This is a genomic window from Marinobacterium weihaiense (genome assembly GCF_019061305.1).
Taxonomy (GTDB): Bacteria; Pseudomonadota; Gammaproteobacteria; order Pseudomonadales; family Balneatricaceae; genus Marinobacterium; species Marinobacterium weihaiense.
Genome location: NZ_JAHQZT010000008.1, coordinates 1 through 55,632, shown reverse-complemented (window position 1 = coordinate 55,632; position 55,632 = coordinate 1). Strand labels below are relative to the sequence as shown.

At 62.7% G+C, this 55,632-nt stretch carries 55 protein-coding genes (1 of these 55 only partly in view); 27 read left to right on the top strand and 28 right to left on the bottom strand.

What is annotated here, in order from left to right; all coding sequences use genetic code 11:
• A protein-coding gene (locus tag KTN04_RS07890) for a CYTH domain-containing protein (RefSeq protein WP_217334679.1) crosses the window boundary here: on the bottom strand, positions 1-350 show its 5' portion. Its footprint begins 274 nt before the window's first position; the window shows 350 of its 624 coding nt (coding positions 1-350); its start codon is at positions 348-350; its stop codon lies off the left edge, out of view.
• A 154-nt stretch (positions 351-504) separates the two neighbouring features.
• Between KTN04_RS07890 and KTN04_RS07885 the strand changes: the two genes are divergently transcribed.
• The 3 genes from KTN04_RS07885 (at position 505) to argA (ending at position 3,913) form a co-directional block, all read left to right on the top strand.
• Positions 505-1,182 carry a TIGR00153 family protein gene (locus KTN04_RS07885; protein ID WP_217334678.1) on the top strand — a complete coding sequence of 226 codons (678 nt, stop codon included), beginning with the start codon at positions 505-507 and terminating at the stop codon, positions 1,180-1,182.
• A gap of 23 nt (positions 1,183-1,205) precedes the next feature.
• Positions 1,206-2,471, top strand: coding sequence for an inorganic phosphate transporter (locus KTN04_RS07880; protein WP_217334677.1), 1,266 nt, complete (start codon positions 1,206-1,208; stop codon positions 2,469-2,471).
• Positions 2,472-2,575: 104 nt separating this feature from the next.
• On the top strand, positions 2,576-3,913 hold the full coding sequence (argA, locus tag KTN04_RS07875) for an amino-acid N-acetyltransferase (protein WP_217334797.1): 1,338 nt from the start codon (positions 2,576-2,578) through the stop codon (positions 3,911-3,913).
• Here argA and KTN04_RS07870 read toward each other — a convergent pair.
• The 6 genes from KTN04_RS07870 to ald all read right to left on the bottom strand — a co-directional run bounded on the left by KTN04_RS07870 (position 3,897) and on the right by ald (position 8,013).
• Positions 3,897-5,279 carry an ATP-binding protein gene (locus KTN04_RS07870; protein WP_217334676.1) on the bottom strand — a complete coding sequence of 461 codons (1,383 nt, stop codon included), beginning with the start codon at positions 5,277-5,279 and terminating at the stop codon, positions 3,897-3,899. The two genes, argA and KTN04_RS07870, sit on opposite strands and share 17 nt — an antisense overlap.
• Positions 5,276-5,962 carry a response regulator transcription factor gene (locus tag KTN04_RS07865; RefSeq protein WP_217334675.1) on the bottom strand — a complete coding sequence of 229 codons (687 nt, stop codon included), beginning with the start codon at positions 5,960-5,962 and terminating at the stop codon, positions 5,276-5,278. Before KTN04_RS07865 ends, KTN04_RS07870 begins: the two co-directional genes overlap by 4 nt.
• On the bottom strand, positions 5,959-6,273 hold the full coding sequence (locus tag KTN04_RS07860; protein WP_217334674.1) for a PepSY domain-containing protein: 315 nt from the start codon (positions 6,271-6,273) through the stop codon (positions 5,959-5,961). Before KTN04_RS07860 ends, KTN04_RS07865 begins: the two co-directional genes overlap by 4 nt.
• A gap of 118 nt (positions 6,274-6,391) precedes the next feature.
• Positions 6,392-6,583, bottom strand: coding sequence for a YgaP family membrane protein (locus tag KTN04_RS07855; protein WP_217334673.1), 192 nt, complete (start codon positions 6,581-6,583; stop codon positions 6,392-6,394).
• Positions 6,584-6,607: 24 nt separating this feature from the next.
• Positions 6,608-6,841, bottom strand: a complete 234-nt coding sequence (locus KTN04_RS07850; protein WP_217334672.1) for a hypothetical protein — start codon at positions 6,839-6,841, stop codon at positions 6,608-6,610.
• A 50-nt stretch (positions 6,842-6,891) separates the two neighbouring features.
• Positions 6,892-8,013, bottom strand: coding sequence for an alanine dehydrogenase (gene ald, locus KTN04_RS07845; RefSeq protein ID WP_217334671.1), 1,122 nt, complete (start codon positions 8,011-8,013; stop codon positions 6,892-6,894).
• A gap of 131 nt (positions 8,014-8,144) precedes the next feature.
• Here ald and ilvD point away from each other — a divergent pair, with 131 nt between their 5' ends.
• From ilvD to KTN04_RS07825, 4 genes are all read left to right on the top strand, one after another.
• Positions 8,145-9,977, top strand: a complete 1,833-nt coding sequence (gene ilvD, locus KTN04_RS07840) for a dihydroxy-acid dehydratase (RefSeq protein WP_217334670.1) — start codon at positions 8,145-8,147, stop codon at positions 9,975-9,977.
• 190 nt (positions 9,978-10,167) lie between these two features.
• Positions 10,168-12,270, top strand: coding sequence for a 5-histidylcysteine sulfoxide synthase (gene ovoA, locus KTN04_RS07835; protein ID WP_254262446.1), 2,103 nt, complete (start codon positions 10,168-10,170; stop codon positions 12,268-12,270).
• A gap of 398 nt (positions 12,271-12,668) precedes the next feature.
• Complete coding sequence (locus KTN04_RS07830) at positions 12,669-13,898, top strand: nucleoside recognition domain-containing protein (RefSeq protein WP_217334668.1); 1,230 nt, start codon at positions 12,669-12,671, stop codon at positions 13,896-13,898.
• A gap of 117 nt (positions 13,899-14,015) precedes the next feature.
• Complete coding sequence (locus KTN04_RS07825; protein ID WP_217334667.1) at positions 14,016-15,350, top strand: DASS family sodium-coupled anion symporter; 1,335 nt, start codon at positions 14,016-14,018, stop codon at positions 15,348-15,350.
• A 30-nt stretch (positions 15,351-15,380) separates the two neighbouring features.
• Here the strand turns inward: KTN04_RS07825 and KTN04_RS07820 are convergent, their stop codons facing one another.
• Positions 15,381-15,782, bottom strand: coding sequence for an acyl-CoA thioesterase (locus KTN04_RS07820; protein WP_217334666.1), 402 nt, complete (start codon positions 15,780-15,782; stop codon positions 15,381-15,383).
• A gap of 198 nt (positions 15,783-15,980) precedes the next feature.
• On the opposite strand from KTN04_RS07820, the gene KTN04_RS07815 reads away from it, so the two are divergent.
• From KTN04_RS07815 to phoR, 9 genes are all read left to right on the top strand, one after another.
• Entirely contained in the window at positions 15,981-16,949 is a 969-nt protein-coding gene (locus tag KTN04_RS07815) for a PstS family phosphate ABC transporter substrate-binding protein (RefSeq protein WP_217334665.1), read from the top strand.
• Positions 16,950-17,085: 136 nt separating this feature from the next.
• Positions 17,086-19,350, top strand: coding sequence for an ABC transporter permease subunit (locus KTN04_RS07810; RefSeq protein WP_217334664.1), 2,265 nt, complete (start codon positions 17,086-17,088; stop codon positions 19,348-19,350).
• A gap of 24 nt (positions 19,351-19,374) precedes the next feature.
• A complete protein-coding gene (pstA, locus tag KTN04_RS07805; protein WP_217334663.1) occupies positions 19,375-21,063 on the top strand; it encodes a phosphate ABC transporter permease PstA in 1,689 nt (562 codons plus the stop codon).
• Between the two features lie 39 nt (positions 21,064-21,102).
• Positions 21,103-21,936, top strand: a complete 834-nt coding sequence (pstB, locus tag KTN04_RS07800; RefSeq protein WP_217334662.1) for a phosphate ABC transporter ATP-binding protein PstB — start codon at positions 21,103-21,105, stop codon at positions 21,934-21,936.
• 29 nt (positions 21,937-21,965) lie between these two features.
• Positions 21,966-22,724, top strand: coding sequence for a phosphate signaling complex protein PhoU (gene phoU, locus KTN04_RS07795; RefSeq protein WP_217334661.1), 759 nt, complete (start codon positions 21,966-21,968; stop codon positions 22,722-22,724).
• 480 nt (positions 22,725-23,204) lie between these two features.
• Positions 23,205-23,747 carry a chorismate--pyruvate lyase family protein gene (locus tag KTN04_RS07790; protein WP_217334660.1) on the top strand — a complete coding sequence of 181 codons (543 nt, stop codon included), beginning with the start codon at positions 23,205-23,207 and terminating at the stop codon, positions 23,745-23,747.
• A 22-nt stretch (positions 23,748-23,769) separates the two neighbouring features.
• Positions 23,770-24,651, top strand: coding sequence for a 4-hydroxybenzoate octaprenyltransferase (gene ubiA / locus KTN04_RS07785; RefSeq protein ID WP_256449075.1), 882 nt, complete (start codon positions 23,770-23,772; stop codon positions 24,649-24,651).
• A 123-nt stretch (positions 24,652-24,774) separates the two neighbouring features.
• On the top strand, positions 24,775-25,470 hold the full coding sequence (phoB, locus tag KTN04_RS07780) for a phosphate regulon transcriptional regulator PhoB (RefSeq protein ID WP_217334658.1): 696 nt from the start codon (positions 24,775-24,777) through the stop codon (positions 25,468-25,470).
• 47 nt (positions 25,471-25,517) lie between these two features.
• Positions 25,518-26,825 (top strand): phosphate regulon sensor histidine kinase PhoR, encoded by a 1,308-nt coding sequence (phoR, locus tag KTN04_RS07775; protein ID WP_217334657.1) that lies wholly within the window; start codon positions 25,518-25,520, stop codon positions 26,823-26,825.
• On the opposite strand, the gene cysZ is transcribed toward phoR, so the two are convergent.
• Entirely contained in the window at positions 26,803-27,564 is a 762-nt protein-coding gene (gene cysZ / locus KTN04_RS07770; RefSeq protein WP_217334656.1) for a sulfate transporter CysZ, read from the bottom strand. The genes phoR and cysZ overlap by 23 nt on opposite strands.
• A 108-nt stretch (positions 27,565-27,672) precedes the next feature.
• On the opposite strand from cysZ, the gene KTN04_RS07765 reads away from it, so the two are divergent.
• Positions 27,673-28,611: an NADP-dependent oxidoreductase gene (locus KTN04_RS07765; RefSeq protein ID WP_217334655.1), complete on the top strand. Its 939-nt coding sequence runs from the start codon at positions 27,673-27,675 to the stop codon at positions 28,609-28,611.
• Here KTN04_RS07765 and KTN04_RS07760 read toward each other — a convergent pair.
• Genes KTN04_RS07760 through KTN04_RS07750 form a run of 3 tightly spaced genes read right to left on the bottom strand, consistent with a single transcriptional unit; the run spans position 28,608 to position 29,990 of the window.
• The gene (locus KTN04_RS07760) at positions 28,608-29,102 is read right to left on the bottom strand and encodes a hypothetical protein (RefSeq protein WP_217334654.1); all 495 of its coding nucleotides are present in this window, start codon (positions 29,100-29,102) and stop codon (positions 28,608-28,610) included. The genes KTN04_RS07765 and KTN04_RS07760 overlap by 4 nt on opposite strands.
• A gap of 19 nt (positions 29,103-29,121) precedes the next feature.
• On the bottom strand, positions 29,122-29,382 hold the full coding sequence (locus tag KTN04_RS07755) for a hypothetical protein (protein ID WP_217334653.1): 261 nt from the start codon (positions 29,380-29,382) through the stop codon (positions 29,122-29,124).
• A 2-nt stretch (positions 29,383-29,384) separates the two neighbouring features.
• Positions 29,385-29,990, bottom strand: coding sequence for a YjaG family protein (locus tag KTN04_RS07750; protein WP_217334652.1), 606 nt, complete (start codon positions 29,988-29,990; stop codon positions 29,385-29,387).
• A 139-nt stretch (positions 29,991-30,129) separates the two neighbouring features.
• Here KTN04_RS07750 and KTN04_RS07745 point away from each other — a divergent pair, with 139 nt between their 5' ends.
• The 4 genes from KTN04_RS07745 (at position 30,130) to KTN04_RS07730 (ending at position 36,365) form a co-directional block, all read left to right on the top strand.
• Positions 30,130-30,681, top strand: a complete 552-nt coding sequence (locus KTN04_RS07745; RefSeq protein ID WP_217334651.1) for a TRAP transporter small permease subunit — start codon at positions 30,130-30,132, stop codon at positions 30,679-30,681.
• Entirely contained in the window at positions 30,678-32,057 is a 1,380-nt protein-coding gene (locus KTN04_RS07740; protein WP_217334650.1) for a TRAP transporter large permease, read from the top strand. The genes KTN04_RS07745 and KTN04_RS07740 overlap by 4 nt, the downstream gene beginning before the upstream one ends.
• Positions 32,058-32,169: 112 nt before the next feature.
• On the top strand, positions 32,170-34,371 hold the full coding sequence (locus tag KTN04_RS07735; protein WP_217334649.1) for an EAL domain-containing protein: 2,202 nt from the start codon (positions 32,170-32,172) through the stop codon (positions 34,369-34,371).
• 41 nt (positions 34,372-34,412) lie between these two features.
• Positions 34,413-36,365, top strand: coding sequence for a sensor histidine kinase (locus tag KTN04_RS07730; protein WP_217334648.1), 1,953 nt, complete (start codon positions 34,413-34,415; stop codon positions 36,363-36,365).
• Here the strand turns inward: KTN04_RS07730 and rep are convergent.
• Positions 36,340-38,355 carry a DNA helicase Rep gene (rep, locus tag KTN04_RS07725; protein WP_217334647.1) on the bottom strand — a complete coding sequence of 672 codons (2,016 nt, stop codon included), beginning with the start codon at positions 38,353-38,355 and terminating at the stop codon, positions 36,340-36,342. The genes KTN04_RS07730 and rep overlap by 26 nt on opposite strands.
• A 262-nt stretch (positions 38,356-38,617) precedes the next feature.
• Here rep and KTN04_RS07720 point away from each other — a divergent pair, with 262 nt between their 5' ends.
• Positions 38,618-39,844: a putative bifunctional diguanylate cyclase/phosphodiesterase gene (locus KTN04_RS07720; RefSeq protein WP_217334646.1), complete on the top strand. Its 1,227-nt coding sequence runs from the start codon at positions 38,618-38,620 to the stop codon at positions 39,842-39,844.
• On the opposite strand, the gene KTN04_RS07715 is transcribed toward KTN04_RS07720, so the two are convergent.
• Complete coding sequence (locus KTN04_RS07715) at positions 39,813-41,330, bottom strand: YifB family Mg chelatase-like AAA ATPase (protein WP_217334645.1); 1,518 nt, start codon at positions 41,328-41,330, stop codon at positions 39,813-39,815. The genes KTN04_RS07720 and KTN04_RS07715 overlap by 32 nt on opposite strands.
• A gap of 32 nt (positions 41,331-41,362) precedes the next feature.
• Complete coding sequence (locus tag KTN04_RS07710) at positions 41,363-41,659, bottom strand: accessory factor UbiK family protein (protein ID WP_217334644.1); 297 nt, start codon at positions 41,657-41,659, stop codon at positions 41,363-41,365.
• A gap of 297 nt (positions 41,660-41,956) precedes the next feature.
• On the opposite strand from KTN04_RS07710, the gene glnK (KTN04_RS07705) reads away from it, so the two are divergent.
• The 3 genes from glnK (KTN04_RS07705) to glnK (KTN04_RS07695) all read left to right on the top strand — a co-directional run bounded on the left by glnK (KTN04_RS07705) (position 41,957) and on the right by glnK (KTN04_RS07695) (position 44,092).
• The gene (gene glnK, locus KTN04_RS07705) at positions 41,957-42,295 is read left to right on the top strand and encodes a P-II family nitrogen regulator (RefSeq protein WP_217334643.1); all 339 of its coding nucleotides are present in this window, start codon (positions 41,957-41,959) and stop codon (positions 42,293-42,295) included.
• Positions 42,296-42,338: 43 nt separating this feature from the next.
• Positions 42,339-43,613, top strand: coding sequence for an ammonium transporter (locus KTN04_RS07700; RefSeq protein ID WP_217334642.1), 1,275 nt, complete (start codon positions 42,339-42,341; stop codon positions 43,611-43,613).
• A gap of 140 nt (positions 43,614-43,753) precedes the next feature.
• On the top strand, positions 43,754-44,092 hold the full coding sequence (glnK, locus tag KTN04_RS07695) for a P-II family nitrogen regulator (RefSeq protein ID WP_106591655.1): 339 nt from the start codon (positions 43,754-43,756) through the stop codon (positions 44,090-44,092).
• A gap of 49 nt (positions 44,093-44,141) precedes the next feature.
• On the opposite strand, the gene KTN04_RS07690 is transcribed toward glnK (KTN04_RS07695), so the two are convergent.
• Positions 44,142-44,297 carry an entericidin A/B family lipoprotein gene (locus KTN04_RS07690; protein WP_217334641.1) on the bottom strand — a complete coding sequence of 52 codons (156 nt, stop codon included), beginning with the start codon at positions 44,295-44,297 and terminating at the stop codon, positions 44,142-44,144.
• 115 nt (positions 44,298-44,412) lie between these two features.
• On the opposite strand from KTN04_RS07690, the gene astA reads away from it, so the two are divergent.
• Positions 44,413-45,450: an arginine N-succinyltransferase gene (gene astA / locus KTN04_RS07685; RefSeq protein WP_217334640.1), complete on the top strand. Its 1,038-nt coding sequence runs from the start codon at positions 44,413-44,415 to the stop codon at positions 45,448-45,450.
• On the opposite strand, the gene KTN04_RS07680 is transcribed toward astA, so the two are convergent.
• The gene (locus KTN04_RS07680; RefSeq protein ID WP_217334639.1) at positions 45,422-46,696 is read right to left on the bottom strand and encodes a HAMP domain-containing sensor histidine kinase; all 1,275 of its coding nucleotides are present in this window, start codon (positions 46,694-46,696) and stop codon (positions 45,422-45,424) included. The genes astA and KTN04_RS07680 overlap by 29 nt on opposite strands.
• Positions 46,693-47,406, bottom strand: a complete 714-nt coding sequence (locus tag KTN04_RS07675; RefSeq protein ID WP_217334638.1) for a response regulator — start codon at positions 47,404-47,406, stop codon at positions 46,693-46,695. Before KTN04_RS07675 ends, KTN04_RS07680 begins: the two co-directional genes overlap by 4 nt.
• A gap of 133 nt (positions 47,407-47,539) precedes the next feature.
• Between KTN04_RS07675 and KTN04_RS07670 the strand changes: the two genes are divergently transcribed.
• Positions 47,540-48,013 carry a Spy/CpxP family protein refolding chaperone gene (locus KTN04_RS07670; RefSeq protein ID WP_217334637.1) on the top strand — a complete coding sequence of 158 codons (474 nt, stop codon included), beginning with the start codon at positions 47,540-47,542 and terminating at the stop codon, positions 48,011-48,013.
• A gap of 7 nt (positions 48,014-48,020) precedes the next feature.
• Here KTN04_RS07670 and KTN04_RS07665 read toward each other — a convergent pair whose 3' ends face one another.
• The 10 genes from KTN04_RS07665 to ftsY all read right to left on the bottom strand — a co-directional run.
• Positions 48,021-48,935 (bottom strand): DMT family transporter, encoded by a 915-nt coding sequence (locus KTN04_RS07665; protein ID WP_217334636.1) that lies wholly within the window; start codon positions 48,933-48,935, stop codon positions 48,021-48,023.
• Between the two features lie 8 nt (positions 48,936-48,943).
• Positions 48,944-49,387, bottom strand: coding sequence for a GlcG/HbpS family heme-binding protein (locus tag KTN04_RS07660; RefSeq protein ID WP_217334635.1), 444 nt, complete (start codon positions 49,385-49,387; stop codon positions 48,944-48,946).
• A gap of 3 nt (positions 49,388-49,390) precedes the next feature.
• Positions 49,391-50,083, bottom strand: coding sequence for a tRNA (guanosine(46)-N7)-methyltransferase TrmB (trmB, locus tag KTN04_RS07655; protein WP_217334634.1), 693 nt, complete (start codon positions 50,081-50,083; stop codon positions 49,391-49,393).
• Positions 50,084-50,132: 49 nt separating this feature from the next.
• Complete coding sequence (locus tag KTN04_RS07650) at positions 50,133-50,933, bottom strand: thiazole synthase (RefSeq protein WP_217334633.1); 801 nt, start codon at positions 50,931-50,933, stop codon at positions 50,133-50,135.
• 47 nt (positions 50,934-50,980) lie between these two features.
• Positions 50,981-51,181, bottom strand: a complete 201-nt coding sequence (gene thiS, locus KTN04_RS07645) for a sulfur carrier protein ThiS (RefSeq protein ID WP_217334632.1) — start codon at positions 51,179-51,181, stop codon at positions 50,981-50,983.
• Position 51,182: 1 nt separating this feature from the next.
• Positions 51,183-51,560, bottom strand: coding sequence for a DUF423 domain-containing protein (locus KTN04_RS07640; RefSeq protein WP_217334631.1), 378 nt, complete (start codon positions 51,558-51,560; stop codon positions 51,183-51,185).
• Between the two features lie 95 nt (positions 51,561-51,655).
• Positions 51,656-52,513, bottom strand: a complete 858-nt coding sequence (gene rpoH / locus KTN04_RS07635) for an RNA polymerase sigma factor RpoH (protein WP_217334630.1) — start codon at positions 52,511-52,513, stop codon at positions 51,656-51,658.
• Between the two features lie 198 nt (positions 52,514-52,711).
• The gene (gene ftsX / locus KTN04_RS07630) at positions 52,712-53,773 is read right to left on the bottom strand and encodes a permease-like cell division protein FtsX (RefSeq protein WP_217334629.1); all 1,062 of its coding nucleotides are present in this window, start codon (positions 53,771-53,773) and stop codon (positions 52,712-52,714) included.
• Positions 53,766-54,431, bottom strand: a complete 666-nt coding sequence (ftsE, locus tag KTN04_RS07625) for a cell division ATP-binding protein FtsE (protein WP_217334628.1) — start codon at positions 54,429-54,431, stop codon at positions 53,766-53,768. The genes ftsX and ftsE overlap by 8 nt, the downstream gene beginning before the upstream one ends.
• Before the next feature lie 7 nt (positions 54,432-54,438).
• On the bottom strand, positions 54,439-55,632 hold a 1,194-nt coding region (ftsY, locus tag KTN04_RS07620; RefSeq protein ID WP_254262445.1), incomplete at its 5' end, for a signal recognition particle-docking protein FtsY.

Here is a 55,632-nt window from a genome sequence, read left to right as displayed (position 1 = left end):
GGTTGCAGCGCCAGAGTCTCGGCGGGCGGCAGTTCGGTCGGCCAGATGCTCGCACTCAGGTACTCGGGCGCCAGTGCATCCCGCGACAGGTCCCACTCCCATTCGCCACGCTGATGCAGACCATTGACGCTCTGTCCACGGGTTTTCAGGGTCTGGATGATGCGCTCGCCCTGGTAACGCAGACGCAGAGCGACACGGGCACGCGCCAACGCCAGATCCGGGCTGTCATAATAGGTATTGCGCAGCCATTGTCGCCCCTCGGCGACCGCCCCCTGCAACAGCGGATGCGTTCGCAGACGTTCGATATCGGCCTCGTTCAGGGCGAGTTTGAGTTCGGTTTCCATTGCCATGACATCAGCACCTGTAGTTTTTTTACCAGTGTACCCAAGGATTTGCGTGGATGGGCGTCAGATTTCAGCATTTTTTGTGACGCCATCACTACAGATCGATGACATCAGCACGTATACTTGCGCCGAGTTTTTCCACCTGCAACAGGAACGCAACATGGTAAACAGCCCTATTCTGCAAATGTTTGCACGTTCCCCGTTCAAACCGATGCAGGAGCACATCGTCAAGGCGCAGGCAAGCGCCGCGGAACTGATCCCCTTCTTTGAAGCGGTGATCAGGAACGATTGGAACACCGCATCCGAGTGCCAGCAACGCATTGCCGAGCTGGAAAACGAGGCGGATGATCTCAAGCGTGACATTCGCCAACGCCTGCCCGCCAGTCTGTTTCTGCCGGTGCCACGCACCGACCTGCTTGACCTGCTGCGCATGCAGGACAAGATCGCCAACCGCGCCAAAGATATTGCCGGTCTGATGCTGGGTCGCCAGATGCAGATTCCGCAGCCTATCCAGGGCGAACTGCTGGAGCTGCTGCGCACCACGCTGCTGGCCATCGAGCAGGCAGTCCTGGCCTTGCGTGAACTTGACGAACTGCTCACCGCCGGTTTCCGTGGCCATGAGGTCGACATTGTCGAACGCCTGATCACCGAACTGGACGCCCTGGAACACAAGGCCGATGAACATGAACGTGCTTTGCGCTCGTCCCTGTTCGCCGTTGAACGCGATCTTTACCCGATCGACGTCATGTTCCTGTATCAGACCATTCAGTGGGTTGGCGATTTGGCCAACCGTGCCCAGCAGGTTGGTAACCGCCTGCAAATGCTTCTTGCACGATAAACTCAAACGACCAAGGCTACACAATGGATATCATTGCTCAGTACGGCAACATCATGGTCATCATGGCCTGTGTCTTCGGCTTCTTCATGGCCTGGGGTGTAGGCGCCAACGATGTCGCCAATGCGATGGGAACCTCAGTCGGCTCCCGCGCCCTGACCCTGAAGCAGGCGATTGTCATCGCTATCCTGTTTGAATTCGCCGGTGCCTACCTGGCAGGCGGCGCTGTTACCGAAACCATTCGCAAGGGCATCATCGAGCCCTCACTGCTGACCGGCAACCCCGAGCTGCTGGTATATGGCATGATGGCCTCACTGCTGGCCGCAGGAATCTGGCTACTGATCGCCACCCACTTCGGCTGGCCAGTCTCCACCACCCACTCCATCGTCGGGGCCATTGTCGGTTTTGCCGCCGTCGGCATTTCCATGGAAGCGGTGCACTGGACCAAGGTGGGTTCCATCGTCGCCAGCTGGGTAGTGTCCCCGGTCACTGCCGGGATCATCGCCTTTTTCCTGTTCCGCAGCGTGCAAAAGCTGATTTTGGATACCGAAAATCCCTTTGCTAACGCCAAGCGTTACGTGCCCTACTACATTTTCCTGGTGGGTTTCATCATTGCCATGGTGACCTTTACCAAGGGCCTCAAGCACATTGGCCTGCATCTGAGCTGGCTGCAGAGCGCCGGGATATCGGTCATCATCGGCCTAATCACCATGGCCGCCGGCATGTTCATGCAGCGCAACATCAAGATCGATGCCGCCGCTGATCGTGAATACCACTTCACCAGTGTGGAGAAGGTCTTCGGCGTACTGATGATGTTTACAGCCTGCGCCATGGCCTTTGCACACGGTTCCAATGACGTGGCCAACGCGGTCGGTCCGCTGGCGGCCATTGTCGGTATCGTCAATGCCGGTGGTGAAGTAGCCCAGAAGGCGGCCATGCCGGCCTGGATTCTGCTGCTGGGTGGTGGCGGCATTGTGGCCGGTCTGGTGATGTATGGCCACAAGGTGATCGCCACTGTAGGCCAGAATATTACCGAGCTGACGCCAAGCCGCGGCTTTGCCGCAACACTGGCGGCGGCGTCCACAGTAGTGGTCGCGTCCGGTACCGGCCTGCCGATCTCGACCACCCACACGCTGGTGGGTGCCGTACTGGGTGTAGGCATTGCCCGCGGCCTGGCGGCCCTGAACCTGAAGGTAGTCGGCACCATCTTCGTGTCCTGGATCGTAACGCTGCCGGCCGGCGCCATCCTGTCGATCATGTTCTTCTTCATGCTCAAGGGTATCTTCTCCTGACGCCCTGCGGGCAGCCCGCGTCCTGCGGTGCTGCCCGTCAGCATGGACCCGTCGCGGCAAAGGCTGCACAATAGCGGCTGTCCCTTGAGCCCGAACGGGAGCCGATCTTGAGCACCACCGACCACGTCAACTGGTTCCGCCACTCTTCACCCTACATCAATGCCCACCGCGGCAAGACCTTCGTGCTGATGCTCAGTGGTGAAGCGATTGCGGATGCCAATTTTGCCAATACCGTCCATGACATCGCCTTGCTCAACAGTCTGGGAGTACGCCTGGTACTGGTTCATGGCGCCCGCCCCCAGGCCGAGCAACGCCTGAAGGCACGCGGCATTGAAACCCGCCTGCACCACGACCTGCGCGTGACCGGCGGCGAGGTGCTGGAGTCGGTCATTGAAGCCGTCGGCACCCTGCGCACCGACATCGAAGCTCGATTGTCGATGGGGCTGGCCAACACCCCCATGCACGGCGCTCGCATTCGCGTCTGCAGCGGCAACTTCGTCACCGCCCGCCCGGTGGGTGTGCTGGATGGCGTCGACATGGGCCATACCGGTGAGCTGCGCCGGGTGGATCATGAGGGCATTCGCCATCTGCTCAACCTGAACCAGATCGTACTACTATCCAACCTGGGCTATTCACCCACCGGTGAGGTATTCAACCTGGCCGTGGAAGAAGTTGCCACCCATGCTGCCATTGCACTCAAGGCTGACAAGCTGATCCTGTTCGGCTCCGAAGCCGGCATCCATGACAGCCGTGGCGAGTTGCGCAGCGAGCTGTTGGCCGACACGGCGTCGCGCCTGGTGCAGCAGTACCTGGCCCGGGTTGAAGACCCGGAACAGCCCTATACCGAAACCGCCTGCCTGCTGGAAGCCGCCGCCACCGCCTGTGAAAAGGGCGTGCCGCGCTGCCACCTGATCAGCTACCAACGTGACGGCGCGCTGATCAACGAACTGTTTACCCGTGATGGCGAAGGCACGATGGTGGTCAGCCATTCCTATGAGCAGATTCGCCCGGCCAATATCGAGGATGTGGGTGGCATTCTGGAGCTGATCGCGCCGCTGGAAGAAAAGGGCATTCTGGTCCGCCGCTCCCGCGAGCGCCTGGAAGGCGAGATTGAGCGTTTCACCGTCGTGGTGCGTGACGGCGCTATCATCGGTTGTGCCGCTCTCTATCCGTTCACAGACGAGGGCATTGGCGAGCTGGCCTGTGTTGCCATCAACAGCGACTATCGTGGCGGCCAGCGCGGTGACCGCCTGCTGGCCGCCATCGAGCAACAGGCACGCGAACTGGGCCTGGGCCAGCTGTTCGTGTTGACCACCCGCACCGCGCACTGGTTCGTGGAGCGCGGCTTTGCTGCCGCCGAACGCGAGCAGCTGCCGCAGGAGAAGAAGGCGCTATACAACTTTCAGCGCAATTCAAAAGTGTTCTTCAAGCCGCTGGGCTGAGCTTTTCGCCGGGCAGGATGACATTGAAGCAGGCGCCGCCAAGATCGGATTCGCTGACTTCCAGTTCGCCGTCGTAGCTGCTGACGATGTCCAGCGCCACCGCCAGGCCGATACCTTGGCCCGGCGCCTGGGTAGTATCCAATCGGGCGCCGCGCTGCAGGATCACCTGACGCTGTTTGGGCGCCACCCCCAGGCCATCATCACTGACCGCCACCCGCAAGACGCCACCCGCCTGCTCTACCTCAACCCGTACCCGGCTGTCGCCATACTTGAACGCGTTGTCGAGCAGGTTGCCCAGCAGTTCCATCAGGTCGCGCTCGTCACCTGCAAACCCGGCGGAGGCATCCAGACGGGTCTCAATATCCTTGGGCTGTCGGGCATACACTTTTTCCATCACCCCCAGCAGCCGCTCCACCACCGGAACCACCGGCAGCGCCTGCGCCAGGGTGCGCCCCTCGCTCTTCACCGCCCGCGCCAACTGATACTGCACGATCTGTTGCATACGCTGCACCTGCTCATCAACCTGCTGGCGGTACGCCTGTTGGCTCAGTCCTTCGTCACCGGCCCCCCGAATCACCGCCAGGGGTGTTTTCAGGCTGTGCGCCAGATCCCCCAGCGTGTTGCGGTAGCGCTCGCGCTGCTTGCGCTCGGATTCGATCAAGCGGTTCAGGCTATCGGTCACGCCACGCACTTCCAGCGGATACTGGCCGTCCAGGGCATCCGCCTCGCCGGCTTCGATCCGTTCCAAGTCGCCAGCCAACAAATCCAACGGCCGCAGCCCCCAGCGCATGATGAAATACTGCGCCAGCAAGGCCACCAGGCAGATGCCACTGAGCCAGCCCAGCAACTGCAGGCTAAACGCCTTCATTTCGCTGCGCACCTGCTCGTCCTTGCGCAGTACCGAGATCAGAAAGCGCATTTCACCGGTCGGCGTTTCCCACACCACCGGGTACTGAAACAGATACAGCTGCTGCTCGGGCAGATGACTGAACAGCGCCTGCCCCGGGCGCAATGCTGAGCTGGGCAGACGCTCGACCACCACCTCTGGCAGCTCTAGGCTGGAGCGAGAGCGCCAGAAAATGCGCTGATCAGCGCCATGAATGAAGCCGTACACGCCTGAACCGGGACGGCTGAAGCCCGGTTCCAGCACCCGCTCAGGCAAGCTGAGGCGTCCGTTTTTCACTTCCAATGAGCCCAGCAGCAGGTACACCTGCAGCCGCGCCTGGGACGCTTCGGCATTTTCGAGACTGGAATGGAACGCCTTGAGCAGGGCCAAACCCGCCAGCACGATAACCAGCGGCAGAATGATGGCGGAGGCCCGTAGCAGGCGCCCCCGCAGGGAAAGGGTTACGGAGGAGTCGGTCACGCCGGGCCGCTGCCCTCCAAGGCAAAACGATAGCCCAGACCGCGCACCGTGGTAATCGGCTGTAGCGTCTGCTCGGGGTCGAGCTTCTGGCGCAGGCGACGAATGAACACCTCCAGCACATTACTGTCGCGATCATAGTCCTGGTGGTACAGGTGCTCGGTCAATTCTGCCTTAGAAATGGTCTTGCCGGCGTTGAGCATCAGGTACTCGAGGGTGCGGTATTCATAACTGGTCAAGCGCACTTCTGCACCTTCACGGGTCACCACCCGTGCTGCCGTGTCCAGCTCCAGCGGCCCGAACTTGAGCACCGGGCTGGCATGGCCGGACGCGCGGCGCACCAGTGCGTTCAGGCGCGCCAGCAGCTCTTCAGCATGGAACGGCTTGGCCAGGTAATCATCGGCGCCGGCCTCCAGGCCTTCCACCTTGTCCTGCCAGTCGCCACGCGCGGTCAGGACCAGCACCGGGACGGTGTTGCCATCACTGCGCCACTGTCGAATCACCTCCAGGCCGGACACCTCCGGCAGGCCGATATCCACGATGGCCACGTCATACTCGTATTCTTGGCCCAGGTAGAGGGCTTCACGGCCGTTGCCGGTTTCTTCGATGGTATAGCCGCGCTGCTCAAGCTGCTGCTTGAGCTGGCGACGCAGGTCTGCATCGTCTTCAACGATCAGTGCTTTCATTCAGCGCTCTCCGCCTGTAAGGGTGACAACATCCGCCCGGTGGCGGCATCAACCAACACATCCCGGACACGCCCCTGGTCCAGCAAACGTACCCGATAGGCATCGCGCCCATCGTGGCGTGTCAACTCAGCCTTGATGATGGCACCGCCCAGTGTATCACGGGCCAGTTGAGAGGCCTCCAGCAGATTTACCGGCCGCGAGGCCGGAGCCGCCTCTTCGGCAGGCTCCACCTCGGCGCCTGCCGGCAATGCCACGGCCAGCAGCAGGGCGGCAGCCCTGCTGCGCCGAAACCTGGTCGTGTCTTTGTTCATGGTGACTCCCCTGTCCTGCCTGTACAACTGCTCCCTGCTCGTGTTGCAACGACAACGCACGGGGATGCTTCAAAGTCTCGCCTACCCTAGTGGCGGCGGTCTGAATGCAACATGAATCTCAGGCGCCGCGGCGGCAAGTGCGAATGCCCAGCAAGCTGTACAGCGGACAGGTGCCGGAAATGGCAATGGCGATGATCGGCACACCGATCAGCCCCCACCAGGTTTGCGGCCCGAAGAAAATGAGAATGATGAAGACCAGGCCGACCAGTACACGCACCAGCTGGTCCAGAATGCCGATATTCTTGTCCATCAGATATACCTCGCTTGTCAGGGGTCAGGAACGGGATGCCATGCGTCGGGCACGCTGTGCCAGCAACAGGTAACGCAGATTGTAGGCCAGTCCGATCGCCAGTACCGGCGGCAGGGTCAACAGAAACAGCCAGCCTAAAAGGGCACTGCCCAGCCACTGACCGGCCCAGAGGCAGGCCACGCACAGCAGTGCCAATGGAATCCCGATTTTCGTCAAACGCGTGAGCCAAAGGTCCGAGCGGATATTGTTATTATTCATCAGCAACTCCTTATATGAGCCCCCGAGCATAAAACGGCACCGCCGGGGTTTCAAGCGCTGCCCAGCACCTGCGCGGGCGTCACCTGAGGCAGGTCAAACGCCTCGGCAACCCCGGCACAGGTCACACGCCTGGAATGGATATTGAGCCCGGCAGCAAAACCCGGCACATCCTGCAAGGCATGGCGCCAGCCATACGCGGCCAGCTGCTCGACATAAGGCAGAGTGGCATTGGTCAGCGCCAGGGTAGCGGTACGCGCCACCGCCCCCGGCATATTGGCCACGCAATAATGCACCACACCCTCTTCCTCGAACACCGGGTCATCATGGGTGGTGGGATGACTGGTTTCGAAACAGCCGCCCTGATCGATGGCCACGTCCACCAGCACGGCCCCCGGCTGCATGCTGGCCAGCATCCCACGCGTCACCAGCTTGGGCGCCGCCGCGCCCGGCAGCAGTACGGCGCCGATGACCAGATCCGCCTGAGCCAGCTGCTGCTCGATGTTTTCCGTGGTTGAGTACAGCGTGGTCAGCGCGCCGTTGAAGCGTTCGTCCAGCTGCCGCAGGCGCGGCAGCGACTTGTCCAGCAGGACCACCCGTGCGCCCATTCCCAGCGCCACCCGCACCGCGTTCTCACCCACTACACCGCCCCCGATTACCAGCACCCGCGCCGGGCTGACACCGGGGACACCGCCCAACAACACACCGCGGCCGCCCTGAGCCTTTTCCAGACAGTGGGCACCGGCCTGTACCGCCATGCGCCCGGCCACCTCGCTCATCGGCGCCAGCAACGGCAACCCGCCATGGGCATCGGTGACGGTTTCATAGCCGATGGCAGTGCAGCCACTGGCCAGCAAGGCATCGGTCAGGGCCCGGTCGGCGGCCAGATGCAAATAGGTGAACAGCACCTGATCGGCACTGAGCCAGCCACATTCATTGGGCTGGGGTTCTTTTACCTTGACGATCAGATCAGCCCAGGAGAACACCGAGCGCGGATCATCCACCAGCACCGCACCGGCCTGTTCATAGGCCTGATCGCCGAAACCGGCAGCGACTCCTGCCCCCTGTTCCACCTGCACCTGATGGCCCTGCTCCACCAGCTCGCGCACGCCCATGGGGGTCATGCCGACCCGATACTCACGGTTCTTGATCTCTCGCGGCACGCCTATACGCATCTGCCTGCTCCTTCATCGGGATTTCAGGCTCAGTGTAGTCGAAAAACACGACGGCTCCCGGCGCCTCGGCGCGGGCATTTTATCTGATATACTCGGGCATATTTGATCACCCGAATTCCAAGGGGAGCCCCATGCCAGAGTATCGTTCCAAGACCTCTACCGCCGGCCGCAACATGGCAGGTGCCCGCGCCCTCTGGCGCGCCACCGGCATGAAGGACGAGGATTTCCACAAGCCGATCATCGCCGTTGCCAACTCCTTTACCCAGTTCGTGCCTGGCCATGTCCACCTCAAGGACATGGGGCAGCTGGTGGCCCGTGAAATCGAAGCCGCGGGTGGCGTGGCCAAGGAATTCAACACCATCGCCGTGGATGACGGAATCGCCATGGGCCACGATGGCATGCTTTACTCGCTGCCGAGCCGCGACATCATCGCCGACTCTGTCGAATACATGGTCAATGCCCACTGCGCCGATGCGCTGGTGTGCATCTCCAACTGCGACAAAATCACCCCGGGGATGCTGATGGCGGCCATGCGCCTGAACATTCCGGTGATCTTCGTCTCCGGCGGCCCGATGGAGGCCGGCAAGACCAAGCTGTCTGAGCACAAGCTGGACCTGGTGGACGCCATGGTACTGGCTGCCGACCCCAATGCTTCCGACGAGGAAGTGGCCGAAGTCGAGCGTTCCGCCTGCCCCACCTGCGGCTCCTGCTCCGGCATGTTTACCGCCAACTCGATGAACTGCCTGACCGAAGCGCTGGGTCTGTCCCTGCCGGGCAACGGCACCATGCTGGCCACCCACGCCGACCGTGAAGCCCTGTTCAAGCGTGCCGGTCACACCATCGTCGAGCTGGCCAAGAAGTATTACGAAGGCAACGACGAACGCATCCTGCCCCGCGCGGTCGGCCTCAAGGCGTTCGAAAACGCCATGACCCTGGATATCGCCATGGGCGGCTCTACCAACACCATCCTGCACCTGCTGGCGATCGCCCAAGAAGCGGAGATCGACTTCACCATGAAGGATATCGACCGCCTCTCCCGCGTGGTGCCCCAGCTGTGCAAGGTAGCGCCGAACACCCAGAAGTACCACATTGAAGACGTCCACCGCGCCGGTGGCATCATGGGCATCCTCGGTGAGCTGGACCGTGCCGGCAAGCTGCACACCGACGTCCCCACCGTGCATACCGCGACCATGAAAGAAGCGCTGGATCAGTGGGATATCATGCGCAACCCGACACCGGAAGTGATCGAGTTCTACAAGGCGGGCCCTGCCGGTATCCCGACCCAGCAGGCGTTCAGCCAGGCGACCCGCTGGCCGACCCTGGACGGTGACCGCGAACAGGGCTGCATCCGTTCCCTCGACAACGCCTTCTCGCTGGAAGGCGGCCTGGCGGTGCTCTACGGCAATATCGCCCTGGATGGCTGTGTGGTGAAATCCGCCGGTGTCGACGAGTCGATCCTGGTGTTCGAGGGCACCGCCAACGTGATGGAATCCCAGGACGAAGCGGTCAGCAAGATCCTCAACGACGAGGTGAAAGCCGGTGACGTGGTCATCATCCGCTACGAAGGCCCCAAAGGCGGCCCGGGCATGCAGGAGATGCTGTACCCGACCTCCTACCTGAAATCCAAGGGCCTGGGCAAGGACTGCGCCCTGCTCACCGACGGTCGTTTCTCCGGCGGCACCTCAGGCCTGTCCATCGGTCACGCCTCGCCGGAAGCCGCTGCCGGCGGTGCCATCGGTCTGGTGAAGAACGGCGATCGTATCCTGATCGATATCCCTAACCGCACCATCAACGTGCTGGTGTCCGACGAGGAACTGGCCATGCGCCGCGCCGAACAGGACAAGCTGGGCTGGAAACCAGCCGAGGAGCGCCCGCGCAAGGTATCGGCCGCACTCAAGGCCTACGCCAAGCTGGCGACCTCCGCCGACAAGGGCGCCGTACGCGACCTGTCCCAGCTGGACTGAACCTCGGCAGGCCCCGCCTCCGGGGCCCTTCGGGGCAGTGTCGCCATGGCGCTGCCCTTCCATCCTTTCTGATCCAAATCTGTCCCCTGTCAGTATCAGTCCCACGCCCAGTGGCCGAGGCCGGTGTTTGTCCTGCCTGCGGCTGTCTATACTGAACCGACACATGTCGCCAACAGGATCAGGACTGCACATGGAACGCCTAACCCGTACCCCTCGGCTGGACAACCCGGATACCGACGCCCTGCGTGGCGAGATTCTCGACTATTTTCACACCACCTTCGACCGTTACGAGCAACTGTTCGAAGTGCTGACCTGTGACGAAGCCTATCTCGTCAAACCGATCAGCTTACGCCACCCGCTGATCTTCTACTACGGCCACACCGCTACCTTCTTTATCAACAAGCTGCTGCTGGCCGGACTGGTTGGGGAGCGCATCAACCCGCATTTCGAGTCGATCTTTGCCGTCGGCGTGGACGAGATGAGCTGGGACGATCTCAATGACGACCACTATGACTGGCCCGCCCCCGCCGAGGTCAAGGCCTATCGCGACCAGGTGCGTCAGACGCTGGACCGCATCATCCGTGAAGCTCCGCTGACCTCGCCCATCGACTGGGAACACCCCTGGTGGACCATCCTGATGGGTATCGAACACGAGCGCATCCACCTGGAAACCTCCTCGGTGCTGATCCGCCAGCATGATCTCAAATATGTACAGCCACACCCGGCCTGGCCCCCTTGCCGCGACTCCGGCCCGGCACCGGCCAACCAGCTGATCGACATCCCTGCCGGTTCTGTCACCCTGGGCAAGGCACGGAACGATGCTTTCTACGGCTGGGACAACGAGTACGGCCAGCGCGAGGTCGAGCTGGACGCCTTCCAGGCGGCGCAGATGCTGGTGTCCAACCAGGAGTTTCTGGCCTTTGTCGAAGCCGTCGGCTACCGCGACGCCCAGTGGTGGAGCGAAGAGGGCTGGAACTGGCGCCAGTTTGCCGCCGCCGAGCATCCGACCTTCTGGGTACGCGGTGATGACGATTGGCAGCTGCGGCTGATGTGCGAGCAGGTGTACATGCCCTGGGACTGGCCGGTGGAAGTGAACTGTCACGAAGCCGAGGCCTTCTGCCGCTGGAAAGCGGCCCAGACCGGCGAACCGATTCGCCTGCCCAGCGAAGACGAATGGTATCGCCTGTACGATCTGTCCCGGGTCGGCGAACCGGCACCGGGCGCGGCGGTGAATGCCAACCTGCATCTGGACCACTTTGCCTCCTCCTGCCCGGTCTACCGCTTTGCCCAGGGGGATTTCTATGATGTTAGCGGCAACGTCTGGCAGTGGACACAGACCCCGATCCATCCGTTCGAAGGCTTCGAAGTGCATCCCTATTATGACGACTTCACCACCCCGACCTTCGATGACCAGCACAACCTGATCAAGGGAGGCAGCTGGATCAGCTGCGGCAACGAAAGCCTGCGCAGCGCGCGCTACGCCTTCCGCCGCCACTTTTTCCAGCATGCCGGTTTCCGTTACGTGGCAGGCGAGCCGCCCAAGGCCGTGCCCGACTCCCGTTACGAAAGCGACGAACTGGCCTCCCAGTACGCCGAATTCCACTACGGTGACGAGCACTTTGGCGTCGCCAACTTCCCGCAGGCGCTGGCTCGCCTGGCCATTGATGTGGCGGGAGCGCGCAACGGCAAGGCACTGGATCTGGGCTGCGCCACCGGCCGTGCCAGCTTCGAGCTGGCGCGCCACTTCGATGCCGTGGATGGCGTCGATTTCTCCGCCCGCCTGATTAATCTGGGCGTGCAGCTACAGCAGCAGGGCCGCCTGCGTTATACCCTGGCGGACGAAGGGGAACTGGTCAGCTATTACGAACGCGATCTGGCGTCACTGGAACTGGCGGACGTGGCCAATAAGGTGCACTTCAGCCAGGGCGATGCCTGCAACCTCAAGCCGATCCTGACCGGCTACGACCTGATTCTGGCCGCCAACCTGATCGACCGCCTGTACAGCCCGCGCAAGTTCCTGTCCCAGGTATACAGCCGTCTCAACCCCGGCGGCGTGCTGGTCCTGGCCTCGCCCTACACCTGGCTGGAAGAACATACCCCGAAAGAGGAGTGGCTGGGCGGCTTCAAGCGTGACGGCGAGAATGTCACCACCCTGGACGGTCTGCATGACGTGCTGGACGAGCACTTTGAACTGATTGGTGGCCCGGAAGCGGTGCCCTTTGTCATCCGCGAAACCCGCCGCAAGTTCCAGCACACCCTGTCGGAAGTGACCTGCTGGCGGTTGAAGGGGTGATACCGGTGCAGAATCAACAGAGCAGGTGACGCCACGTGTATGCGACTGTCTGCCGCCAGGGACGGCGGCAGCCAAGCGGTCAGGGATGACGAACAGCGTGTCGCATGCATGTGACGTCACCTGCTCCCCACCCATCGCATCCCCCCCTTTGCACAGCTGCACGGCAATACATTGATTGATTTCCCCCTGCCGGCCGAAAAATGCTCCTGCATTTTCGGCATTCCCGCCATCCATGGCGGTCGATGGCGGCAGCTGAGCCCCCCATGGATGGGTTTACGGCGTGTCAATAAAGCTTGGGCAACCGGCCGAATACAAACAGGCTCACCAACAGCCTACCGGTGGTCAGAGAAAGGCTTGCTCGCTAGAATCGAAGCACGCATTCCACAGGACGTTCCTCCATGCTGCATCGGATCTGGCTCGGTTTTTTCCTGATCGCCTTTGTCGCCGCGCTCTGGCAGTGGCTGGGGATGGGCGACTCCGGTGTGTTCCAGCGCATGGTGGAAAGCACCTTTGCCATGTCCAAGCTCACCGTGGAGCTGGCCATCGGCCTGATCGGCACCCTCGCCTTCTGGCTGGGGATGATGAAACTGGCCGAGGCCTCGGGGCTGGTCGATACCCTGGCCCGTGCTCTGGGGCCTGTATTCACCCGGTTGATGCCGGAGGTACCGCCGCGCCATCCGGCGATCGGCTCCATGACCCTGAACCTGTCCGCCAACCTGCTCGGCCTCGACAACGCCGCCACGCCTTTGGGGCTCAAGGCGATGCAGGATTTGCAGACGCTGAACCCGGACAAGCACACCGCCAGCAACGCCCAGATCCTGTTTCTGGTGCTCAACACTTCCTCGGTGACCCTGTTCCCGATCACCGTGTTCCTCTACCGCGCCCAGCAGGGCTCCAGCGACCCCACGGCGGTGTTTATCCCCATCCTCATCGCGACCAGTTGTTCCACTCTGGTGGGCCTGCTGGTGACCTGCTGGGTGCAGCGCATCAACCTGCTGCAGCGCACCCTGCTGCTCTGGTTCGGCGGCGGCATCAGCCTGCTGCTGGCGTTCATCGGTTACTTCGCCACCCTCGGCGTGGATGAGCTCCAGCGTCAGTCCGCACTGGTCGGCAACCTGGCCCTGTTCAGCGCCATCATCCTGTTTCTGCTGCTGGCCCAGCGCAAGGGCGTCAACGTTTACGACACCTTCATCGAAGGTGCCAAACAGGGCTTCGAGACCGCGATTATGATTATCCCTTACCTGCTGGCGATGCTGGTGGCGATCGGCGTACTGCGCGAAAGCGGCGCGCTGGAGGCCTTTATCTTGCTGCTGAGTGAGGCAATCGGGCTGTTCGGGCTGGATACCCGCTTTGCCGATGCCCTGCCCACGGCGCTGATGAAGCCGCTGTCCGGCTCCGGCGCCCGGGCGATGATGCTGGAGACCATGAGTACCCATGGCGTCGATTCCTTCGCCGCCCAAGTGGCCTCGATCATTCAGGGCTCCACCGAAACCACCTTTTATGTGCTGGCGGTGTACTTCGGCGCGGTGGGCATCCGCCACAGTCGGCATGCACTCTGGTGCGGCCTCAGCGCTGACCTGGCCGGTATCATTGCCGCCATCACCTGTGGTTACTGGTTTTTCGGCTGAGCTTACCTAAACTGGAGTTGATCTGGGCCTGTAGACCAAAGTGGCTCCACCAGAAACAACTGTGTAGAATTCGCGCTTTCCTAAAAACCTCCTTCAACTTTCGCCTGGGAGAGATTCATGACCGGCAAGTGGATAACCTTCCTGCTGGCAGTGCTGAGTGCGGCCGGCATCTGGTTCCTGGCACCGCTGGAGCCCGAGCTGCGCACCGGCCTCGCTATTCTGGCGGTGGTCGCCATCCTGTGGATGACGGAAACCTTCAACATCACCGTGACCGCCCTGCTGGTGCCGGTGCTCACCGTGCTGGCGGGCGTTTTTTCAGTCGCCGATGCTCTGAAGAGCTTTGCGCACCCGATCATTTTCCTGTTCTTGGGGGGCTTTGGTCTGGCCGCGGCACTCAACGCCCAGGAACTGGACAAGTACATCGCCAGCCACGTGATCAGACTGGCACGCGGCCATCTGGGCAGTGCCTCCATACTGCTGTTCTTGACGGCCGCTGGCCTGTCCATGTGGATCTCCAATACCGCCACCACAGCCATGATGCTGCCACTGGCATTGGGCCTGCTGCGCCAGCTGCCCTACGAGGGCAACCAGCGCACCTACTGGTTCGTGTTGCTGGGTGTGGCCTACTCGGCCAACATCGGTGGTATCGGCACCCTGGTGGGTTCGCCGCCCAACGCCATTGCCGCCGGTGCCGTTGGTCTGAGCTTCTCCGACTGGCTCAAGTTCGGCATCCCGACCGTGGTACTGTCTCTGCCGCTGATGATCGTCGTACTGTACTTCATGTGCCGCCCAGACCTGAGCCACAAGTTCCGTGAAGTGCACCGTCACGAGGCCCTGAACAGCAAGCAGTGGATGACGCTGGGTGTCTTTGCCCTGACCGTGGGCATGTGGCTGTTCAGCAAGCCACTGGCACAGCTGCTGGGCGTGGCCAAGGGACTGGACTCCATCATCGCCATGAACGCCATTCTACTGCTGTGCATGTTGCAGCTAGTGACCTGGAAACAAATCGAGAAGTCAGCTGACTGGGGCGTGCTGTTGCTGTTCGGTGGTGGTCTAACCCTGTCTGCCGTACTCAAGGCGACCGGCGCCAGCCTGTTCCTGGCCGAAGGCATCAGCGGCATGATGGCCGGTGCCTCGGCGCCCTTGTTCCTGCTGGTGGTCGCGGCCTTCGTGGTCATGCTGACGGAAATTGCCAGTAACACCGCCAGTAGCGCCCTGCTGGTACCCATTTTCGTGGGCATTGCCGAAAGCATGGGCCTGCCTAAGGAAGTGATGGCAGCGGTGATTGCCATTGCCGCATCCTGTGCCTTCATGCTGCCGGTGGCGACGCCACCGAACGCCATTGTCTACGGCTCCGGCTACCTGCCGCAGCGCGAGATGATGCGGGCCGGCGTAGTGCTCAACATCATGATGACCGCCGTAATCGCCGGCGGTGCCTGGGTCATGCTCTGATGCCCGGCGAACCGGTCCGAACGGACCGGTTCAGGCGCTGACCGGCAGGGCACGTATGCGTCCCTGCTGGTCGATCGCCACCTGCACACACTCCGCACGCGTCACCTTGCGCCACTCCAGCCCATCCGGGCAACGCCCCCAGACTTCCACCTGAATCCGCAGTGAACTGTGACCCCGCTCCAGCACGCGGGTATAAAAGCTCAGCAGCGTACCGGCCAACACCGGCGACATGAACCCCATCCGGCCCACTGACACCGTCGCCACACGCCCGCGCGCCTCCTGACCGGCACGGATCTCGCTGGCCAGCACCAGCTGTGAGGCCACCCAGCCACCATAGACATCGCCAAACATGTTCACGGCATCCGGCCCGGCCGGCAGCTGCAGGCTGAGCATCCCTTCAGGGCTCAGCGGTTGATCGTCGTGTATTGTCATTATTCTATTCCCGTTACATGAAAGGAGCCGTTCAGGCCCGTTGTCGCCAGCCCTGCCCATGATACTAAGGTTGTACACGATGATCAGCCCCGGGCACGTCTGGCGCCGGCCACCGCCAGTGTCATCTTACCGTCACAAAGCCTGCTTATAGTGCCCCCATATCGAATCAATAACCCGTTTCCGTACCAGGAGCCGACAATGAAACCGATGAAAAAGCTGTTCGCAGCGGTCGCCATGACTGCCACCTGCTTCACCGCACACGCCAGTGATCTCCTCGACCCGAACCTGCCGGTCTATGAAAAGGCCTCTGGCGTTTCCGGCAACCTGTCCAGTGTCGGCTCCGACACCCTGGCCAACCTGATGACCCTGTGGGCGGAAGAGTTCAAGCGCAGCTACCCGAACGTCAACATCCAGATCCAGGCCGCCGGTTCTTCCACTGCGCCGCCCGCCCTGACCGAAGGCACCTCCAACATCGGCCCGATGAGCCGCAAGATGAAGGACAAGGAAATCGAAGCCTTCGAGAAGAAATTCGGTTACAAGCCGACGCCGGTAGCCGTGGCCATCGACGCTCTGGCCGTTTTCGCCCACAAGGACAACCCGATCCAGGGCATGAGCATCGACCAGGTTGACGCCGTGTTCTCTTCCACCCGCAAGTGCGGCGCCGCTGAAGACGCCAGCAAGTGGAGCGATCTGGGCATTGGCGGATCATTGGCCGACCAGAGCATCCAGCTGTTCGGCCGCAACTCCGTATCCGGCACTTACGGCTACTTCAAGAAGGTTGCCCTGTGTAAAGGCGACTTCAAGAACAGCGTCAACGAACAGCCGGGCTCTGCTTCCGTGGTTCAGTCTGTCTCCACGTCCGTGAACGCCCTGGGCTACTCCGGCATCGGCTACAAGACAGCCTCTGTTCGTGCGCTGCCGCTGTCCAAGTCCGGTACCGACTATGTCGAGCCGACCCCGGAAAACGCGGTCATGGGCAAGTACCCGCTGGCACGTTCCCTGTACGTGTACATCAACAAGAAGCCGGGCCAGGACCTGCAGCCGCTGGAGCGTGAGTTCCTGAAGCTGGTGCTGTCCAAGGTGGGTCAGGAAGTGGTCGTGAAGGACGGCTACATCCCGCTGCCGGCCAAGGTTGTTGAAAAGCAAATGAAGGATCTGGGCCTGTAATCACCCGCACGATCCTAACGAAGGGGAGCCAGGATGGCTCCCCTTTTTGCTTTTGTTACAGATGTAACAAAACAGTCATGTCTTTGACTTATTGTAGCGGCCATATCAAGTTCGACACATCTCGGGATCCTCAGCCATGAGTATTGAGCAAACCAACACGGTACCGGAGCTGGACTTCAACACTCCAGCCCAGCGTCGCCTGCGCAAGGCGCGCATGATGAAGGACAAGATGGCCGCCGGCGGCATTGCCATCGGCGGCATCAGCGTCATCATCGCCGTCGTGATGATCTTCTTCTACCTGCTGTATGAAGTTGCCCCTCTGTTCCGCTCCGCCAGCATCGAGCCCTGGGGTGGCCAACAGGAGGTCAGCTATGCCGTACCGGGTCAGGGCAGGACGCTCTATCTGGCCGTTGAGGAACAGGCCGAAATCGGCTTCCGCGCCACCCACAGCGGCGAGATGATCTTCTTTGACACCACCAGTGGCCGCGTGCTGCAGCGCGAACAGCTGGCCCTGCCGAAAGGCGTCGACATCAGCAGCTTCGCGCTGGTATCCGAAGCCAGCCAGACCTTCGCCTTCGGTCTCAGTGACGGCAGCGTCAAGGTGGTCAAGCACAACTACAAGGCTACCTACCCCAACGGTCAGCGCGTGCTCAACCCCGAGCTAGTCTACCCGCTGGGTGAAGCGCCGCTGGCCGTGGCCGCCGGCCCGGTCGAGCACCTGACACTCAATCGTGACAGCGACCAGTGGACCCTGATCGCGCTCAGCGGCGATCAGCTGTCCGAGCTGACCCTGTCCATGCGCGAGAACTTCCTCACTGGGGAAACCGAGATCGACACCAGCCGCCGCGACCTGCCGAGCTTCGGCATCAAGCCGCAGAAGATGCTGATGACGCCGGACCAGCGCTGGCTGCTGGCCAGCGTGCCCCAGGGCAAGGTTGCGGTCATGTCGCTGGGCAACACGCCGGAAGTGACCCAGCTGGTCGAGGCCAGCAAGGACCGCATTACCAGCTTCGAACTGCTGCTGGGCGGCAGCTCCGTGATCATCGGTGATGCCCGTGGCCAGCTGTCACAGTGGTTCTTCGTGCGTGATGAAACCAATCAGTTCCAGCTCACCCACATCCGCGATTTCGAGCACGGCAGCAGCGCCATTACCAACCTGACCACCGAACAGCGCCGCAAGGGCATCGTGACCCTGGCCGCCGACGGCACCCTGAACCTGTACAGCAGCACCGCCAACCGTCAGGCCCTGAGCGAGCCGCTGTTCAGCGGTGCCGCCGATGCCATCGCCCTGGCACCCCGCGCCAACGCACTGCTGGTGCAGCATGGCGATCGCCTGAGCTTCTGGCATGTCGACAACGAACACCCGGAAATTTCCTGGAGCGCCTATTGGGAAAAGGTTTGGTATGAAGGCTATGAAGAGCCCGAGTACATCTGGCAGTCGTCCGCCTCCAACAACGACTTCGAACCCAAGTACAGCCTGATGCCGCTGGCCTTCGGCACCCTGAAGGCGGCCTTCTATGCCATGCTGCTGGCAACCCCGCTGGCGATCGCCGGTGCCATCTACACCGCCTACTTCATGGTGCCGAGCATGCGCCGCAAGGTGAAGCCGTTCATCGAGCTGATGGAGGCCCTGCCCACCGTAATTCTGGGCTTCCTTGCCGGTCTCTGGCTGGCGCCCTTCATGGAAGCCAATCTGGCGGGGATCTTTACCTGTCTGCTGGTAATCCCGCTCGCCATCGTGCTATTCGGCTTCACCTGGAACAACATGCCCAACAAGATCCGCTTCCTGATTCCGGAAGGCTGGGATGCGGCGCTGCTGATTCCGGTGGTGATGCTGGCCACCTGGATCGGCCTGGGTCTGGCCGGCCCGATCGAGGACGCCCTGTTCGGCGGCCACTTGCCGACCTGGCTGAGCAATGAAGCGGGCATTCCCTACGACCAGCGCAACGCCCTGGTGGTGGGTATCGCCATGGGCTTTGCCGTGATCCCGACCATTTTCTCGATCACCGAGGACGCCATCTTCGCGGTGCCCAAGCACCTGAGTTACGGCTCTCTGGCTCTGGGCGCCACCGCCTGGCAAACGCTAACCCGCGTCATCCTGCCCACCGCCAGCCCGGGCATCTTCTCGGCGCTGATGATCGGCATGGGCCGCGCCGTGGGTGAAACCATGATCGTGCTGATGGCCACCGGCAACACGCCGATCATGGACATCAACATCTTCGAGGGCATGCGTACCCTGGCCGCCAACATCGCCGTGGAGATGCCGGAATCCGAGGTCGGCAGTACCCACTACCGCACCCTGTTCCTGGCCGCTTTCGTGCTGTTCCTGTTCACCTTTGTGGTGAACACCCTGGCCGAGACCATCCGCCAGCACCTGCGCAAGAAATACGGATCCCTGTGATCGGTGAGAGTGAGGATTAGATAGATGCGTTATTCAGTAAACGAATGGACCAAATCCGGCTCCCCCTGGGTCTGGCTCAATGCCGGTGCCGTAGCCATCTGCGTGATCATGGTGGTCGGTCTGCTGGGCCTGATTGCCGTGCGCGGCCTGGCCCATTTCTGGCCTGCCGACGTGATGCAGGCCACCTATACCCAGGGCGAGCAGAGCCGCCGCATCCTGGGCGAGATGGTGCAGGATGAGATGGTGCCCGCCGAGCAGCTGCGCGGCGCCGGCATCCAGGTGCCGGAAGGCGTGGAAGCCCTGCGCCGCGACCTGCTCAAGGTCGGCAACCGCGACTTTCTGCCCGCCGACTTCGTCTGGGCCATGGACAACATGATCACCGAACGCTCCCACCCGGAGATGGTCATGGTGGCCGAACGTCTGGAATGGGGCAATTTCTACGGCTATCTGCGCGAAATCCGCGAAGCGGGCGAGACCCTGGCCCGCCATGACGGCTATGCCAAGTCCGAGGAATACCTGAACGTCTGGGCCGAATTCCAGACCCGTCTGGAGCGGGTGTTGGAGATTCGCGACCAGATTCTGGAGATCGAGAAGGACAAGATCGGCAGCATCAACTACGAGATCGAGCGCCTGCGTCTGCAGGAGCGCTCGCTGGAACTGGAACAGTCCACCGATGCCCAGGCCTACGCCGACATCGAGGCGCGCCGTGCCGAACTGAATGCTGACTATGAAGTCCTGCAGCAGGACCTGATTGACCTCTACAGCCAGATCAACCGTGACAGTTTCACCGCCGAGATTGCCGACGGCCGCGAAGTCGAGATTCGCCTGTCCAAGGTGGTCCGTGCCTTCCTGCCCAACAACATGGGTACCGGCGACAAGCTGATGCACTACGGTGCCAAGCTGTGGGAGTTCCTCTCCGATGAGCCGCGCGAAGCCAACACCGAGGGCGGCATCTTCCCGGCGATCTTCGGCACCGTGATGATGGTGATCCTGATGTCCGTGCTGGTGACCCCGTTCGGCGTGATCGCTGCGGTCTACCTGCGTGAATACGCCAAGCAGGGCTTCGTCACCCGCCTGATCCGCATTGCGGTGAACAATCTGGCCGGCGTGCCGTCCATTGTATACGGCGTGTTTGGCCTGGGCTTCTTCGTCTACTTCCTGGGCGGTACCATTGATGACCTGTTCTTCCCGGAAGCCAAGCCGTCGCCGACCTTCGGCACCGGCGGCCTGATGTGGGCCTCCATTACCCTGGCGCTGCTGACCGTGCCGGTGGTGATCGTGGCCACCGAGGAAGGCCTGGCCCGTATTCCGCGCTCGGTGCGTGAAGGCTCCCTGGCCCTGGGGGCCACCAAGTTCGAAACCCTGATCAAGGTGGTCCTGCCGATGGCCAGCCCGGCGATGATGACCGGCGTCATTCTGGCGATCGCCCGCGCCGCCGGTGAAGTGGCTCCGCTGATGCTGGTGGGTGTGGTGAAACTGGCGCCGAGCCTGCCGCTGGACGGCAACTATCCGTTCCTGCACCTGGACCAGAAGTTCATGCACCTGGGCTTCCACATCTATGATGTGGGCTTCCAGAGCCCGAACGTGGAAGCGGCCCGCCCGCTGGTGTATGCCACAGCATTCCTGCTGGTGGTAGTGATCGCCCTGCTGAACTTCTCGGCCATCGCGATCCGCAACCACCTGCGCGAAAAGTACAAAGCGCTCGAGATGTAATCGCCGCAACTGACTGATTAAATTTGAAGGTTTACCGATATGACCAGTGAAGCCAAAACCCACGCCATCGATATTGCCTCCATGCAGCGCGGCGACAGCAACCTCAACCTGGCTGACGAGCAGATTACCCTGCAGGTCCAGGACCTGCGCCTGAGCTACGGTGACAAGGAAGCGCTGCACGGCATCAACATGGATATCCCCAAGAACCGCGTCACCGCGTTCATCGGCCCGTCCGGCTGCGGCAAGTCCACCCTGCTGCGCTGCTTCAACCGCATGAACGATCTGGTCGACAACTGCAGCATCTCTGGCCAGCTGCTGCTGGACGGGGACAACATCTATGATCGCACCGTCAACGTGGCCGATCTGCGCCGCCGCGTCGGCATGGTGTTCCAGAAGCCGAACCCCTTCCCCAAGTCGATCTATGAGAACGTTGCCTACGGCCTGCGTATTCAGGGCATCAACAAGAAGCGCGTCATCGACGAAACCGTCGAGTGGGCGCTGCGCTCCGCCGCGCTCTGGGATGAAGTGAAAGACCGTCTGCACGAAAGCGCGCTGGGCATGTCCGGCGGTCAGCAGCAGCGTCTGGTCATCGCCCGCACCGTGGCGGTCAAGCCGGAAGTGCTGCTGCTGGACGAACCTGCTTCGGCGCTGGACCCGATCTCCACCCTGAAGATCGAGGAGCTGATCCACGAACTCAAGAACGATTTCACCATCGTCATCGTGACCCACAACATGCAACAGGCGGCGCGTGTGTCCGACTACACCGCGTTCATGTACATGGGCGACCTGATCGAGTTCGGTGCCACCGATGCGCTGTTCACCAAACCGGAAAAGAAACAGACTGAAGACTACATCACCGGCCGTTACGGCTAATGTGGCCCGTATCAGCAACGGAGAAGATCATGGAACTCGAAAACGCGAATTACTCGACCCATATTTCCCAGCAATTCAACGAAGAGCTGGAAAAAATCCGCACCCAGATGCTGACCATGGGCGGCATTGTCGAACGTCAGGTCAGCGACGCCGTCGAGGCGCTGCTCACCGGTGACGTCGAACTGGCGGAGCAGTCACGCCGCATCGATCAGCAGACCAATGCCATGGAGCTGATGATCGACGAGCAGTGCACCACCACCATCGCCCGTCGCCAGCCGGCAGCCAGCGACCTGCGCCTGATCGTGTCAATCAGCCGGGCGGTGTCCGATCTGGAACGCATCGGCGATGAAGCCACCCGCATCTGCAAGATGGCGATCGAACTGGCCGACAGCGGTGCCAACCAACGTGGCTTCCAGGAAGTGCGCCATATCGGCAACCTGGTGCGTGACATGGTCAAGGATATCCTCACCGCGTTTGCCCGCAACGATCTGGAGATGGCCTACCGCGTCGCCAAGCAGGACAAGAACGTGGACCAGGAATACCGCACCGCCATGCGCTCGCTGGTCACCTACATGATGGAAGATGCCCGCGCCATCTCCAACGTGCTCAATGTGATCTGGGTGCTGCGCAGCCTGGAACGCATCGGCGACCACGCCCGCAACCTGTCCGAGCACTTGATCTACCAGGTCAGCGGCACCGACGTGCGTCACCAGAGCCTGAAGCAGCTCAAGCGCACCGTGCAGGAAGAGTCCGAAGGTAGCCTGCAGGACGAGGACAGCGACGACTGAGCAACAGATGCGTACAACAAAAGGCCAGCGACTGACAGGCAGTGGTGCCGTGCATGTGCGACTCGCTATACGTCATCCATGACCGCTCGACTGCCGCCACTGGCCGCCATGGATGGCGGAAATACCGAACATACAGGAGCTATTTTCGGCCTGGCGGCAGACGGTTGCACATACCCATCACCACGCCCCCTCCACAACAGAGTGCCAACTCGTTTCAGCGGCTGGGCCAATTCATTATTTCGATATACATGACTGCGAAGACAGATGTACCCCCGTACTCGCCATAGGGGTAATGGGGTTGAGTCTGGCTGACCGTCTGCGGCCAGGGAAGGCCGCAGCCGAGCCCCAAGGATGGTTTATGGCGTGTCCGCCAGATTTAACCCCATTACCCACGCAGACCATTACCTTCGGTTCACCCACAGGCAGCCAGCGCCGTAAAATGCTACACTCAGCCGCTTTCGAACTGCCGGAAATTCGTACGTGTCAGCCCGCACCGCCCTGCTTGCTCCACTCACGCCCAAACACTGGACCCTGGCCGAGGGTAGCCATGCCGCGCCGCATCACTGGCGGCCCTGGCTGCAGGATCGCGGCTCATTGACGCAGCGCCTGACCCGCGCCGCCGGCGGCGAATTTGCCGTGCGCGTGCTGGCCCAGCGCTGGGACACCCCCACCGCCGACGAGGCCCGCGCACTGGGGATGCCGCCGCGCCAGCTGGCCCTGATCCGCGAGGTGGAACTGCTGGGCCGTAACGGCACCCCCTGGGTCTATGCCCGCTCGGTGCTGCCCGCCGCCACTCTCACCGGCCGCGAACGTCGTCTCACATTGCTCGGTAACCGCTCGCTCGGCTCGCTGATGTTCAGCGACCCCAGCCTGACACGCAGCCCGCTGATGGCCTGCTGCCTGCGTGATGAGGACCGCCAGCACTACTGGGCCCGACGTTCGGTGTTCCGCCTGCACGGCAAGCCGCTGCTGGTATGCGAGGTTTTTCTCCCCGAGATGGAGCACGTACAATACCCGCTCTGAATCAGCAAGCAGGAGCTTCGAGTTGCAGACCCCAGCCGCACGTCCCCTGAAAGACCGCCTGTTGGCCTACATCCACCTGATGCGGGCCGACAAGCCGATCGGTACCTACCTGTTGCTCTGGCCGACCCTGTGGGCGCTGTGGATCGCCGCCGAGGGTGTGCCGTCACTGCCGCTGCTGCTGATTTTCTGTCTGGGCGTGTTCCTGACCCGCTCCGCCGGCTGCGTCATCAACGACTACGCCGACCGTCATATCGACGGCCACGTCAAGCGCACCTACCAGCGCCCGCTGCCCTCGGGGCGGGTCACCGAACGCGAGGCACTGGGGCTCTTTGTCGGCTTGATGCTGGCAGCGTTCCTGCTGGTACTGCTGACCAATACGATGACTGTCCTGATGTCATTCGGCGGCCTGGCCCTGGCGTTTGTCTACCCGTTCATGAAGCGCTATACCCACCTGCCGCAGCTGGTGCTGGGTGCAGCCTTCGGCTGGGCCATCCCCATGGCCTTTACCGCCATTCAAGAACAGGTCCCGCTCACGGCCTGGCTGCTGTACGCTGCCAAGCTGCTGTGGACCGTGGCCTACGATACTCAATATGCCATGGTGGACCGCGACGATGACCTGAAGATCGGGGTCAAGTCCACCGCTGTGCTGTTCGGCCGGCATGACAAACGGATCGTGGGCCTGCTGCAGCTGGCCGCCCTGATCGTGCTGGCATGGGTCGGCATGCTGGAACAACTGGGGCACTGGTACTATCTGGGCCTGGCCGCGGCGTTAGGCTATTTTGCCTACCAGCAGTGGCTGATCCGCCACCGTGAACGCATGCCCTGCTTCCAGGCCTTTCTCAACAATCACTATGCCGAACTGGCCGTACTGGTGGGCATCGTACTGGACTATGCCAGCCGATAAGCCACGGAAAGTATTGGTCTTTTTGAGCAAATATCGGTTCTGCTGCATCTGTGTCATATTAGTGTAACGGAAACGTCTTGTAATAAAGGCTTCCGATAACACCTGTAGATGAGGCAGAAAACGATGTCTGCATCCAAACGCGTGCTGATCGTCGACGACGAAGCACCGATCCGCGAGATGATCGCCGTTGCGCTGGAAATGGCCGGCTACGAATGCAGCGAAGCCGACAACGCCCAGGACGCGCATGCCCAGATCGTGGACAACAAGCCCGATATGGTACTGCTGGACTGGATGATGCCCGGCACCAGCGGGATCGAGTTTGCCCGTCGCCTGCGCAAGGACGAAGTCACCGCCGATATTCCGATCATCATGCTGACCGCGAAAACAGACGAGGACAACAAGATCAAGGGACTGGAAACGGGTGTGGATGACTACATCACCAAGCCGTTTTCGCCGCGCGAGCTGGTGGCACGCCTCAAGGCCGTGTTGCGCCGTACCACGCCCAAGGGTGTCGAGGAGCCAGTGACCGTGGATGGCCTGACGCTGGATCCGGTGTCCCATCGGGTGACGGCCGACAGCCAACCGCTGGAGTTGGGACCGACCGAGTTTCGCCTGCTGCAGTTTTTCATGACCCACCCTGACCGCGCCTACTCCCGCAGCCAGCTGCTGGACATGGTCTGGGGCGGCAACGTCTATGTCGAAGAGCGCACCGTGGATGTACACATCCGTCGTCTGCGCAAGGCACTGGGCGAACGCCATGACTACTTGGTGCAAACCGTGCGCGGTACCGGCTACCGCTTCTCGGCACAGGTGGCCTGAATCCGCCGGCCCCACCGGCATGATCGCCTTCAGGATGGAGTTCCGCGATGCATGTAACACGTCACGCCCTGCTGATCAGTCTGCTGCTGCTGGCCACCGCCGGTCTGATAGCCGGTGCTCTGTTCGGCCACGCCATGGTTGGCCTGAGTGCCGGCCTGCTGATCTGGGGCGTGCAGCAGATCCGCAGCTTCAACCGCCTCAGCGACTGGCTGCACCGTGAAGACGGATCAGAGCCGCCCGAAGCCGGGGGTGCCTGGGGCGACCTGTTTGATGAATTGGCCAGGCTGCAGAAGCGCAGCCGCGCCCGTGAGCAGCACCTGCGTGGCATCATCTCCCGCTTCCAGCAGTCCTCGGCGGCGCTCAGCGATGCCATCGTGATCATCGACAGCCATCACAACCTGGAGTGGTGGAACCGTTCAGCCGACCGCCTGCTGGGGCTCAAGGCCACCTCCGACCGCGGCAAACCGCTGATGAACCTGCTGCGTGATCCACGTTTCGTGCGCTACTTCCGCAAGGGGCATTACCAGGAACCGTTAGAATTGCCCTCACCGGTCAACAGCGATCTGCAGCTGCAATACCAGATCACCAAGTTCGGCGAGGGCGACCGCCTGCTGGTAGCACGCGATATCACCCGACTGCTGCGTCTGGAACAGACCCGCCAGGACTTCGTGGCCAATGCGTCCCACGAACTGCGCACCCCGCTGACCGTGATCCGGGGCTACCTTGAAACGTTTCTCGATCAGGAGCTGCCGCGCCCCCTGCAGCGCGGCCTGGGGCAGATGCAGCAACAGGCTCGACGCATGGAGAGCCTGGTCACCGATCTGCTGCTGCTGTCACGGCTGGAAGCCAGTCAGCACATCAGCGACGAGCATCCGATCCTGATTCATTCCCTGATTCGCCAGATTCATGAAGACGGCGAGGCCCTGGCCACTGGCCGTGGCCATCACTTCGTGCTGGAACTGGATTCCGAATATGACCTGCTGGGACAGGAAAACGAACTGCGCAGCGCCTTTTCCAACCTGGTGTTCAACGCCGTGCGCTATACCCCGGACAACGGCACCATCACACTGCGCTGGCAGGTGGACAGCCAGGGTGGGCATTTTTCTGTCAGCGATGACGGCATCGGCATCGAACCCATGCACCTGCCGCGCCTGACCGAGCGTTTCTACCGCATCGATGAGAGCCGCTCATCCGCCAGCGGCGGCACCGGCCTGGGCTTGGCCATCGTCAAGCACGTGCTGATGCGCCACGGCGCGCACCTGAGCATCGACAGCACACCAGGCGAAGGCAGCACCTTTACCTGCCACTTCACGCCCGACATGGTAGTGCCGGTCAGGGAGACGGACGCGGGCTGATATCACGTACCTCACCGGCATACTCTTCAACCCAGAAAATGGTGGCGCCCACGACTGCCGCCGGCATGAGAATCAGGTTGACCACCGGTATCAGCATGCCCAGCTGTACCAGTCCGCCAAAGCCGATCGAGGTCACCCGTCGCGTCTTCATCAACTGACGCATCTGACCGAAGCTCACCTTGTTGTTGTCCATCGGATAATCGCAGTACTGGATCGACATCATCCAGGCACCGAACAGGAACCAGAGCAGCGGCGCCACCAGATTGACCACCGGAATGAAGGTAATGGCAAACACCAACAGCAGGCGCGGCAGATAATAGGCCAGCTTGTGCAATTCACGCGCCAGGGAACGCGGAATCATGGCCAGCAACTCGCCCCAGCCCTCGTCCGTCACCGGTTCGCCCCGCAGTTGTGTCTCCACTTTCTCCGACAGAAAGCCGTTGAACGGCGCTGCAATCAGGTTGGCCACGATGGAGAAGCCGTAATACACCAGCACCAGCACCAGCAGGGCGAAAACGGGCCAAAATGCCCAGTACAGAAAATCGGCCCACTGCGGCAGAAACCCGAGCCAGTAGTCGACCCAGACCGAGAACTGCTCGATCAAGAACCAGATTGCGCCGATAAACAGCAGCACATTGACAATCAGCGGCACCAGCACAAAGCGACGCAGGCCGGGTTGGGGCAGCATGGCAGCGCCGCGCAGCAGATAGCCGGCGCCACGAACGGGATTGGCTCGCATGGACTCTCCTTGCAACAAAGTTTGCCAGATCAGTGAAGATCACTTTACTCTTGTGGATAATAACGACTGCGAACGGCCAGCCATGGCCGTGAAATCGGGGAGATTAACATGAAAGCAATGCGCATCCATGACTTTGGCGGCCCGGAAAACCTGCAACAGGACGAGGTGGATATCCCTCAGCCCGGCCCCGGCGAAGTACTGCTCCGCATGCGTGCTGCCGGTGTCAACCCGATCGACTGGAAGACCTGTTCCGGTGGCGGCGCCAGCGGCTTCATCGAGGCCCTGCCCTTCTGTCCCGGCTGGGAGTGTGCCGGCACGGTGGAGGCGCTGGGAGAAGGCGTCGACACGCTGCGCAGCGGTGACGAGGTGATGGGGTTCGTGCGCTTCCCACACCCTGCCGGCTGCTACGCCGAGCACCTGGTGGCGCCGGCCGACCAGCTCTGTCTACGCCCGGCCGCTCTGGACCCGGTCACGGCAGCAGGTCTGGGGCTGGCAGGTCTGACCGCTTGGCAGGCGCTGTTCGAGGTCGGCCAGCTCAAGGCCGGCCAGTCGGTGCTGGTGCTGGCGGCCGCCGGGGGCGTGGGACACCTGGCGGCTCAGCTGGCCAAGTGGAAGGGCGCCCATGTTATCGGCACGGCATCATCCGGCAACAAGTGCTTCCTGCAGAGCCTGGGCTGCGACGATGTCATCGACTATGGTCGACAGCAGGTGGAAAACCTGATTCATGATGCCGACCTGATCATTGACGGGGTGGGTGGCGACACGGCCATCCGTGCGCTGGATTGTCTCAATCCGCACGGCCTGATGGTCACGCTGCCGTCCGTGACCGCCGCCGAGGTGGTGGCGGCCGGAGAGGCACGCGGACTCAGGGTCAAGGGCATACGGGCCCGGCCTGACGCGGCCCAATTGCATGATCTGTCAATGCTGGCGTCCAGCGGCAAGGTCATGCTCAACGTGGCCGATACCCTGCCGCTCTCGGAGGCCGCCAAGGCCCATCAGCTGAGCAGCCAGGGCCACATCCGTGGCAAGCTGGTACTGACAGCCTAGCGGTCTGCCTCAGCGCCAGCCGCGGCCGCATCAGCCCCCTCGGGACGGCTGCAGAACAGCTGCTGCTGACGCATCAGCAAACGGCAGCCTTCCCCCCGAATGTTGCGGTCCCAGCAAGCGTGCTTGGCCCAGGTCTTGTCATCTTCCGTGGGCTCTTCGCGAAACGCTGGTACGTCCTCGCAAAAACCATCGGCCGGCGCCGCCACGGCCAAACAGGCATTGAGAAAACGGCCATAGTTGACCGTGCACTCAAAGCCGGTACAGCCATCGAAGTCGGTTAATGCCCGATCCAGGCAGGCGGCCTGGTCGGCCGACTGCCCCAGCCGTGTGCCCAGCCCACGCCAGTGTGCCGTCTGCTCGGCCCGTTCAGCATTGAACTCGGCCAGCCATTGCGCCTTGGCCGTCAGCCACCAGGCCGGCTGCACTTGCCACAAAAAGAGCATCAGCAGTGCTGGAATCAGCACCAGTGCCAGAATGATTTTTTTCAGCATGCGTGTTTCCCCGTGCGCCTCAGCGGCGTCGATACAGGCCGGCCATGCAGATCAGCAACCCGACCACCGACAGCAACATGCTGCCATTGACGATCAGCGGATGGCGTACCATGAACGGCACGAACGGATGATCCGCACCGGCGGCATCGCACTCGGCTGCCTGATAGTTCCAGGAACCGCCCTGATCCAGGCAGGCATCGGCCAGTGACAGGTCGTAGAAATAGCCGCCCATCAGCAGCAGCGCCGGCACCACCAGCAATATCAGTCCCAGTCGCAACATGGTCAGTCGTCGTCACTGATGCCGATATTGCTGACCCCTTCGTTGCGCGCCAACGCACGCAGCGAGGCCACAAAGTCGGGCGTGGGATGCTTGTGCGCCCGCAGCTGTTCCAGCACCTCGTCACGGAAGGCATCCTCGGCCTGCATCAGCTCATGGGTGTTGATCAGCTTGACCAGGTCCTCGTCGGACATTTCGTCATCGCCTTCGGTCACCTCCAGGAAGGTGGCCACGCACTCGCGCGACAGCTGACCGATGTTGGCCGCTTCACTGCGGTCCTTTTCCAGGATGCAGTTGAGGGTCGCGTTCAGGGCCACGATAGCGTCCAGCGCCGGCAGGGCTCCGTACATGTCGTATTCGTCCAGATCGGGCATGTTGGCTTCGACAGCTTCCTGCTGCACCTCGAAATTCATCTTGCCGGCGCGCCCGGTCAGGCTGTCCCAAACGCCATCCAGCACCTGGCGTATCTTGGCGACATCGCCAAACTCGACCAAACGTGCGAACAGCGCGAAATTGGGGAACATGCGTTCGGTCAGCGCCGCCGAGAATGCGGTCAGCTGCCAGGGCTCGAACGTTTCCAGCTCGGGCTCGAGATTCAGCAGTTCAGTCATGGGAGATCTCCACCTTGGTGTCTGTGCCGCTATTGTACGGCTTTGCTGCAGCAAGCTGTAGGGGGTCGGGGTGCTGCCGCGCTAAAGGTTTTACCTGATATACTGAGGCCCATTTGTTCATCCGATAACGAGAAGAATGATGAGTCACCCCCACCCCGTTGCCGCCCTGGTTCGGCTGCTGGACGGCTTCAGCGAATGGACCGGTCGCCTGGTCAGCTGGCTGACCCTGCTGATGGTCGTGGCCACTTTCGTGGTCGTCGTCATGCGCTATGTCTTTGAAGAGGGCAACATCGCGCTGCAGGAATCGGTCATCTACATGCACAGTTTCGTGTTCCTGCTCGGTGCCGCCTACACCCTCAAGCATGACGGCCACGTCCGCGTCGACATCCTCTACCGTCCGCGGGGCGAGAAGGGCAAGGCCTGGATCAACCTGTTCGGCACCCTGTTTTTGCTGCTGCCGGTCTGCGGCTTCCTGTTCTGGGTCTCCTGGGAGTACGTTGCCACCTCCTGGACGCTCCGGGAAGGTTCCCAGGAAGCGGGCGGTATTGCCTATCGCTATATTCTCAAATCCGCCCTGCTGGCCATGCCCGCCATGATGGTCCTGCAGGGCATTGCGGAGCTGCTGCGCAACCTGCTGGTCATCACCGGCAAGGGCCATCTGCCGTCTGCCGAAGAGGAGCATGCCCTGTGATTGAACTGCTGCCCCTGCTGCTGTTTGCCGGCGCCATCATTATTCTGCTGATGGGCTATTCCGTCGCCTTTTCACTGGCCGGCACCGGCCTGTTGTTCGCCGCCATCGGTACTCTCACCGGCCACTTCGACAGCGTGTTTCTGGAAGCCATTCCCAACCGCATCTTCGGCGTCATGAACAACGAAGTCCTGATCGCAGTGCCCCTGTTTGTGTTCATGGGCGTGATGCTGGAAAAGTCGCGTGTTGCCGAGGAACTGCTCGACACCATGGCGGCCCTGTTCGGTACCCTGCGCGGCGGCCTGGGCATCTCGGTCACCCTGGTCGGCATGTTGCTGGCGGCCAGTACCGGCATCGTCGGCGCCACGGTAGTGACCATGGGCCTGCTGTCGCTGCCCACCATGCTCAAGCGCGGCTACGACCCGGCCGTGGCCACCGGCACCATCTGTGCCTCGGGCACCCTGGGCCAGATCATACCGCCGTCGATCGTGCTGGTGCTGCTGGGCGATGTCATCTCCTCGGCCTATCAGCAGGCCCAAATCGACCAGGGTATCTTCTCACCGGAAACGGTGACCGTGGGCGACCTCTTTCTTGGCGCGCTGATTCCCGGCCTGCTGCTGGTGGCGGCCTATATTGGCTATATGGTGTTTGTTGCCATCACCCGCCCCGCAGCCGTGCCGGCCATCCCCGAAGCCGAACTGAACCAAATTACCAACCTCTGGCTGCGTGCATTGAAAGCGCTGCTACCGCCGGTGCTGCTGATCGGCCTGGTGCTGGGGTCCATCCTGGGCGGTTTTGCCACCCCGACCGAGGCGGCCTCGGTCGGCGCCGTCGGCGCCATCGGCCTGGCGCTGATGCGCCGTGCCCTGAATCTGCAAACGCTGAACGAGGTGATGCGCTCCACCACCCAGGTCAGCGCCATGGTGTTCATCATTTTGGTCGGTGCCTCAATCTTTTCGCTGGTGTTCCGCGGCTACGGCGGTGACGACCTGGTACGCGACTTCCTGAACGACCTGCCCGGCGGTGTGGTTGGCGCCATGGCAATCGTGATGCTGATCGTGTTCTTGCTCGGCTTCTTCCTCGACTTCATCGAGATCACCTTTGTGGTGGTACCGATCGTGGCACCGATTCTGCTCGCCATGGGACTGGATCCGATCTGGCTGGGCGTGATGCTGGCGCTGAATCTGCAGACCTCCTTTCTGACCCCGCCATTCGGCTTTGCCCTGTTTTATCTGCGCGGCGTGGCACCGCCTCATGTGTCCACCGGTCAGATTTACAAGGGCGTGGTCCCTTTCATTCTGATCCAGCTGGCCATGCTGGCACTGCTGGCCTGGCAGACTGGCCTGGCCACCTGGCTGCCGGCCCGCGTATACGGTTAACCGGTATCTGCAGAACCCGTTTACAAAATAACCAGCATGCGCCAAGCTGAGGATACCCGGTGTGCCTGACAAGCACGCGCGCCGGGGACATCAGGAAGGAAGGACTGAGTGCATGCTGGCAGATGAATTGTTCGAATTCAGGCCACCCGAGGCCCCTATCACGACGCGGTCACCATGGAAGGTGCTGAGTGTCGAAGATGACCCAACCTACCAGGCATCGCTGATTCACGCATTGAATCGGATCCGGGTAGATGACCGCCCCATCGAGGTGCTCTGTGCGCGCTCGGCTGTCGAGGCCGCCCGCATGCTGCCCGAGCATCATGACATCGGCATCATCCTGCTGGATGTGGTGATGGAAGAGGATGACGCCGGTCTGCGGCTGGTGCGAACCATCCGCGATGTCATCTGCAACAATCAGGTCCGCATCGTGCTGCTGACGGGCCAGCCGGGCATGGCCCCCCAGCCCGAAATTCTGCGCCAGTTCGATATCGACGACTACTGGTGCAAATCCGACCTGACCCATGAACACCTGACCTCGGTGATTACCGGCAACCTGCGCACCTGGGAACGTACCAGCCAGCTGGAACAGGCCCGCCAGGGGCTGCAGCTGATCGTCGAAGCATCCCAGGCACTCAGCAAGCGCCGCGATCTGGTCAGCTACACCCAAGGTGTACTGGAAACCCTGTCCGGCCTGTTACGTGTCGAGCAAGGCGGTATTCTGTGCGTGCTCAACAGCCCGGCGCAGCCGTTAAGCGAGTCCCGTATCCTTGCCGCCAGCGGCTGCTTCGAGCGCCTGCAAAACCAGACCCTGGCCGTGCCCGAACTGGACTTGTTCCGGCCCCTGCTGGTCCAGGCCGTTGCCCAGCGTGGGCACCTGTATGGCGAGCGCTACAGCGTGCTCTGCTTCACGGCAGACGAGCAGGCCTCGACCTACCTGACACTGGTAAAAACCGACCGCCAGCCCACCCCGGCCGAGATCAATCTGCTGAACGTGTTCTGTGAAAATGTCAGCAGCGGCTTTGCCAACCTGTCCCTGTACAGCCGCATGTCGCAACTGGCCTACCATGACCAGCTGCTCGACATCCCCAACCGCAACAGCCTGAAACGCAGCCTGCGCGCCCTGCGCACGGCCGAGCGCCAGCATCATGTGCTCTGGGTCATCCAGCTGGATGAGCTGAATGAAACCGCACTCTATTTCGGCGAGCCCTTCTGCGACCGCGTCCTGCAAAGCGTGCGCGACCGTCTGCGGTCACGCCTGCCGGACCAGCTGCTGCTGGCACGCACTGATCGACGCTCCTTTGCCGTGCTGATGCCGGCGGATACGGCTCCATCACTGCAGGACATGCTACCGATGCTGGCCGAGCCGGTTATCATTGATGGCGGTGAACACCAGATTTCGTCGGTGGCCGCGCTGCTGCCGCTCAGCCGCTGCGCGCACCAAGAGCCGGAACAGATATTGCGGCTGGCCGAACTGACCGTCGTGGCCGCCAAACGCAACGGCCAGCCGGCGGCCGAGTATGACCATACCCAGGAGCAGCAGATGCGCAACCGCTACGGCCTGCTCAACGAACTGCGTCAGGCCCTGCAAAGCCAGGCCCTGCAGATCGTGCTGCAACCCAAGGTCGAGCTGGTATCGGGCCAGGCGGTCGGTTTCGAGGCGCTGGTGCGCTGGCAGCACCCGGACGGGCGTGTTATCACGCCGGACACGTTCATTCCCGTGGCGGAAACGGCCGGGCTGATCAGCAAGCTGGACATGAACGTGCTGCAACAGACACTGAGTGTCTGTCGCGATTTCCTGCAGCAGGGAGTCGCCCTGCCGATATCGTTCAATACGTCTTCCATCGACCTGCTGCAGCCGGGCTACTTCGATGAGATGCTGGCGGTTATCCGCCAATCAGGGCTGCCGCTCGAACTGCTGGAGCTGGAGGTCACCGAGTCCCAGGCCATGGTCGAATACCGCAGCATCGCGCACCAGTTGCGCACCCTGATCGCACTCGGCATGGGGGTCAGCATCGACGATTTCGGCACCGGCTATTCCTCCCTGGCCCACATCACCGACCTGGCGGCGTCGGTCCTCAAAATCGATCGCACCTTCATTTCGCGCCTGGGTGAATCCGACGATGCCAACCATATCGTCGACATGATTTTGCGCCTGGGTGACCGTTTCGGCTTCCAGGTGATCGCCGAGGGGGTGGAAACCGAGCAGCAGCGCCAGCTGCTGATTGAAAAAGGCTGCCGGTATGCACAGGGTTACCTGTTTTCCCGTCCGCTGCCGCCCGAGCAGGCACTGGCATGGGCTCAGGCACATGCCTGACCCCGTGTACCACAAGTGATATCCCCAAACAGGGCGCCATCATGACGGAGCCACGACGATGCCGACGACACACCCTGAAACTCTGGCTGATACTGATGCTGCCACTGCTGCTCACTATCACCGCCAGTGCCTGGGTGACCTATACCGAGCTCTACCGCCTGCGACTGGATCCCGTCATCACCCACCATGACCGCCTGCTGGACCAGCTTGGCTACCAGCTGGGCCAGGAACTGGGTCACATTGGCCAGCTCACCCTGCTGCTCAAGCGCAGTCATGCCGTCGACAGCAGCCTGCAGCCGCACACACCGCCCCAACGCGCCCAGCTGGCACGTCACCTGGCCCGCTTCAGCCAGTCGTCGACCCTGATTTCACAGCTGTGCTGGCTGGACGCGCACGGCCATGAACAGGTCCGCGTCAACGTGATAGACGGCCGCCCACGCCCGGTGCCACAGGCCCGGTTGCAGGACAAGAGCCAGCGCTATTATGTGCAGGCCGCCCGGGCGCTGGCCGCCGATCATATCTACTATTCGCCACTGGACCTGAACATCGAGCAGGGCCAGGTCGTGCGGCCGCTGGAGCCGACCCTGCGCACGCTGGTCAAGACCGGGCTGGCGGATGATCTACACCCGGGATTGCTGGTCCTCAACTTCAACCTGCAGCCGTTTTTCCGGCAACTGCGCCAGCAGCAGGATGCCGTGACCCGCCCAGCCATGATCAACGCCGATGGCTACTGGCTACTGCACGCCGACCCAGCCCAAGAGTGGGGCTTTGCGCTGCAACAGCCCGAACAGACGCTACAGGCCCGCTATCCACAGCTCTGGCAACAGATGCAGAATGCGTCCAGTGCACGCGCCATCGAACGGCACGACCGGCTGTGGAGCTATGCCCGCATCGAGCCGGGCTACTCGGTCGGCAGCGATGCCGATACCCCTGCAACCCACTGGTTTCTGCTGATGTCGACACCGCCGGACATGCTCCCCGCACTGCGCCAGAGTCTGCTGCTGCCGATCGGCCTGATCAGCCTGCTGGCCCTGCTGCTGGGGGGCGCTCTGTTGTACCGCGTGGCCCACAGTGAAACCCAGCGCCGTCACCTGCTGGTTCAGCTCGAGCAGGAACAGACCTCCCTGAAACACACCAACACCGAATTGCAGCAGGCGCTGCAACACCAGCAGCTGCTGCAGGACGAACTGGTGGAAACGCGCAAGCTGTCCTCACTGGGCATGACCGTGGCCGGGGTGGCCCACGAGCTCAACACGCCGACCGGCGGTGCCCTGATGACCCTGAGTACGCTGGAAACCGACCTGCAACGCCTGCAGAGCGCCGTGGACGGCACGGGCCTGACCCGAACCGAGCTGACGGATTACATGACCCGCACCGCCTCCGGACTGGCACTGATCCGCCGTCACCTGGGCAAGGCCGGTGACCTGATCCGCCGCTTCAAGCGTCTGGCTCAGGACCGCAGTCTGGATGCGCCGGTGCGCTTCGAACTGCAGGAATGTCTGCAGGATCTGCAGCTCAGCCTGCAGCCGCGCCTGGCGGCACAGTCGGTGCAATTGAGCCTGGAGGTCCCGGCCTGCACTCTGTTCAGCCATCCGGGCATCCTGTCACAGGTGTTGCAGAATCTGGTGGAAAACGCGCTGAATCATGCCTTCACGCACGGCACGCCCGGGCATATCCAGGTGCAGGGGGAATATGCGCCCCCAGCGGATACGTCACAGACAGGTGCACACCCAGCGGATGCGCCGGAGCAGCTAATCCTGCATGTGCGCGATGACGGCAACGGCATCGAGCCCGCCTTGCAGCCGACCCTGTTCGACCCCTTCGTAACCAGCGGGCGCGGGCGCGGGCACACCGGGCTGGGACTGCACCTGGTCCACCAATGGGTAACGCAGGTACTCCAGGGCCATATCCAGCTGTACAGCCTGCCGGGCCAGGGAACCCGCTTCACCCTGACCCTGCCCATCGACCTCAGAGATCGTCAAACATCCCCTTGAGGCTGTTCAGCGTGGCCCGTCCACGGGCCCGGTTCTGTTCCGGCCGGGCATCGCCCCGGCCCTCGTGTTCGATATCCTCCGCCGGCAGTTCATCCAGAAACCGGCTGGGCATGCACTCCATCCATTCGCCGAACTGGCGCCGCTGCTTGGCCAGCGTCATGGTCAGGGTTTTCTGAGCCCGGGTGATGCCCACATAGGCCAGACGGCGCTCCTCCTCGATGGTATCCATCTCGATGCTGTTGCGGTGCGGCAGCAGCTCCTCTTCCATGCCCAGCAGGAACACATGGGGAAACTCCAGCCCCTTGGAAGCATGCAGGGTCATCAGCTGTACCCGGTCGGAGTCGTCTTCCTCATTCTGGCGATCAAGCATGTCGAGCAGCACCAGGCGTGCGATGGCATCCTCGATGCCTGCGCCTTCGTCGTCTTCCTGCAACCGTTCCAGCGTGGAGTGCAACGATTCGAGCAGGAAGTAGACGTTCTGCATCCGTTTTTCGGCCACCACCTCGCTGGAGGCGTTCTGGCGAATCCAGCCGGCGTAATCGATTTCCTCGATCAGCTCGTGAATGGCGGCGATGGGGTCGTCATCGCGGCAGCGCTCGTACAGACGGTCGATCAGGTGGCAGAAACGGCGCAGGCGCTCCACCGCCTGGGCGGACAGTGCCTGTTCCAGCCCCAGTTCGCCACAGGCCTGAAACAGGCTGACCTCGCGTCCCGAAGCATACTCCCCCAGCGCGTGCAGGGTGCTGGGGCCGATCTCCCGGCGCGGCAGATTGATGATGCGCAGAAAAGCGTTGTCGTCATCGCGGTTGATCAGCACCTTGAGGTAGCTCATCAGGTCCTTGATCTCGGCGCGGGCAAAGAAGGAGGTACCACCGCTGAGCTTGTAGGGGATCTGGTAGCTCTGCAGCTTCATCTCGATCAACCGCGACTGATGGTTGCCACGATACAGGATGGCGAAATCCCGGAAGGCGATGCGCTCGCGCAGGTGACGATCGAGGATTTCAGTCGCCACCCGCTCCGCCTCGGCATCGTCATTGCGCGCGTGAATCACCCGTAGCGGGTCGCCATAGCCCATTTCGCTCCACAGCTTTTTTTCGAACACATGCGGGTTGTTGGCGATCAGGGTGTTGGCCGCCTTGAGGATGCGGCTGGTGGAGCGGTAGTTCTGCTCCAGCTTGACCACTTTCAGACTGGGGAAATCGACCTGCAGCTGGGCCAGGTTCTCCGGCCGGGCGCCGCGCCAGGCGTAGATCGACTGGTCGTCATCGCCCACCACGGTCAGGCCGCTGCGATGCCCCACCAGCAGGCGTACCAGCTTGTACTGGGACAGGTTGGTGTCCTGGTATTCATCCACCAGCAGATAGCGGATCCGGCGCTGCCAGCGCTCCAGCACCTCGGCATGATCGGTGAGCAGCTGCACCGGCAACAGGATCAGGTCATCGAAATCGACCGCATTGTAGGCTCGCAGATGGCGGTTGTAGGCCTCGTAGGCGCGCGCTGCCAGGATGTCCTGCGGCAGCTCGGCTTCGGCCAGCGCCTGGTCCGGGGTCAACATGTCGTTCTTCCAGTTGGAGATCCGGTGCTGAATGTCGTTGAGCTGGTCGGTATCCTCGTCGTTCTGCAGCATCAGGTCGCGCAACAGGGCCTTGGTGTCCTGATCGTCGAACAGCGAAAAGCCCGACTTCAGCCCCAGGTACTTGCGCTCGCGGCGGATGATGTTAAGCCCCAAGGTATGGAAGGTGGAGACCGTCAGTCCGCGCCCTTCCTTACCCTGCAACAGCTGGCTGACACGCTCCTTCATTTCGCGTGCGGCCTTGTTGGTAAAGGTGACCGCCGCGATGTGCCGTGCTTCCAGGCCCGCCTCGCGAACCATCCAGGCAATTTTCTGCGTGATTACGCTGGTCTTGCCGGAGCCGGCACCGGCCAGCACCAGCAGGGGGCCGCCGATGTAGTGCACCGCTTCGCGCTGACGGGGGTTGAGTCTGCTCATGAAACCTCGAACATTGAAAAAACATTAAACTCGGCCGCAAGCCGGTCGATACAGTACCGGAAGCCTACGCAACTGCGGGCTCGGCCCCCTGACGACACGGCTCCTGCCCCCGCTGCGCCACCGTGCCGCACTGTTTTGGACACTGAACAACCGTGGTAATCTCGCTGGGCGAGTATCATTATCGCCTATTATGACATGGCCCCCTGATGAAATTCAGTTCCGCTGGACGGGATTAATTCAGGTGTGACGGGGAAGCAGTACCATGCACGCAGACACAGCCCATACCGATCCGGAATCGACCCAGCCGCCGCTGCTGCTGATCAGCGCCTCTGACGCGCTGGACGCCTGTTGGCAGGACTGGCTGCAGCCCTGGTGGCAGGGCGCGTTCAGCCGCTGCCACTCGGTCACCGCCGCCGCGGCCGTATTGCAGTCGCAGTTGCCGACCATCGCCCTGCTGGAATGCAGCGATGCCGACCAGGCCCGTCAGGGCCTGCGCCAGCTGCGCCTGCGACAATCGGGGCTGCCGGTGGTACTGCTGCTGCACGAAGCGCCCGTGGCACAGGAGTGGGACCCGCTGCTGAACGATCCCCGCAATGATCATCTGGTGCTGCCGGCCAGCAACCCGGACACGGTACGCCGCATTCTGCGGTACTGCTGTCGCCTGCTGGACACCGCACCGGCCCCGGCCCCGGCAGCCCCGGTGACACAACCCCAAGGATATGATCCCGAACTCTGGGCGGCGCTACAGCGCGAGGAGTTCGAATTGTTCTACCAGCCCCGCATCGACCTGCGCCTGGGCGCCATCTGCGGTGCCGAAGCGCTGATCCGATGGCGCCACCCCGAGCGCGGCCTGCAGCAGCCCGACAGTTTCATCCCCGCCTGCGAAGCCTCGGGGCTGATCGTGCCCCTGGGGTACTGGATCATTCAGGAGGTAGGTCGCACCCTGCCGGCCATGCAGGCGGCCGGGCTGGACGGCCGCATCGGCGTCAACCTGTCCTTTCGCCAGTTTCAGGACCGCCAGCTGGCCCCTACCATCGAGCGTCTGATGCAGAGCCACCGCATGGCCAGCCACGCCCTCGAATTCGAACTGACCGAGACGGCTCTGTGCAGCGACGAGGAACATGTCCGCGCCACCATCGACCAGCTCAGCCGCCAGGGCGTGGAGTTTTCACTGGACGATTTCGGCACCGGCTACTCCTCGTTCAGCCTGCTGCAGAAGCTGCCCATCACCACACTGAAAATCGACAAATCCTTTGTGGCCGGCATCCCCGGCAATGCGGATGACGAGGAGATCGTGCGCGCCATCATCAACCTGGCGCACAACCTCAACAAGCAGGTGATTGCCGAAGGCGTGGAAACCCGCGCCCAGCTGGAGTTCCTGATCCGCCACGACTGCGACCAGGTACAGGGCTACTTCTTCAGCCGCCCGGTCTGCCGCGAGCAGTTCCTGACCCTTCTCAGCCACGATCACCGTCAGCAAGCCCTCTGAACGCCAGCGCCTCCAGCAGCTGGGTGCGCTCGACCCGCGCCTGCCCGGCCAGATCCGCCAGCGTGCGCGCCACCCGCAACAGACGATGGCAGGCCCGCGCCGACAGCCGGCTGTGCTGCATCACCTGCACCAGCAGGGCCTGGGAGGCGCTGTCCAGCCCGCAGACCTGCTCCAGCTCGGACCCGCTCAGCTCGCGGTTCATACGCCCCTGACGCTGCAGCTGCCGTTCAAGCGCCGTCATCACCCGCGCCCGCACCTCGGCACTGGACTCGCCCTGCATCCCCGGGCTCAGCAGGGTTTGCGCCGGCAGTGCTGGCACCTGCAGCTGCAGGTCGATACGGTCCAGCAGGGGGCCGGAGATTTTCATCTGGTAGCGCCGAATCTGGTCCGGCGTACACAGGCAGCGATCCGTGCCGTCATCATGGTAGCCACAGGGGCAGGGGTTCATGGCCGCCACCAGCTGGAAGCGGGCCGGATAGCGGGTCTGGCGCGCTGCCCGCGAGATCAGGATCTCGCCGGTTTCCAGCGGCTCGCGCAGCACCTCCAGCACCCGCCGCGGGAACTCGGGCAGCTCATCCAGAAACAGCACCCCCTGATGGGCCAGCGAGATCTCGCCGGGCCGGGGGTGACTACCACCGCCCACCAGGGCGATGGCCGAGGCCGTGTGGTGCGGGTTGCGAAACGGACGCACGCCGGCACAGGCCGGCGCCACCGGCTGACCGGAGACCGAGGCAATGGCCGCCACCTCCAGCCGCTGATCACTGGCCAGGGGTGGCAATAGCCCCGGCAGACGCGCGGCCAGCATGCTCTTGCCGCTGCCCGGCGGGCCGGAGAACAGCAGGTTGTGCCCACCGGCCGCAGCCACCTCCAGTGCCCGCCGCGCCTGCAGCTGACCCTTGACCTCCGCCAGATCGGGCATGGCCGTCGCGCTCTGATCGTGCTCCTGTACCGGCAGCTGCGCAGGCAGCCGCTCGCGCCGGGTCAGGTGCCCTACCAGCTCCAGCAGATGGCTGGCGGCGAAGACTTCCGTGCCTTCAGCCATGACCGCCTCGGCGGCATTGTCGCGGGGCACCAGCAACGCCCGTCCCAGCTTGCCGGCAGCCACAGCAGCCGGCAGCACGCCACGCACCGGACGAATATCACCGGACAGCGCCAGCTCGCCGATCATTTCCACCGACGGGTTGGCCTGCCAGCCCTTGAGCTGTCCCGACGCGGCCAGGATGCCGATGGCAATGGCCAGGTCATAGCGCCCTCCTTCCTTGGGCAGGTCCGCCGGGGCCAGGTTAATGGTGACGCGACGCTGGGGAAAGTCGAAGCCGGCCGTGATCAGGGCGCTGCGTACCCGCTCGCGGCTTTCCTTGACCGCCGTTTCCGGCAGGCCAACGATCGACATGGAGGGCAGGCCCCCGGACAGGTGCACCTCGACCGCAACGGGCGGTGCCTCGATCCCGAGCTGGGCTCGGGTATGAATGACAGCAAGTGACATGGGGCCATCCTTGGCTCAAATGAAGGCGCGTCTCAGCGCGGGGTGTCGTCCTGCTGCTCCGGCGCAGCCGTTTCGGCGGCAGCCATGCCGTCGGACTCCAGCGCCGCCAGCCGGGCTTCCAGCTGCTCCAAACGCTCGCGAGTACGCAGCAGCACCGCCTGCTGGGCATCGAACTCGTCCCGGGTAACCAGATCCAGCTTGGCGAAACTGCCCTGCAGCAGCGTCTTGACCTGCTGCTGCAGTTCCTGCTGGCCCGGCATGTCCGGGCGACTGCCCAGCAGCTGGCTGAACTGGCTGGACAGGTTATCGATCAGTTTCTGGTGAATCATCCGGCTCTCCACATGCATAAGGGTATTCAGCCGTCACTATAAACCAGAACGCCGGCCAGGTCAGACCCGTAGCCGCGCACCAAATCGGTGCGTGCACGCTTTTGGTGCACTAAACCCGCCCTGTTTTACGCGTTTCAGGTCACCAATCCCCGGCTGGACTTGGCCCAGGAGAACCTAAGCGGCTGTTTTTCAACCGGATAAACAAATTGGCACAGGCTTCGCAAAGACCGGGTACAGGGCACGCCAGCCGCCATCGCGACCGGCCGCCACCTGAACAGTGAGCAAAGGAGCCACGCCATGAAACTGATCTCAGCGATCATCAAGCCGTTCAAACTCGATGATGTCCGCGAAGCGCTGTCCGATATCGGCGTACAGGGGATTACCGTCACCGAGGTCAAGGGCTTTGGCCGTCAGAAGGGTCATACCGAGCTGTACCGCGGTGCCGAATACATCGTCGATTTCCTGCCCAAGGTGCGCATCGACGCCGCCGTGGCCGACGACATCATCGACCAGGTGCTGGACGCCGTCACCAAGGCCGCGCAGACCGGCAAGATCGGTGACGGCAAGATTTTCGTCACCCCGCTGGAACAGGTTGTCCGCATCCGTACCGGTGAAACCGGCCACGACGCCCTTTGAGTTCACCTGACCACGATTCCGTTTATTTCTGGAGGATACAACCATGGAACCACTGCTGAATGCGACAGCCGGGGATCTGACCCAGCTGCAGTACGCGGTCGATACTTTCTACTTCCTGGTGTGTGGTGCACTGGTGATGTGGATGGCGGCCGGTTTCGCCATGCTCGAGGCCGGCCTGGTGCGTGCCAAGAACACCACCGAGATTCTGACCAAGAACATCGCCCTCTACGCCATCGCCTGTACCCTGTACCTGCTGTGTGGCTACTCCATCATGTACAGCTCCGACGCCGGCGGCGTGCTGCCCAGTCTGGGCGCCCTGATCGGTGACGAAAACAGCGTCGATGCCGTGCTCGCCGGCGGCGAGGATGCACCCTACTACTCGGCCCGCTCCGACTTCTTCTTCCAGGTGGTGTTCGTGGCCACCGCCATGTCCATCGTTTCCGGTGCCGTGGCCGAACGCATGAAGCTATGGGCCTTTCTGGCCTTCGCCGTGGTCATGACCGGCTTCATCTACCCGACTTCCGGCTACTGGACCTGGGGTGGCGGCTTCCTGAGCGAAGCGGGCTTCTCCGACTTTGCCGGCTCCGGTATCGTGCACATGGCCGGTGCCTCGGCCGCGCTGGCCGCGGTTCTGGTGCTGGGTGCCCGTAAAGGCAAGTACGGCAAGAACGGCGAGATCAACGCCATCCCCGGTGCCAACCTGCCACTGGCGACCCTGGGGACCTTCATCCTGTGGATGGGCTGGTTCGGCTTCAACGGCGGCTCCGAGCTGAAACTGTCCGATGTCGGTGAAGCCAACGCCGTGGCCGAAGTGTTCGTCAACACCAATGCCGCGGCAGCCGGTGGCGTGATCGCCGCACTGATTGTGGCCCGCCTCTGGTTCCGCAAGGCCGATTTGACCATGACCCTGAACGGCGCCCTGGCCGGCCTGGTCGCCATCACCGCCGATCCGCTGTCACCCAGCGCTCTGGCGTCCAGCCTGATTGGTGCCATCGGTGGCGCGCTGGTGGTAATGGCGATCGTCACCCTGGACAAGCTGCGCATCGATGACCCGGTCGGTGCCATCTCGGTCCACGGCGTGGTGGGCATCTGGGGCCTGCTGGCGGTGCCACTTAACAACGCGGATGCCACCTTCGGCGCCCAGCTGCTGGGGATCGTCTCCATCTTTGGCTGGGTGTTTGTGGCCAGTCTGATCGTCTGGCTGATCCTGAAGGCGGTCATGGGCATCCGTGTCAGCGAAGAGGAAGAATACGAAGGTGTCGACCTGGCCGAGTGCGGCATGGAGGCCTACCCCGAATTCTCCGGCGGCAAGAAGTAGTTCCGCCTCACCGAACCCGATTCAGGCTGCGCATAATATGCGCAGCCTTTTGATTATGAGTATACTGGCGCCAATGGTTGCTCCACCCGCCATCGGCTGGAGCCTAGTGGGACTGCCACAGATCTATGAGGACTTGAATGATGAAACTCGTCTCCGCGGTGATCAAGCCGTTCAAGCTGGATGACGTACGTGAAGCGCTGTCCGATATCGGCATTCAGGGCGTCACCGTAACGGAAGTAAAGGGCTTTGGCCGCCAGAAGGGCCACACCGAGCTGTACCGTGGCGCGGAATACGTGGTCGATTTTCTGCCCAAGGTGAAAATCGAAGTGGCCATCGATGACGACATGCTCGACCAGGTGATCGAGGCAATCAGCAAGACCGCCAACACCGGCAAGATCGGTGACGGCAAGATCTTTGTCATGCCGCTGGAGCAGGTGATCCGCATCCGTACCGGCGAAACCGGCCCCGACGCACTCTGATTCACAGCCGGCCCGTACCCTGATCGGGACGGGCCTGGCTGAGGCCGTCTCAACTGCCGGCGTTGCGCGCCGCGTCCCGAATCGCCTCACCTGCCTTTTCGATATCCTTTCCCGCTCCCTCGATGGTACTGCAACCGCTCACGGCGGTCCCCAGTGTCAGCAGCATCAGGCTGCTCAACAGCCAACCGGCAATTGTCGTGCGCATGGTCATATCCTCAATGAATCCCCGGCAAATCATACCGCTGTCGCCAATCGCCTGTCATTATGCCCAATCGGCCTATACTGCAAGCTGAACGGTTTTGTTGCAGGAGGCACCCGACATGTTGCGAGTTCGCCCGCTTACCGCTGCCGACGGCGCGCTGTTGAAGGCCATTGCCGCCGAATCCGGCACCGGCTTCACCTCGCTGCCCGACGACGACGCCCTGCTGGAGCGCAAGATCGAGCAGTCGATTCATGCCCTGCATCGGCCCGCCGAGGGCCCCTCGCCCGTCACCTACCTGTTCGTGCTGGAAAACAGCGACACGGGCGAAGTGCTGGGCACCGCCGGCATCACCTCGGCCGTGGGCCTGGACGCGCCCTGGTACCATTATCATATCGGCACCATCGTTCATGCCTCGCACCAGCTGGGCATTCACAACGAGTTCCGTACCCTGTACCTGTGCAATGACTACACCGGCAGCAGCGAGCTCTGCTCGCTGTATCTGCGCCCGGCCCACCGCGGCGGCGGCGGCGGCGGACTGCTGTCCCGAGCCCGCTTCCTGTTCATGGCCGAACACCGCCAGCGCTTTGCCGACCGTATCATTGCCGAGATGCGCGGCTTTACTGATCAGCACGACAGCAACCCCTTCTGGGAAGGGCTCGGCCAGCACTTCTTTGCCATGCAGTATCGTCAGGCCGACTTTCTTACCGGGTCGGGCAACAAGGTGGTGATCGCCGAGCTGATGCCCAAGCACCCGATCTACATTCATCTGCTGCCGCCGGAGGCCCAGGCCGTCATCGGCCAGGTGCATCCCAACACCGAACCGGCACGGCGACTGCTGCAGGCCCAGGGGTTCCGGTTCGAGAACTACGTCGATATTTTTGATGCCGGCCCGACGCTGGCGGCGCGTCCCGAGGAAGTGGACGCCATCCGGCGCAGCCGCCGGGTCGAGGTGGTGATCGACCCGACGCCGGCCCCCGAGGATGTCCGCCCCTGCCTGATCAGCAATACCGGCTGCAGCGACTTCCGCTGCATCCAGGCCCGCGTGCAGCCGACCCTCAACCGGGTGCGCCTGACTCCGGCGCTGGCCGAGGCCCTGGCGGTCACGGCGGGAGACCCGGTACGCCTGGTCAGTCTGCCGACGGCAGCAGGATCCTGAGCACCAGCCCCCCGTCGGCCCCGTTGCGGGCACTAAGGCTGCCGCCCAGCTGCGCAATCGCGCGCCGGGCAATACTCAGGCCCAACCCGAAGCCTTCACCCGCCTCCTGGTCGTCGCGCACAAAGGGCTCGAACAGGTGCGGCAGCAGATCCGGTGCCACACCGGGGCCGCTGTCGCTCAGTTCCAGCTCGAGCTGACCGTCCGCCAGACGCTGCAGCCGCAGCCGAGCCGCACAGGACTCCGGCGTGTGCCTGAGGATGTTTTCGATGCCGTTCTGCAGCGCCCGGCGCAGCAGTTCCACAGCGCCCCGGCCGTACAGTTCCTGTGCGGGCAGTGCCAGGCTGAAAGGCCGTTGCGGCTGGCGCAGCTGGACCTCGTCCGCCAGCTCGGAACAGAGCACTTGCAGCGAAAACCGGGTATCGGCATGGGCCTGTTGCTCACGGCTGACACTGAGAATCTCGCCGATCAGACGGTCCAGGCGGCCACACTCCCGGTTGATGCGCGCCAGCAGGGGATCCTCCTCGCTCAGTCGCTGCTCGAGCAGCCCGGCCGCCGCCTGCAGCCGGGCCAGCGGGGCACGCAGCTCGTGCGACACGTCCTGCAGCAGGCGCTGGCGGGACAGCAGCGTCTGTTCCACGGCCGCCACCATCCGGTCGAATTCGCGTGTCAGCTCGCCGATTTCATCGCGACGCGCACTGAGCGCGGGGTCGGCTCTCAGGGTCAGATCCTGGCCCTGATGTAAGGTGCGCACGTGCTCGCGCAGGCGGGTGATGGGCCGCACAATCAACGCGCCAAGCACCAGACCGGACAGGCCCGAGATCACCACAATCAGCACCATCTGCAGCGAAAACAGCCGTCCGAGCAGCCGTTCGGCAAACAAGGCCTTCTGCGGCAGCGCCACCCGAGCCAGGTATCGATGCCCCGTATCGGTGGTCAGTTCCAGCGGCAGCGTGCGCCGCGGCGGCTCATGCATGCCCGCCCTCAGCGGCGCCCCACTGTCAGCGTCAAACAGCCATAGCGGGACTGAATGACGACGCCCCGGCAACCGGTACCAGTCCGGCGTGCCCGCCTCGTAACGCGCCAGCATCAGCAGCGCCTGGCCACGGGCGCGGGCCTCCAACAGTTCCAGCCGGTGGCTGTGATCGTAGCGGCTGCTGAGCAGGACAAAGACACTGCCCATGCCTACCAGGCTGACCAGCCAGATCACCAGAAACATTTTCCAGAACAAACGTCGGTACCACTTCATGACGCGCTCCGGATAAACTGGTACCCCTGCCCGCGCACGGTCTTGATCAGTTCGACGTGCTCACCGGCCACAGCCGCCAGCTTCTGCCGGAGCCGACTGACATGCACGTCGATGGCACGGTCGTAGGCACTCAATTCACGGTGTAACACCCAGCGGGTCAGTTCGGCCTTGCCGAGTACCTGGCCGGCATGCTGCATCAGGTAGGCCAGCACGTTGAACTCGGCACTGGTCAGTGACAGCGGCGCGCCGGCAAAATGGGCTTCGCGACGGCCGGGATCCAGCTGCAGCGCTCCCTGTTGCAGCGTTCGGGTCGGAAAGGTCCCGTCGGTCGCCGAGCCTTGCGTACCCTCGCAACGGCGCAGAATGGCCTTGATACGCGCCGACAGTTCACGGGGATGACAGGGCTTGGACAGGTAGTCATCCGCGCCCATTTCCAGTCCGAGGATGCGGTCGATCGCCTCCCCTCGCCCCGTCAACATCAGCACCGGGACGGCACTGCGCGGACGCAGCTGCTGCAGCAGCTCAAGGCCGCTGATGCCCGGCATCATGATATCCAGCACCACCAGATCCGGTGTTGTCCGCTCCAGCTGCTGCAGGGCCGCCTCGCCCGAGTGGGCCAGCGTGACCTCATAGCCCTCGTGGCGCAGGTATTCGGACAGCAGGGCACAGAGCTCGCGGTCATCATCCACCAGCAGTAAGGTTTGCATCATCATTCCTCCTGACGCCATTCTAGCCCGGTCGCGGCCCGTGCCCGGATACCTTTACCTAACTTTACCCCACCGCCACACAACTTTGCGTGGACACCGGCCATACTGGCGACCGATCAATACAGGAGAGCATGTCATGAACACACGCACGATGATGGTATCCGCCCTGACCCTGAGCCTGCTGGCCGGTGGCAGCACCCTGGCCCATGCCGGTCAGAAAGCCGGCTGTGACCGCGCCGATCGGGCCGGCCAGCGCGTCGAGCACCTGACCCGCCAACTGGCGCTGGACAAGGCCCAGCAGGCCGCCGTCAAGGCCCTGTTTGCGGCGCGGACCGAGCGGAACGCGGCACACCCGCGCACACGGATGCGGGGGCTGGAGGCACTGGACCCCAATGCCAGCGATTACCGACAGCAGGTTCAGCGGCACATCGGCGAAATGCAGCGGCAACTGGCCGAATGGGTCCAGGCACGGGCCGATTTCAAGGCGTCACTCTTCGCCATTTTGACCCCGGAACAGGAACAGAAATGGGCTGCCCTGCATGACCGGCGCGGTCAGAGCGAACAACCGCGCAAGGGCCATCGCCATGAGGGCCCGCGCGATCACTGGTAAGCCCGACTCAGGTCTGGGCTGCCAGAGCGGTGCGCCCGCGACGTTCGCGCCGCTGGCTCAGCAGTGCCTGAGCCATGCCCGAGGCCATGATCAGCGCGCAGCCGGACAGTTGCAGGGGGGTCAGTGCCTGATCGAACAGTACCCAGCCGAACGTCACCACGGCGATGGGCTCCATGTAGGCCAGGGTGCCGAAGGTAGCCGCCGGCAGCTCGCGCAGCGCGATCACCGCAAACAGGATCGCCAGAAAGCCCGGCAGCAGCCCGGCCAGCAGCAGCCAGCCCCATTGCGGCGCGGCGATGCTTTCGCCCTGCTGCAGCATCAGCGGCAGCAGGCAAAGGGCCCCGGCCAGTAACTGGTACCAGCAGCGGGTATAGGCATGCACCCGCGCCGGCATGATGCGGTTCATCAGGATGAAGCCGGCATAGGCCAGCATCGCCAGTGCGGCGAATGCCATGCCGGTGGCATCAGCGGCCGACGCAAAGCTGAGCCGGAATTCCATCATCATGGCAAAGCCGAACAGGGCCAGCAGGATCAGGCCGACCGCCGCCAGGCCCAGCCGTTCTCCCAGCAGGAAGTGCGCCACCACCGAAGCCGCCACCGGCGACAGATAGACCATCATGATGGCGTTGGCCATGCTAGTGTAGAGCATGGCCTGGACATAACAGACGATAAAGGCCGCCAGCAGCACACCGTTGGCCAGCACCCGCCAGGACGGCCAAGTCAGCAGCAGACGCGCCTGTCCTGCCAGCAGCAGGTAGCCCAGCATCAGTGCGGCCCCGAAGCCCAGTCGATAAAAGGTGAGGGTTTCGGCGCTGAGACCGGCATAATTCGAGATCACGCCGATGGTACCCATCAGTACGGCCGACGCGACCGCCATGAACAGAAAAGGGGCTGATCCCGCCCCTTTGCTTGCTTGATGCATGCGCTCTCCTACGCGGATGTCAGCCCCAGTGTCGCCAGCCCGGCTTCGGCACAGGCGATGTCCTGCGCCTGGGACGCACCGGACACGCCGATCGCGCCGATGCACTCGCCGTCCAGCAGCAGCGGCAGGCCACCGCCCAGCAGCAGCATATCGGGATGGCTGTCCAACGCCGTCAGCAGGTGGATGTCCTGCTCGTTGCGCTCGCGGATGGCCTGGCTGGGAACCTTGAAGCCGGCCGAGGTGCGCGCCTTGCGCAATGCCAGCTGAGCCGTTTGCGGCGGCGCGCTGTTCAGGCTCAGCTGCGCCAGCGGCTGACCGTTGCGGCCCACCACGGCAATGCTGACCTGCACGCCCAGCCCTTCGGCCTGCTCAGCCGCCGCGGTCAGGGCCCTCAGCGCCGCGCGATAATCCAGGCTCGGCTGGGTCACGGTCAATGCGGTACTCTTCGACATGCCTTACTCCACGCGCTCGAACATCAGATCCCAGACACCGTGGCCCAGGCGCTCGCCCCGCTGCTGAAACTTGGTGACCGGACGCCATTCCGGCTGCGGCGCATACTGCCCCTCGCCGGCCTGGTTGCGATAGCCCTCGGCGGCGCTCATCACTTCCATCATGTGCTCGGCATAGTTTTCCCAGTCGGTGGCCATGTGGAAGCAGCCGCCGATGCTCAGTTTCTGGCGGATCTTCTGGGCAAATTCCGGCTGTACGATACGGCGCTTGTGGTGACGCTTCTTGTGCCAGGGATCGGGGAAGAACAGCTGCAGGGTATCCAGGCTGGCATCGGGGATGCACTGCGCCAGCACCTCGACGGCGTCGTCACAGTAGACGCGGATGTTGGTCAGGCCTTCCTCGGCCACCTGTGCCAGCAGACGGCCCACGCCCGGCGGATGCACCTCGATGCCGATGAAGTTCTTTTCCGGTGCCTGGCGCGCCATTTCCAGCAACGAAGCGCCCATGCCGAAGCCGATCTCCAGCACTACCGGCGCCTCGCGGCCAAACACTTCGGCATAGTCGATCATGCCGTCTTTCAGTTCCAAGCCGTATTGGGGCCAGTTTTCGTCCATTGCCCGCTGCTGGCCTTCGGTCATACGGCCGGCCCGTACCACGAAGCTGCGGATACGGCGGATCGGTTTCTGTTCGTCTGTCATGGTCACATCTGTCTGTTGGCGGGGCTCCACGGAGCCCCGAAAATTGCGTTTAGCGGCCGGTAATCAGGCCATCCAGCGGCGAAGAGGCACTGGCGTAGGCCTTGCGCGGCATGCGTACGGCCAGGTGGGCTTCACGTCCGGCCACCACCGCTTTCTGCATCGCCCGGGCCATCAGCACCGGATTTTGGGCACCGGCGATGGCGGAGTTGACCAGCACGCCGGCACAGCCCATCTCCATCGCCATGGCCGCTTCCGAAGGCGTTCCGATACCGGCATCCACCAGGATCGGTACCCGGGCTTCTTCCATGATCAGGCGGATGTTATGCGGGTTCTGGATGCCCAGACCCGAGCCGATCAGCGAGCCCAGCGGCATCACCGCCACACAGCCGATCTCTTCCAGCTGCTTGGCCACGATGGGGTCGTCATTGGTGTATACCATCACCTTGAAACCGTCCTTGACCAGCGTCTCGGCGGCCTTCACGGTTTCGATGATATTGGGGTACAGCGTCTTCTGGTCGCCCAGCACTTCCAGCTTGACCAGATCATGGCCGTCCAGCAGTTCACGCGCCAGGCGGCAGGTGCGCACCGCCTCCTCGGCCGTATAGCAGCCGGCCGTATTGGGCAACAGGGTGTAGCGGTCGGGGCTGACCACGTCGAGCAGATTGGGCTCGTCCGGGTTTTGACCGAGATTGGTACGGCGCACCGCCATGGTGACGATCTCGGCACCGCTGGCCTCGATGGCGGCACCGGTTTCCGCCATGTCCTTGTATTTGCCCGTGCCCACCAGCAGGCGGGAATTGAAGCGCTGTCCGGCAATAACCAGCGGGTCGTTGTGTTGCTGTTCTGACATCATCTATACCTGATAGGAAGTGGGTTGGACGCAGGACGGTCGGCGACTCAGCCGCCACCGATGGCGTGCACGATCTCGACCTGATCACCGGCATCGAGCCGGGTCGTGGCGTGCTCGCTGCGCGGGATGATTTCCAGGTTCAGCTCGATCGCGATCCGTTTACCGGTCAGCTCAAGCTGCTCGATCAGTTCGGCAAGGGTGGCGCCTTCGCTGACATCCAGCGCATCGCCATTCACCTGAATCTGCATGCTATTGATCCTGTTGAAAGATGGATACGGCCAGACTCAGCCAGCCGATAATGAAAGCGGTTCCGCCCAGCGGCGTGATGACCCCCAGCCAGTGAATGCCGCTCAGTGCCAGTACATAGAGACTGCCGCTGAAGCAGACGATGCCGACCAGAAACGCCAGCGCGCTGATCTTCAGTCCAAGGCCATTACAGCGCTGCTGCAACAGCCCGGTGACCAGCAGGGCGCCGACATGCCAGAACTGGTAGTCGACACCGGTCTGGAATACCTCCAGCAGGCGGCCGGTTAATATGGACCGGAGGCCGTGGGCGGCAAAAGCCCCCAGCGCAACGGCCAGCGCCCCTAACAGGGCGGCAGTAACCAGGGTAAAACGGGCAGTCATCGGCTCTCCCGGGCAGCATTATAACGGTTTTGCACAGTGTGCCTGAAATGAAAAAAGCCGCACGGGGCGGCTTCAGAGCGGCAGCTGTCGGCGCATCAGGCTTCCAGCATGGCGCCTCGAATCTTTTTCATCGCATTCTTTTCCAGCTGACGAATGCGTTCGGCCGACACCTGGTACTCAGCGGCCAGCTCGTGCAAAGTTGCCTTTTCATCGGCCAGCCAGCGTCGCGCCAGAATATTGCGACTGCGCTCATCCAGCGTTTCCATCGCCCCGAGCAGGCGCTGCTGGGAATCCTGCTCCCAGTTGGCCTCTTCCAGCTGCAGGGCCGGATCCGCGGAATGGTCTTCCAGATAGGCCGAGGGCGACAGGTAGGTGCTGTCCTCGTCTTCGCTGACCGGCGCATCAAAGGCGGTATCCGTCGAAGCCAAGCGCCCCTCCATCTGGCGCACGACCTTGGCGTCCACGCCCAGATCGGCCGCAACGGCTTCAACCTCGTCATTGGTCATCCAGCTCAGCTTTTTCTTCTGCGAACGCAGATTGAAGAACAGCTTGCGCTGAGCCTTGGTGGTGGCAATCTTGACGATGCGCCAGTTGCGCAGAATGAATTCGTGCATTTCGGCCTTGATCCAGTGCACGGCAAAAGAGACCAGGCGCACGCCCATGGTCGGATCAAAGCGCTTCACGGCCTTCATCAGGCCGACATTGCCTTCCTGGACCAGGTCGCCCAACGGCAGGCCGTAGCCGGAGTAGCTGCGGGCGATGTGGACCACGAAGCGCAGGTGTGACATGACCAGCTGGCGTGCCGCTTCAAGATCGCTCTGGTAATGCAGGCGTTCAGCCAGTTCCCGCTCCTCGTCAGCCGAGAGGATGGGAATGGCACTTACAGTCTGAACATAGGCGTCGATGTTGCGCCCCGGAGAAAGCTGTTCAATAACTTGCAAGCTGGTGCCCATTCAGGAATGACCTCACAAAACTCTTGGTTCACTGGGTAATACGGGTGCCAATACAACAAATGCCGCACCGGTTTGACGGTTGGATACCGATCGTGCCGGCAAGTTCCCGCCACCGGCGGCGAACACAAAAACTTAGCGCGAATCAGTCTAGGGAGCAAGTGTTGCCGTTGGTTTACACCCTGGACCTCCGGGCGCCGCTCACCGTGCAGCAGCGCCCGGAGCCGCGGCGCCCGGCGCGACGGCACCCGGGTCAATGTCACGCAGGTGGCGCGAGACGGCCAGCCAGGAGCCGGCCAGCCCCAGCACCACGGCGCTGGCCAGCATGGTCAGCGAGCCGCCCAGTCCCAGTCCCTGCAACGCAAAATCGGTCAGATATAGACTGGCCAGCGCCTGCGCCGGTTGTGCCAGCATCAACAGTGCCAGCTGTACCAGCAGCCAGGCCAGCACGCCGCCCAGCAGCCCAAACCAGAAACCGCTGTACAGGAAGGGGCGCCGTACCCAGGCATCGGTGGCCCCCACCAGCTTGCTAACCAGAATTTCGTCCCGACGGCTTTCAATGGTCATGCGCACGGTGTTGCCCACTACCAGTAGCACGGCGAGCGCCAGCAACCCGCCCAGCACATAGCTGCCGCGACCAGCCAGCATCAGAATAGCATCCAACCGCTGGACCCACTCCATGTCCAGTGCCGCCTCTTCCACACCGGGCAGCGCCGCCAGATCACTGCGCAGCAGCGGCAGCTGCAGCGGGTCCGTATCACGCGGCAGCACCATGATCACCGCCGGCAGCGGGTTGTCTTCAAAGCTGTCCAGCAGGTCGGCAAAGGCACTGTACTCGCGAAACTCCTCCAGCCCCTTCTGGCGACTAATCAGCTCGACCGAGTTCAGATCCTCACGCAGCAGCAGCTCGCGGCTGAAACGGTCAATCGCCTCATCACTGAGATCCGTCTGCATGTACAGCGAAATACGTGGCTGCGGCTCCCAGCCGTTGGTCAGCCCCTGCAGATTGCCCAGTGCCGCCAGCAGAAAGCCGGGCAGTGCCAGGGCAATAGCCAGCACGGCCAGCGTCATCAGCGAGGCGATCGGCGTCTGCTTGAGACGCAGCAGCGCCTCGCGGGCCACACTCAAGTGGTGACGGCGCCAGCTGCGGCTGCGATCGGCAAACTGAACCCGATGCTGCTGCGCACCCCGTTTGGGCGGAGCGGCCGGTCGCGGCTCTGGCTGGCGCAGCGTTGCCTGCCCCTTGCGTTCCGGTTTAGCCATCGGCCACCAGCCTCCCGTTTTTCAGTGTCAGCATACGGTGCTGCATGCGGTTGATCAGTGACAGGTCATGACTGGCAATCAGCACGGTGGTGCCGATGCTGTTGAACTGGCCGAACAGCCGCATGATGTCTTCGGACAGTTGCGGGTCCAGGTTACCGGTGGGCTCGTCCGCCAGCAGCAGCCGGGGCTTGTGCACGATAGCCCGCGCAATGCCGACCCGCTGCTGCTCGCCGGTGGAAAGCGTGATCGGGTTGTGTTTTTCCCGCGCCAGCAGCCCCACCTTGTCCAGCGCCGCCCGCGCCCGCCGGGCGGCATCGGCCGGGTCATAGCCACTGACCTGAAGCGGCAGCGCCACATTGTCGAAAATGGACCGATCGAACAGCAGCTGATGGTTCTGGAACACCACGCCGATCTTGCGCCGCAGGTAGGGAATCTGCGAGCGGTGCAGGCGAGACAGATCCTGCTGGCCGATCCAGACCTGTCCCCGGCTGGGGCGATCCATCAGCATGATCAGCTTGAGCAGGGTACTCTTGCCGGCACCGGAGTGCCCGGTCAGGAATGCCATCTCACCCGATGCGAGCTCGAAATCCACCCCCAGCAGGGCATCGTGGCCGCTGGCATAGCGCTTAAAGACATTACTGAACCGGATTGCGGTCATGACTACCTCAGTCGAACAGGGCCTTGACGAATTCGTCCGCCTCGAACGGGCGCAGGTCGTCGACCTGTTCACCTACCCCGATAAAGCGAATCGGCAGTTCAAATTGCTTGGCGATGGCAAAAATGATGCCACCCTTGGCGGTGCCGTCGAGTTTGGTCAGGGTAATGCCGCTGACACCGACCGACTCCTTGAACTGCTTGGCCTGGCTGATGGCATTCTGACCGGTACCGGCATCCAGCACCAGCATCACTTCATGGGGCGCGTCCGGGTCCAGCTTCTGCATCACGCGCACCACCTTCTGCAGCTCCTGCATCAGATTGTCCTTGTTCTGCAAACGACCGGCGGTATCCGCAATCAGCACATCCACACCTCGAGACTGCGCCGACTGCAGCGCATCGAAGATGACCGAGGCCGAATCGGCGCCGGTATGCTGCGCCACCACAGGCACGTTGTTGCGCTCGCCCCAGACCTGCAGCTGCTCCACCGCCGCGGCGCGGAAGGTATCACCTGCCGCCAGCATGACTGACTTGCCTTCGGTCTGGAACTTCTTCGCCAGCTTGCCGATGGTGGTGGTCTTGCCCACCCCGTTGACACCGACCATCAAAATCACCGCCGGCTTCTTGGCAGGCAGCGTCAGCGGATGCTCAACACCACCCAGCAGCGCGGCCAGCTCTTCCTGCAGCGCGACTTTCAGCGCATCGGCATCGGTCAGCTGCTTGCGCTCGACCCGGTCGGTCAAACGCTCGATGATCTCGGTGGTCGCTTCCACGCCCACATCCGCCATCAACAACGTGGTCTCGATCTCCTCCAGCAGATCCTCATCGATCTCCTTGGCGCCCAGGAACAGATCGCCCAGCTGTTCGGTCAGGTTGGCCTTGGTGCGGCTCAGGCCGTTCTTGATGCGGGCAAAGAAACCACCTGTCTTGTCCTCGCCGGCCGCCTGTGCGGCCTCGGCCGCTTCACGCGCTGCCCGCTCTTCGGCCGCCTTATGTTCCGCTTCTTCCTGCGCCTTACGGGCGGCTTCGGCTTCCGCCTGACGTGCTGCCTCGGCGGCTTTTTCAGCTGCGATACGTTCCGCTTCCTCGCGCGCCTGACGTTCAGCCGCTTCACGCGCCGCCTGATCTTCGGCCGCCTTGCGTTCCGCTTCTTCCTGCGCCTTACGGGCGGCTTCGGCTTCCACCTGACGTGCTGCCTCGGCGGC

What these genes read in the sequence shown, in the direction of transcription:
- KTN04_RS07885 (WP_217334678.1), top strand. Translation starts at nt 505, where the DNA reads ATGGTAAACAGCCCTATTCTGCAAATGTTTGCACGTTCCCCGTTCAAA.
- KTN04_RS07880 (WP_217334677.1), top strand. Translation starts at nt 1,206, where the DNA reads ATGGATATCATTGCTCAGTACGGCAACATCATGGTCATCATGGCCTGT.
- KTN04_RS07865 (WP_217334675.1), bottom strand. Translation starts at nt 5,962, where the DNA reads ATGAAAGCACTGATCGTTGAAGACGATGCAGACCTGCGTCGCCAGCTC.
- KTN04_RS07860 (WP_217334674.1), bottom strand. Translation starts at nt 6,273, where the DNA reads ATGAACAAAGACACGACCAGGTTTCGGCGCAGCAGGGCTGCCGCCCTG.
- KTN04_RS07855 (WP_217334673.1), bottom strand. Translation starts at nt 6,583, where the DNA reads ATGGACAAGAATATCGGCATTCTGGACCAGCTGGTGCGTGTACTGGTC.
- KTN04_RS07850 (WP_217334672.1), bottom strand. Translation starts at nt 6,841, where the DNA reads ATGAATAATAACAATATCCGCTCGGACCTTTGGCTCACGCGTTTGACG.
- ald (WP_217334671.1), bottom strand. Translation starts at nt 8,013, where the DNA reads ATGCGTATAGGCGTGCCGCGAGAGATCAAGAACCGTGAGTATCGGGTC.
- ilvD (WP_217334670.1), top strand. Translation starts at nt 8,145, where the DNA reads ATGCCAGAGTATCGTTCCAAGACCTCTACCGCCGGCCGCAACATGGCA.
- ovoA (WP_254262446.1), top strand. Translation starts at nt 10,168, where the DNA reads ATGGAACGCCTAACCCGTACCCCTCGGCTGGACAACCCGGATACCGAC.
- KTN04_RS07830 (WP_217334668.1), top strand. Translation starts at nt 12,669, where the DNA reads ATGCTGCATCGGATCTGGCTCGGTTTTTTCCTGATCGCCTTTGTCGCC.
- KTN04_RS07825 (WP_217334667.1), top strand. Translation starts at nt 14,016, where the DNA reads ATGACCGGCAAGTGGATAACCTTCCTGCTGGCAGTGCTGAGTGCGGCC.
- KTN04_RS07820 (WP_217334666.1), bottom strand. Translation starts at nt 15,782, where the DNA reads ATGACAATACACGACGATCAACCGCTGAGCCCTGAAGGGATGCTCAGC.
- KTN04_RS07815 (WP_217334665.1), top strand. Translation starts at nt 15,981, where the DNA reads ATGAAACCGATGAAAAAGCTGTTCGCAGCGGTCGCCATGACTGCCACC.
- KTN04_RS07810 (WP_217334664.1), top strand. Translation starts at nt 17,086, where the DNA reads ATGAGTATTGAGCAAACCAACACGGTACCGGAGCTGGACTTCAACACT.
- pstA (WP_217334663.1), top strand. Translation starts at nt 19,375, where the DNA reads ATGCGTTATTCAGTAAACGAATGGACCAAATCCGGCTCCCCCTGGGTC.
- pstB (WP_217334662.1), top strand. Translation starts at nt 21,103, where the DNA reads ATGACCAGTGAAGCCAAAACCCACGCCATCGATATTGCCTCCATGCAG.
- phoU (WP_217334661.1), top strand. Translation starts at nt 21,966, where the DNA reads ATGGAACTCGAAAACGCGAATTACTCGACCCATATTTCCCAGCAATTC.
- phoB (WP_217334658.1), top strand. Translation starts at nt 24,775, where the DNA reads ATGTCTGCATCCAAACGCGTGCTGATCGTCGACGACGAAGCACCGATC.
- phoR (WP_217334657.1), top strand. Translation starts at nt 25,518, where the DNA reads ATGCATGTAACACGTCACGCCCTGCTGATCAGTCTGCTGCTGCTGGCC.
- cysZ (WP_217334656.1), bottom strand. Translation starts at nt 27,564, where the DNA reads ATGCGAGCCAATCCCGTTCGTGGCGCCGGCTATCTGCTGCGCGGCGCT.
- KTN04_RS07765 (WP_217334655.1), top strand. Translation starts at nt 27,673, where the DNA reads ATGAAAGCAATGCGCATCCATGACTTTGGCGGCCCGGAAAACCTGCAA.
- KTN04_RS07760 (WP_217334654.1), bottom strand. Translation starts at nt 29,102, where the DNA reads ATGCTGAAAAAAATCATTCTGGCACTGGTGCTGATTCCAGCACTGCTG.
- KTN04_RS07755 (WP_217334653.1), bottom strand. Translation starts at nt 29,382, where the DNA reads ATGTTGCGACTGGGACTGATATTGCTGGTGGTGCCGGCGCTGCTGCTG.
- KTN04_RS07750 (WP_217334652.1), bottom strand. Translation starts at nt 29,990, where the DNA reads ATGACTGAACTGCTGAATCTCGAGCCCGAGCTGGAAACGTTCGAGCCC.
- KTN04_RS07745 (WP_217334651.1), top strand. Translation starts at nt 30,130, where the DNA reads ATGAGTCACCCCCACCCCGTTGCCGCCCTGGTTCGGCTGCTGGACGGC.
- KTN04_RS07735 (WP_217334649.1), top strand. Translation starts at nt 32,170, where the DNA reads ATGCTGGCAGATGAATTGTTCGAATTCAGGCCACCCGAGGCCCCTATC.
- KTN04_RS07730 (WP_217334648.1), top strand. Translation starts at nt 34,413, where the DNA reads ATGACGGAGCCACGACGATGCCGACGACACACCCTGAAACTCTGGCTG.
- rep (WP_217334647.1), bottom strand. Translation starts at nt 38,355, where the DNA reads ATGAGCAGACTCAACCCCCGTCAGCGCGAAGCGGTGCACTACATCGGC.
- KTN04_RS07720 (WP_217334646.1), top strand. Translation starts at nt 38,618, where the DNA reads ATGCACGCAGACACAGCCCATACCGATCCGGAATCGACCCAGCCGCCG.
- KTN04_RS07715 (WP_217334645.1), bottom strand. Translation starts at nt 41,330, where the DNA reads ATGTCACTTGCTGTCATTCATACCCGAGCCCAGCTCGGGATCGAGGCA.
- KTN04_RS07710 (WP_217334644.1), bottom strand. Translation starts at nt 41,659, where the DNA reads ATGATTCACCAGAAACTGATCGATAACCTGTCCAGCCAGTTCAGCCAG.
- glnK (WP_217334643.1), top strand. Translation starts at nt 41,957, where the DNA reads ATGAAACTGATCTCAGCGATCATCAAGCCGTTCAAACTCGATGATGTC.
- KTN04_RS07700 (WP_217334642.1), top strand. Translation starts at nt 42,339, where the DNA reads ATGGAACCACTGCTGAATGCGACAGCCGGGGATCTGACCCAGCTGCAG.
- glnK (WP_106591655.1), top strand. Translation starts at nt 43,754, where the DNA reads ATGAAACTCGTCTCCGCGGTGATCAAGCCGTTCAAGCTGGATGACGTA.
- KTN04_RS07690 (WP_217334641.1), bottom strand. Translation starts at nt 44,297, where the DNA reads ATGCGCACGACAATTGCCGGTTGGCTGTTGAGCAGCCTGATGCTGCTG.
- astA (WP_217334640.1), top strand. Translation starts at nt 44,413, where the DNA reads ATGTTGCGAGTTCGCCCGCTTACCGCTGCCGACGGCGCGCTGTTGAAG.
- KTN04_RS07680 (WP_217334639.1), bottom strand. Translation starts at nt 46,696, where the DNA reads ATGAAGTGGTACCGACGTTTGTTCTGGAAAATGTTTCTGGTGATCTGG.
- KTN04_RS07675 (WP_217334638.1), bottom strand. Translation starts at nt 47,406, where the DNA reads ATGATGCAAACCTTACTGCTGGTGGATGATGACCGCGAGCTCTGTGCC.
- KTN04_RS07670 (WP_217334637.1), top strand. Translation starts at nt 47,540, where the DNA reads ATGAACACACGCACGATGATGGTATCCGCCCTGACCCTGAGCCTGCTG.
- KTN04_RS07665 (WP_217334636.1), bottom strand. Translation starts at nt 48,935, where the DNA reads ATGCATCAAGCAAGCAAAGGGGCGGGATCAGCCCCTTTTCTGTTCATG.
- KTN04_RS07660 (WP_217334635.1), bottom strand. Translation starts at nt 49,387, where the DNA reads ATGTCGAAGAGTACCGCATTGACCGTGACCCAGCCGAGCCTGGATTAT.
- trmB (WP_217334634.1), bottom strand. Translation starts at nt 50,083, where the DNA reads ATGACAGACGAACAGAAACCGATCCGCCGTATCCGCAGCTTCGTGGTA.
- KTN04_RS07650 (WP_217334633.1), bottom strand. Translation starts at nt 50,933, where the DNA reads ATGTCAGAACAGCAACACAACGACCCGCTGGTTATTGCCGGACAGCGC.
- thiS (WP_217334632.1), bottom strand. Translation starts at nt 51,181, where the DNA reads ATGCAGATTCAGGTGAATGGCGATGCGCTGGATGTCAGCGAAGGCGCC.
- KTN04_RS07640 (WP_217334631.1), bottom strand. Translation starts at nt 51,560, where the DNA reads ATGACTGCCCGTTTTACCCTGGTTACTGCCGCCCTGTTAGGGGCGCTG.
- rpoH (WP_217334630.1), bottom strand. Translation starts at nt 52,513, where the DNA reads ATGGGCACCAGCTTGCAAGTTATTGAACAGCTTTCTCCGGGGCGCAAC.
- ftsX (WP_217334629.1), bottom strand. Translation starts at nt 53,773, where the DNA reads ATGGCTAAACCGGAACGCAAGGGGCAGGCAACGCTGCGCCAGCCAGAG.
- ftsE (WP_217334628.1), bottom strand. Translation starts at nt 54,431, where the DNA reads ATGACCGCAATCCGGTTCAGTAATGTCTTTAAGCGCTATGCCAGCGGC.